This is a genomic window from Stenotrophomonas sp. YJH_SMC_33, assembly GCF_059372295.1.
In genome coordinates, this window is the sequence record NZ_JCAFVJ010000009.1 from 112,834 (window position 1) to 170,504 (window position 57,671).

Sequence of the window (57,671 nt, forward strand, 5' to 3'; positions counted from 1 at the left end):
CCGCGACCGCGAGCAGGGCGGTGCCGATGCGCAGACCGGTGGCCTGCCAGCCCAAAGCGACGGCGTCGTCGAGGCTGAACACATTCCAGGCCAGGTTCATCGAAACGTGCAGGGCCAGGCCGCACCACAGCGTGTCGCCGTCGAGGTGGTCGAGCCAAGCGAAGATGAAGCCACCGAGGGCGATCACTGCGCCGACGAACAGCGCGATGCCGCCACCGTCGAACCCGCCGAAGCCGAGCCAGTGCACCATGCCGAACAGCAGCGCCTGCGGCAGTGCAAGCCATGGCCAGGGGCCGCGCACGATCTTCACCAGCAGCACGAAGCCCAGGCCGCGGAAGAGTACTTCCTCGGCCAGCGGGAACAGCACCGCCAGCATGGTGGCATCCAGTACGGTCAGTGCCTTGTTCGGTGTACCGAGCAGCGCCAGGCCCAGCCAGCAGGGCAGGCTGGCCAGCAGTACCCACATCGGGCCGCTCCAGCCGTTGCCGCGCAGCCCCAGGCTGGCCATCAGGCCCATCCCGCGTGGCCGCAGCAGCGCGGCCAGCAGAAGTGCCACGAGTACGGCCAGCGCGTTGTCGAGCAGGCTGCCGCCGTAAGCAAGGGGCAAGGCGGGAATCGGCGTGCCTGCGGCGGCTGCGATGTCGCGCAGATTCAGGCCAACGCCAACGCCGAACAGCACCAGCAGCAGGCGCGCGGCGCTGGGCAGGCGGGACAGGACGGTCATGCACGCACTCCCTGCGGAACCAGCTTGCAGTGTGGAAGATGGCGAGGGACGCTGGCACGCGCCGGAAGTCCCTGTGCCATCGGTCATGTGTTGCCGCACAGTCATCACAGCGCAGGTACAGTCGTTACCAGACCGACAGGAGCAATGCCGATGCTGTGCCCCGTGTGCAAGACCCAGACCCTGCAGATGGCCGAACGCCATGGCATCGAAATCGACTATTGTCCTGGCTGCCGAGGTGTGTGGCTGGATCGTGGCGAGCTGGACAAGATCATCGAACGTGCGGGCGCCGGTGCGGCCGTACCGCCGCCAGCGCCCGTGCAGGCTCAGCCGGCGTCCGCGCCGCCACCAGTGATGCACCGTGATACCCGCCACCTCGGCCAGCGCTACGAGGACAACCGTGGCCACGGCTACAAGAAAAAGAAGAAGGAGAGCTTCCTCTCCGAGTTGTTCGACTTCTAGGCGCTTCGCTCTCTGTAGAGTCGAGCCATGCTCGACTGGCTGTTGCCGCCAATAGTCGAGCATGGCTCGACTCTACAAAGACGTGATCACGGCCGCCGAAGGATGAACTCGCGGTCGTGGGTATCGCCCACGATGAAGTCGTACTCGCCAACCTTGCTGCAGCCATAGCGCGCGTAGAAGCGCTGCGCGCCGAAGTTTTCTTCCCATACGCCCACCCACAGGGTGCGGCGCTGCGGCTGGTCCAGCCACGCCATGAACGCGTCCATCATGCGTGCACCATGGCCGCCGTTCTGGTGCGCGGCCAGGATGTAGAACCGCTTCAGCTCGATGTCGCCTTCGCGTGCATCCGTGTGCGGCAGGGTGTTGGCACCGGCGGCCAGATAGCCGACCACGGCATCACCGTCCATCAGCAGCCAGATCGCGCTGCGTGGGTCGGACAGTTCGATGCGCTGCGGTTCGCTGCTGTAGTGCGCCTGCAGGAAATCGTGCAGCTCCTGCGGCGGATAGGAATCGCCCCAGGTTTCGTTGTAGGTGGCAATTGCGATGGCCGACAGCGCGTCGACATCGGCAAGGGTGGCGCGGCGGATCTGCAACGACATGGCGGTGCCTGCATTGGAACGTGGCGCAGTGTAGCCGGCCCCGGCGGCTGCCGGGGCTGGCCACTGCTCACGAACCGCTGCTCAGAACCACATGCGCACGCCCGCCACCCAACGCGTGTCGCGCGCGTGGTCACCGGCATAGTCGGCGGTGTCGCCAAACGTACGTTCGTGGCTGATGCCGATGTACGGCGCGACGCGACGGCTGAACTCATAGCGCAGGCGCAGCCCGGCTTCGACCTTGTTCAGTCCGCGACCAATGCCGTACTCCTGCTCGTCCTTGGCCGCAACAGTAGCTTCCAGCAGCGGCTGCAGGATCAATCGGTTGGTCAACAGCACGTCGTACTCGACCTCGGCCTTGGCCAGCACCTGGCCGCCGGAGCCCATGTACAGCGTGGCCGAGCTTTCGAACTTGTACGGCGCCAGACCCTGGATGCCGAGGGCCGCCCATGTGCGCGAGTCGGACGGGCGGAAGTCCTGGCGCACCCCGACCAGCACGTCCCACCACGGCGACACGCTGCGACCATACACTGCTTCCAGTGACGACGATTCGGTGCGGCCGCGGCTGCGTTCGCCATCGGTGCGCAGCCACAGGCGGTTGATGTTGCCGCCGATCCAGCCGGTGGCTTCCCAGGCCTGGCCGTTGCTGCTCTTGCCATCCCAATGCTCAAGCCGGTCGATCAGCAGCAGGCTGTTGATCTCCGGCGCGTGTTCCATCGCGCCATGCGCGATCGGCGGGAAGGCGGCGGCGCGGTCGGCATCAGTCGGGACCGGGATCGGTTCGCGCGGTTCGGTGGGTGCAGGCGTGCCGTGGCCCATCGCCCGGTGGTCCATCTGCGAATGGTCCATCGCCGCTGGCTGCATCGCGCCATGGTCCATCTTCGAGTGGTCCATCGTGGAGTGGTCCATGCCGGCGTGATCCGCCGCACCCATGTCCATCTCGGAATGATCCATCTTTGAATGATCGACCGTTTCGGCCGGGGTCTTCGCGCTCTTCGCAGGCACGTTCATCGTGCCCATGTCATGGCCCGCGTGCGACTGCGCGAACACCGGCATTGCAGCAGCCAGGCCCAGCGCCAGCAGGCTGGGGGAAAGCAGTGAGCGGCTCATTCTTCGATCCTCACTTCGCGCATCATGCCCGCTTCCATGTGGTACAGCAGATGGCAGTGATAGGCCCAGCGGCCGAGCGCGTCGGCGCGCACTCGGTAGCTGCGGCGTGTACCGGGTGGCATGTCGATGGTGTGCTTGCGCACCTGGAATTCGCCTTGTGCGTTTTCCAGATCGCTCCACACGCCGTGCAGATGGATCGGGTGCTGCATCATGGTGTCGTTGACCAGCACGATGCGCATGCGCTCGCCGTAGTTCAGCCGCAGCGGCTCGGCGCTGGCGAACGGGATGCCGTCGAACGACCAGGAGAATTTCTCCATGTGGCCGGTCAGGTGCAGCTCGACTTCACGACTGGGCTCGCGGCCATCGGGGTCTTCGAATAGGCTGCGCATCGCGCTGTAGGTCAGGACCTTGCGGCCGTTGTCGCGCAGGCCGATGCCGGGGTCGTCCAGCTTCGGTTCGGTAGCCGAACTCTGCATGTCCACCAGCGGGTTGTTGCGCTCGCTGGGCGGGTGCTTTGGCGCCTTGCTGGCGGGATCACCGCCGCCATGCGCACCGTGGCCCATGCTGGCGCCACAGCCGCCTTCCATGCCCTTCATCGCGGTCATGTCGTGCCCGCCATGACCGCCACCGCCCATGTCATGCCCCATGTCGCTCATGGTCAGCAACGGGCGCGGGTCGCGTGCAGGGATCGGCGCCTGCAGGCCATGGCGTACCGCCAGCGTGCCGGCAGCGAAGCCGGTGCGGCCCATGTCCTGGCAGAAGATGGTAAATGCGTCCTGGCCGGTGGGCTCGACCAGCACATCGTAGGTTTCGGCGGGAGCGATGCGGAACTCATCGATGCTGACCGGATGGATGTACTGGCCATCGGCGGCGACCACGGTCATCTTCAGGCCGGGAATGCGCACATCGAAGTAGGTCATCGAGGCGCCATTGATGAAGCGCAGCAGTACCTTTTCCCCGCTGCGGAACAGCCCGGTCCAGTTGCCGGCTGGCGCCGTACCGTTCATCAGGTAGGTGTAGGTATGCGCGTTGATGTCGGAGATGTCGGTGGGCGTCATCCGCATCCGGCCCCACATGCCGCGGTCGGACAGCGCGGCCGACCAGCCGTCACGCTTCGCATCGCGCAGGAAGTCGGGCAGGGTGCGCTTGTAGTAGTTGTCGTGCTCGGCAAGCTTCTTCATGCGGCGGAACAACGCACCCGGGTCCATGTCGGTCCAGTCGGACAGCAGGATCACGTGCTCGCGGTCGTGGTGGTACGGCGCTGGCTCGGCCGGATCGATGATCAGTGCACCGTACAGGCCAGCCTGCTCCTGGAACATCGAATGGCTGTGGTACCAGTAGGTGCCCGACTGCTTCAGCTGGAAGTGGTAGTGGTAGGTGTCGCCGGGGCCGATGCCGTTGAAGCTCAGGCCGGGCACGCCGTCCATGTTGGCCGGCAGCAGGATGCCGTGCCAGTGGATCGAGGTCGGGTGGCGCTCCAGCGTGTTGCGCACGAACAGGTCCACGGTCTGGCCTTCGCGCCAGCGCAGGATCGGTGCCGGCAGCGATCCGTTGACGGTGATCGCCGGGCGGGTGCGGCCGGTGAAGTTGGCCAGCGATTCGCCGATGGCCAGTTCGATGCGGGTATCGCTGAGCACGGCCGGGGCGCCGGCCAGGCGAGGCGTGGCGCGGGCGGCGGCAAGCGCGCGCTGCGGCACGCCGACAGCGGCGATGCCGGCAACCACGCCACCGGCGGCCAGGCCCTGCACGAACAGGCGGCGCGACGGCATGGGCACAGCGCCCGGACCGGGGGGAATGCGGGTATTCATGGTGGTGACTCCAGACACGTAAAGACGCCGGCAGGTGGCCGGCTACGGTGCGCAGGGCGCACGGTGCGTGTGGAATCAGCCGATGGGAGGGCGTGAGATGGGCGGCAGCGGCGGCGCCGGCCGGCCAGTGGCCGGCATCGGCTGCGGCGCCAGCGACAGTGCCGGGCCCGCCAGATAAGGCAACGGCTGCACCACCAGCAGCGGGTGCTGGGCGCAACTGCGCACGCAGTCCTTGATCTGGCAGTGGGCGTCGTGGGCGGGGGCCTTGGCCTGTGGGGCCTCGTCGGCCTGCATGGCGGCGTGGTGGTGGCAGTCGGCATCGCTGCCATCAAGGGCGGCTACCGCGTGGGCCATCCGGCCCATTTCCTCGTGACCACTGGCCATGGCCGCGTTCAGCCCGTTGAGCAGCAGGCTGAGCATGAGCACGACACGGAGCAGGGTCGAGGCGAGGGACATGGCGCTAATCTAGCCGCAAGCGGCCGTGGATGCACCTCCGGCTGAATGGGCGGTTCAAGGTTGGACCTGCACCAGTGTAGAGCCTAGCCCACGCTCGGCTGCCGTTCACGCAGAAGCAGCCGAGCGTGGGCTCGGCTCTACAGGGGGACGAGCGCACGGTTGGCGATGGGGAGGCGCCTGGCCAGGCGCCCGGCGCTACCCCTCTTCGCGCACGATCTCGACCAGGCGCGGGCCGTAGCGGCTCAGCTTGGTGCCGCCGATGCCGCCGACCCGTGCCAGTTCATCCAGGCTGGTCGGGCGCTGCTCGGCGATGTTGCGCAGGGTGCTGTCGTGGAAGATCACGAAGGCCGGCACGTTCTGTTCGCGGGCCAGTTCGGCGCGCAGACCGCGCAGCGCGTTGAACAGCGCCAGATCCTGCGGCAGCACAGACAGGCCGGTGCGCTGCGCGCTTCGCTCGCGCCCGCTGGCGCTGCTGGCCGGGTCGCGGCGCATGCTGATCTGGCGGCGACCGGTCAGCACGTCGCGGCTGGCATCGGTCAGGCGCAGGCCACCGTGGCCCTCGCTGTCCACTTCCAGCAGGCTGGCGGCCACCAGCTGGCGGAACACGCTGCGCCAGGTGCGCGCATCCAGGTCGCGGCCGATCGCATAGGTACTGAGCTTGTCGTGGCCCTGCTGCTTTACCTTCTCGTTCTCGCTGCCGCGCAGAATGTCGATCAGGTGGCCGACGCCGAAGCGCTGGCCACTGCGGTAGACACAGCTCAGCGCCTTCTGCGCCGGAATGGTCGCATCCCACGAGGCCGGCGGCGTCAGGCAGTTGTCGCAGTTGCCGCAGGGCTGGGGATAGGTCTCGCCGAAACCGGCCAGCAGCACCTGGCGGCGGCATTGCATGGATTCGCAGTAGCCCAGCAGGTGGTCGAGCTTGCCCCGTTCCAGCTGCTTGCGTTCTTCGCCCGCCTCGGATTGTTCGATCATCTGCTTGAGCAGTACCACGTCGCCCAGGCCGTAGCACAGCCAGGCTTCGGCAGCTTCGCCATCACGACCAGCGCGGCCGGTTTCCTGGTAGTAGCCTTCCATCGACTTGGGCAGGTCGGTATGCGCCACGAAGCGCACGTCCGGCTTGTCGATGCCCATGCCGAAGGCGATGGTGGCGCACATGACGATGCCGTCCTCGCGCAGGAAGCGGCGCTGGTTGTTAGCGCGCACCTCCGGCGGCAGGCCGGCGTGGTAGGGCAGGGCGTTGAAGCCCTGGCCGCACAGGAATTCAGCGGTCTCCTCGACCTTGCGCCGCGACATGCAATAGACGATGCCGGCCTCGCCACGGTGGCCGCGCAGGAAATCGATCAGCTGCTTGCGGGCGTTGTCCTTCTGCACCACGGTGTAGCGGATGTTGGGGCGGTCGAACGAGCTGACGAAGTGGCGCGCTTCCTGCAGATCCAGACGCTCGGCGATCTCGCGCTGGGTCGGCGGGTCGGCGGTGGCGGTGAGCGCGATCCGCGGAATCTGCGGCCAGCGCTCGTGCAGCACGGTCAGCTGGCGGTATTCCGGGCGGAAGTCGTGGCCCCACTGCGACACGCAGTGGGCTTCGTCGATGGCGAACAGGGCGATCTGGCTGCGTGACAGCAGCGACAGGAAGCGGCCGGTCAGCAGCCGCTCGGGGGCGACATAGAGCATGTCCAGCTCGCCGGCCAGCAGCTCGCGTTCGACGCGGCCGGCGGTCTCGGCATCCAGGGTGGAATTCAGGTACTCGGCACGAACGCCGAGCTGGCGCAGGGCTTCGACCTGGTCCTGCATCAGCGCGATCAGTGGCGAGATGACGATGCCACATCCGTCACGCAGCAGGGCCGGCACCTGGTAGCACAGCGACTTGCCACCGCCGGTGGGCATCAGCACCAGGGCATCGTGACCGGCAGCGACATGCTCCACGATGTCCTGCTGCGGACCACGGAAATCGTCGTAACCAAAGACGCGTTGAAGCAGGTCGTGCGCGGGACGGGAAGCCATCCGGCTAGTTTACCCCGGCGGGGGAGTCGGCAGGGCTGCGCCCTGCACCCGCTGCAAGCCAGTGCAACGTCAAAGGCAACAGCCGGCTCTGGGGTGATTCGTGGTTTGGTGGGGCGGTGTCGGATTGCGGGGACGCCGCAAGTACGTCCCTGTAGGCTTGGCAGCCGCATCCATGCGGCTGACACCCCGCAATCCGACACCGCCCCACCTTCGACAGTTTCCCGCGGCCGTTGGTGGGTGTCGACCTTGGTCGACACATCTGTCAGATATCGACAAACAAAATGGGGTCAGATCCGTTTTCCTGCGGAAAACGGATCTGACCCCAATGGCTTTGCTGGCAGATCGCGGAAAACTGTCGAAGGCGGGGTGGGTCCGGTTGCGGGGGCGTGAGCCGCATGGATGCGGCGACCGAGCCTACATGGACGTATTCACGGCGTCCCCCGCAACTGGACCCGCCCCGCCAATCCACGGATAGCCCGCTTTTGACGTTGACGTTGACGTTGCAGTTGCCTCTGCGGGTGCAGGGCGCAGCCCTGCCGCCCCCGCCAACCCTTACTGCAGCAGGGAACGCAGCATCCAGGCATACTTCTCGTGGGTCTGCAGCCGCTGGGTCATCAGATCCTCGGTCGGCGCGTCGTCCCCCTTGGCCGCCACCTCCAGCACTTCACGTGCCGTACGGCATACCGCTTCGTTGGCGACCACCAACTGGCGTACCATTTCACGCCAGTCCGCACTGTCGGTCAGGCCCGGTTCCTCGACGATCGAGGTCAGCGCAGCGAATTCCCGGTAGGAGCCCGGGGCATTGAAGCCCAGCGCGCGGATGCGCTCGGCCACATCGTCCAGTGCCGCCCACTGCTCGGTGTACTGCGTCTCGAACATGGTGTGCAGCGAGTTGAACATCGACCCGGTCACGTTCCAGTGGAAGTTGTGCGTCTTCAGGTAGAGCGTGAACGCATCGGCCTGGAAGCGCGACAGACCGTCGGCGATCTTCTTGCGGTCGCCCTGGGTGATCCCGATATCGATGTTCGGCGCCGACGGTGCCGCCGCCGCAAGCTTCTGCTTGCCGGTCTTGGCCTTGGTCGTGCTCTTGGTCTTCGCCATGGGGTTCCTCCTTGTGGAATCGTTGGCCTTCACAATAAACCGGTCGTGATGACTGGTCGCTTTCAAAGTTTTGAACGAACCGATTGATGAACTCTATCGATAAAAATCCATCGCCCCGCCTGCGCCAACAGCGCGCCGCCATCGACGGCGCCATGAGCCGCGACCGGGGCCGTTTGCTGGGGATGCTCTCGCGTTGCCAGGCCAAGCCACAGGATGCGGCACTGGCCGCCACCTTCGAGCAGGCCTTGCAGGCGTCGGTGCAGCGCCGGCAGGTGCGGGCGCAGCAGCAGCCGTCCATTACTCTGGACCCGCAGCTGCCGATTGCGCGTGAAGCCGACGCCATCATCGGGCTGATCCGCGACCACCAGGTCGTGGTGATCGCTGGTGAAACCGGTTCGGGCAAGACCACCCAGCTGCCGAAACTGTGCCTGGCCGCCGGCCGTGGCCAGGCCGGCATGATCGGCTGCACCCAGCCGCGACGGATTGCCGCACGTGCGGTAGCCAGCCGTGTCGCACAGGAACTGCAGAGTGAACTGGGCCAGCTGGTGGGCTACCAGGTGCGCTTCAACGACAAGGTCAGCGAAGACAGCCGCATCAAGTTCATGACCGACGGCATCCTGCTGGCGGAGATTGCCAGCGACCGCTGGTTGTCGAACTACGACACGATCATCGTCGACGAGGCGCACGAGCGCAGCCTCAACATCGACTTCCTGCTGGGCTACCTGAAGCAGCTGCTGCGCAAGCGCCCCGACCTGAAGCTGATCGTCACTTCGGCCACCATCGACACCGGACGCTTCGCCCAGCATTTCGACAATGCGCCGGTGATCAGCGTTGAGGGCCGCACCTACCCGGTGGAGGTGCGCTACCGCGCGCTGGAAGGCGAGGGTGAAGACCAGGGCGAACGTACCGTCAACGATGCCATCGTGTCGGCTGTCGACGAGATTACCCGCCTGGATGCACGCGGCGACGTGCTGATCTTCCTGCCGGGCGAGCGCGAGATCCGCGATGCGCACCAGTCGCTGGAACGGCGAAAGTACCGCAACACCGAGGTACTGCCACTGTATGCGCGGCTGTCCAACCAGGACCAGGACCGGGTGTTCAATACCGGGCCGAACCGGCGCATCGTGCTGGCCACCAATGTGGCGGAAACCTCGCTGACGGTGCCGCGCATCCGTTACGTGGTCGATCCGGGCCTTGCCCGCGTCAAGCGCTACAGCCCGCGCAACAAGCTGGACCGCCTGCACATCGAGCCGATCTCGCAGGCCAGCGCCAACCAGCGCAAGGGGCGCTGCGGCCGTATCGCCGAGGGCATCTGTTACCGCCTGTATGCTGAGGCCGATTTCCAGGCGCGGCCGGAGTTCACCGATCCGGAAATCCGCCGCTCCAGCCTGGCCGGGGTGATCCTGCGCATGCTGCAGCTGGGCCTGGGCCGCATCGAGGAGTTCCCGTTCCTGGAAGCACCGGACGAGCGCGCGGTGGCCGATGGCTGGCAGCAGCTGACCGAACTGGGGGCGATCGATGCCGAACGGCGCCTGACCACCATCGGCAAGCAGATGGCGCGCCTGCCGGTGGACGTGAAGCTGGCGCGCATGCTGGTGGCCGCGCAGGCCGCCGGCTGCCTGCGGCCGATGCTGGTGATCGCCTCGTTCCTGGGCATCCAGGACCCGCGCGAACGCCCGCCCGAGGCGCGCGGTGCGGCCGACAGCGCGCATGCGCAGTTCGCCGATGGCCGCTCCGAGTTCGTCGGCGTGCTGCGCCTGTGGGATGCCTACCGGCAGGCCCATGAAGACCTGACCCAGTCCAAGCTGCGCGACTGGTGCGGCCGTCATTTCCTCGGTTTCCTGCGCATGCGCGAATGGCGAGAGCTGCATCGCCAGCTGCGGCTGCTGTGCGAGGAGCTGGGCTGGAAGGAAGAGGCCAGCGAGGCGTCGATGGCACCGTTGCTGGCCGGCAGCAGTGCGCCGGCCCCGGCGCGTGATGACGCGGCCGCAGTAAAGGCCACCCGCGGCCAGTTGCATCGTGCCGCGCGCCTGGCCCGCGAAGGCAAGGCCGAGGCCGCACCGGCGCCGGTGGCCGTGCGCGCGCAGAAGGAACAGGCGCCGGTTGGCGGCGGTTTCAGCGAACGTGTGCGTGGCGCTGCCTACCAGACCCTGCACCGTGCGCTGGTGGCGGGCCTGCCGACGCAGATCGGCCACCGCACCGAGAAGGGCGATTTCCAGGCGCCGCGCCAGCGCCGCTTCCTGCCGTTCCCCGGTTCGGCGCTGGCCAAGCGGCCACCGCCGTGGCTGCTGGTGGCCAACCTGCTGGATACGCAGAAGGTATGGGGCATGACCCTGGCTGCGATCGAGCCGGACTGGGTGATCGCCGAACTGCCGCACCTGCTGCTGCGCAAGCACTTCGACCCGCACTGGTCGCGCGCGCAGGGCCAGGTGCTGGCGTCCGAGCAGATCAGCCTGTTCGGCCTGGTGCTGGCACCGAAGAAACCGGTCCACTACGGCCGCATCGCGCCCGGCGAGGCGCATGACATCTTCGTGCGCCAGGCACTGGTGACCGGCGAGATCAACACCCGCGCCAGTTTCGTCGCCGACAACCAGAAGGTGCTGGAGGTCGCGCGCGAGGAAGAAGCCAAGCTGCGCCGCGCCGGCATCGTTGCCGACGAAGACTGGCAGGCACGCTGGTACCTGGACCGGGTGCCGCCGCAGATCCATTCGGCCTCCGGCCTGGATGCCTGGTGGAAGGGTCTTGCGCCGGAACAGCGCAAGACCCTGCACTGGTCGCTGGCCGACCTGTTGCCGGGCGAAGGCAGTGAGCAGGAGCGCTACCCGAAGTACCTCGCGCTGGGCCAGGCACGATTGCCGCTGCATTACCGCTTCGAGCCGGGTGCCGAGGATGACGGCGTAACCCTTGACGTACCGCTGCACCTGCTCAACGCATTGGATCCGGTGCAGCTGGGCTGGCTGGCGCCCGGCTTCGTTGCCGACAAGGCTGCGGCGCTGATTCGCAGCCTGCCCAAGGCGATGCGCCGCAACTACGTGCCGGCGCCGGACTTTGGTCGCGCGTTCTACGAGGCGTTCCCGCAACCCAGTGCCGATGCCATCACCGGCGAACTGGCGCGTTTCCTGTCGCGCGCAACCGGCGCGACCGTGACCGCGCTCGATTTCGAGCCCGGTTCGATCGAACCGCACCTGCACATGAACCTGCGGCTGCGCGACGAGCAGGGCAAGGTGCTGGCGACCTCGCGTGATCTGGATGCACTGCGCGCCAAATTCGGCGGTCGTGCCGGCGATGCGTTCGCTGCACGCGCCGGCCGCGAGATGGCGGCCGATGGCCTGCGTACGTTCCCGGCCACGCCGATTCCGCTGCAGGTGCCCGGTGAAGCGGGCGTGCCGGCGTATCCGGCATTGCTGGACGAGGGCGACAGCGTGGCGCTGCGCATCTTCGCTGATCGGCAGCAGGCGCAGGCGGCTCATCCGCTGGGTGTGCGCCGCCTGCTGGAGATCGCGCTGGCCGAGAAGATGAAGCAGGCACGCAAGCAGTTGCCGGTGGGTGCCAAGACGGGCCTGCTGTATGCGGCGATCGAATCGCAGGAACGCCTTCGTGGCGACCTGGTCGATGCGGCGATGAACGCCGTACTGGCTGAAGGCCTGGAAGACATACGCGATGCGGCGGCCTTCGAGCAGCGCCGCGAGCATGCGGCCAAGGCGCTGTTCGGTGAGGCCATGTCGCGGCTGAAGCTGGCCGAGACCATCCTGGCGCTGGTGGCCGAACTGAAGCCGATGCTGGAAGCGCCGCTGATGGGCTGGGCGCGCGGCAACCTGGACGACATGGAGGCGCAGCTGGCCGGGCTGATCCATCCAGGCTTCCTGCGCGATACACCGGCCGACGCATTGGCGCAGTATCCGCGCTATCTGAAAGCGATGATCCTGCGTACCGAGCGCGCCAAGCGTGATCCGCCGCGCGATCAGGCGCGCATGCTGGAACTGCATCCGTTCCTGGAAGCGCTGGAAGTGGCTGAGCAGCAGGGCCTGCGCGAGCACCCGCAATGGCAGGCGCTGCGCTGGGATCTGGAAGAGCTGCGGGTGTCGCTGTTCGCGCAGGAGCTGGGCGCGCGGACCGGCATCTCGGCGAAGAAGCTGGCGCAGCGGGTAGCCGCACTGCGCCAGGCGTGACTCCGATGATGTGATGACGTAGAGCCGAGCCCATGCTCGGCTGCTTTTTTGATGCCTCGTCATCTTCCCGTGCAGATCGCAGCCGAGCGTGGGCTCGGCTCTACACGATGGGCGTCGTTACTTGGTACGACGCACCTTCGGCTGGGTGTTCACGCCGTCGACCTTCAGGTACCACACGCCCATCACGCCGGGCTTGATGCTGACGGCGGGGGACTGCTTGCGCACGCCTGCCAGGGTGCTTGCATCGGTCTGCTCCCATTCCTGGCCGTTGTCCAGCACGTAGACGCGGCCTTTGCCGAAGCCGCGGAATTCGCCCTGCAGCACGCCGACGATCGGCTCGCTGCTGCCGAAATCGAAGAAGCCGCGATTCTTCACGATCACTTCCTGACGGCCTTCCTCGCGTGCCGATTCCCGTACGGCGGCAACCGCCTGGGTGGTGGCCGCTTCGACCTTGCCCTGCAGCCAGCGGTTCAGCGTGGCCAGTTCCTGCGCACTGAGCTTGTCCAGGCCAGCAGCCTTGAACTCGGCCGGTGACATCTGCTGCTGCAGGTCACCCTCTACCACGCGCTGGGCCAGCGCAGGCGCCGACAAGGACAGCAACAGTGCGGCACAGGCCAGCAGCCGTAGGCGGAAACGCGGGGCGATCGAGGACATGTCGGGACTCTCCTGGGTTTGACCGCGAGTGTAACGGCATGTCTTTATGCCGGGTGATGGTGGCCGCGGTGATTGTCCCTGAACGGCGCCGGCGCTAGTGTAGAGGCCTCTGTCTTGCCTGCTCGATGCTGTGAACCGCGCTTCCGTCCCCGGCCTGGATGCCTTGTTGAACCGTCCCTCGGCAGCCGTGCTGCCTGCTCCGCTGCGCCAGGCCCTGCGCGGGCACTGGGAAGCGCCGGAATGCGACCACCAGATGCGCGCCAGCTGGTCGGTGCTGGGTGACACCCTCGACGCACTGGCGATGCTCTCGGCCGACGAAGGCGCGGTGGTGGCCGCATTGCTGTTTGACCTGCCGGGCCTGCGGGCGAGCCTGGAACAGCTGCCGCTGGGCAACCACAAGGCGGCGGTGATCGGCCTGCTGGATGGTCAGGACGCCGCCGACCCGGTGTGGGCGCTGCATGCCGGCCGTGAGGCAGGGCGCAACAGCGAGGGCCTGCGCCGCCTGCTGCTGGCGATCATCCGCGACCTGCGCGTGGTGCCCATCCTGCTGGCCCGGCAGCTGGCGCGGATGCGCGCGGCCGACAAGCTGGATGACGAGCAACGCCGCGCGCTGGCACAGCTGACACGCGACATCCACGCGCCATTGGCCAACCGCCTGGGCATCTGGCAGCTGAAGTGGGAGCTGGAGGACCTGGCGTTCCGCCACCTGGAACCGGAGACCTACCGTCGCATTGCGCGGGAGGTGGACGAAACCCGCATCGCCCGCGAGCGTTACGTCGAGAACGTCAAGAAGGTGCTGTCGCGCGAGCTGGTCGCGCAGGGCATCAAGGCCGAGGTCAGCGGCCGCCCGAAGCACATCTACAGCATCTGGCGGAAGATGCAGAAGAAGCGTCTGGCGTTCGACCAGCTGTATGACATCCGTGCGGTGCGCGTGATGGTCGACGACGTCGCCGCCTGCTATGCCGCGCTGGGCGTGGTGCATGCACTGTGGGCGCCGGTGCCGAGCGAGTTCGACGATTACATCGCCCGGCCCAAGGCCAACGACTATCGCTCGCTGCATACCGCCGTGGTCGGCCCGGAAGGGCGCACCATCGAAGTGCAGATCCGTACCCATGAGATGCACTCGCAGGCCGAGCTGGGCGTGGCCGCGCACTGGAAGTACAAGGAGGGTGGCAAGGGCGCGGAGAAGTCCTTCGACCGCAAGATCACCTGGATGCGCCAGCTGCTGGAGCAGGCGCAGGACGGGCAGGGCAATGAGCTGGCCGGGGCGCTCGATGCCGAGCTGACCGAAGACCGGGTCTATGCACTCAGCCCGAAGGATGAGGTGCTGGATCTGCCGCAGGGCGCCACGCCGCTCGATTTCGCCTACCAGGTGCACACCATGGTGGGCCACCGCTGCCGGGGCGCCAAGGTCAACGGTCGCATCGTGCCGCTGACCTATCGCCTGCGCAGCGGCGACCGCGTCGAGATCCTGACCGGCAAGGAGGCCGACCCCCGCCGCGACTGGCTGATGCCGGCCAACGGCTTCCTGGCCAGCAACCGCTCGCGGGAAAAGGTACGCAGCTGGTTCCACAAGCTAGACCGCGCGCGCAACGTGCAGGCCGGGCGCGAACTGCTCGAGCGCGAGCTGAAGCGCCTGGGGCTGCAGCACTCGGACCTGGCCATCGCGGCGAAGAAGTTCCATGCCGACAGCGTTGACGACCTCTACATCCAGGTGGCGCTGGGCGATACCGGGCCGAACCAGGTCAGCCGTGCCCTGCTGGAAGCCGAACGTGCAGCAAGCCAACCGGCGCCCGCGCCGAGCCTGCCGCGGCCGACCGCGCGCCGCGAGAACCTGGGCAAGTCCAAGTTCACCGTACAGGGCGTGGGCAACCTGCTGGTGCAACTGGCGCGCTGCTGCCAGCCGGTGGCCGGCGAACCCATCGTCGGCTACCTGACCCGTAGCCGCGGTGTCACCGTGCATCGTGCAGACTGCGCTGCGCTGGCCCGTCTGGCGGCCACCAGCCCGCAGCGCATCCTGCCGGTGGAGTGGGGCCAGGCCGGGGGCGGCTACGAGGTGGACGTCGTGGTCGATGCGGTCGATCGCCGCTGGCTGCTGAAGGACATCACCAACCTGATCGCCCAGGAAGACGCCTACGTGCTGGACATCCACAGTGACAACGTGCGCAACAGTGGCCGTGCCCACCTGCGCCTGCGGCTGAAGGTGAGTGACTACGGCCAGCTGTCGACCCTGCTGGGCAAGCTGGACGCGCTGCCCGGCGTGAGCGAGGCGCGTCGCCTCGGCTGAGCTTCACGCTGCCCCGGCTACCCTGCACGCATGGAACGCGAGCCCCCGCATCGCCCGCATGGCGCCGAACTTCCTGCGCTGGACCGCGTCCGCCGCGAAGGCCGTTGGTGGTGGCTGCAGGCACGCCACGCGCGCCGGGTGTGGCGCTGGGCGCTGGTCGCGGCGCTGGCGGTGTTTGTGCTGCTGGTGCTGCTGCGCAAGCCGCTGGCCGACTGGTTCTGGGATGAGCCTCGGATCGAGCAGCTGCTGGCCGAAGGTGATGGCGCACTGGCGGCCGGGCGGCTGAGTGCCGCCGATGGCAGTGGTGCGCGCGAGCGCTACCAGGCCGTGCTGGCGCTGGATGGAGATCGTCCGCAGGCCCGCGAAGGCCTGGCCCGTACCGGCGCGGCGGCCCTGCAGCAGGCCCGCGAAAAGATGCAGGCCAACGATCTCGACGGCAGCGCGCAGGCGCTGGCACTGGCCCGGGAACTGCAGGTACCACAGGGCGAGGCGGACGCCGTGGCGCGCCAGCTGCGGGCCCGGCGCAGCGCAGGTGCCGGCATCGGTGCACTGCTGGCGCAGGCACGCAACGCCTTCGCTGCGGGCCGGCTGGATGAAGGTGACAGCAGCGCGCTGCCCCTGTTCCAGCGCATCCTGTCGCTGCAGCCGGACAATCTGCCGGCGCTGGAAGGTCGCGAAGATGCACTGAGCGATCTGCTGCAGCAGGCGCGCGCGCTGGCGGGACGCGGCGAGCTGGCCGAGGCCGCCGCACTACTGCAGCGTGCGCGCCAGTTCGATGCCGGCCATGCTGATCTGCCCGCCAGCCAGGAAGCATTGGCGCAGGCCGTCGAGCGGCGCCTGCGCCAGGCCCAGCGCGCCCTGCAGCGCGGGCAGCTGGAGTCCGCAGCAAAGGGATTTCTCGCCGTTCTGGCAGTGGCGGCCGATGATGCCAGCGCCCAGCGCGGCCGTGAACAGACGTTGCAGGCGGTGCTGGCACGCAGCCAGACGCAGGCCGACGACTTCCGGTTCGAGGCGGCGCGGGCCGATGCCGCGCTGGCGGAGGAGCTGGGCGCTTCGCCGGCCGCGCAACAGCAGCTCGCGCAACGCCTGCAGCGCGCACAACAGGCGCAGAAGGCGCTGCAGCAGCCGGCGGGCAGCAACACGCAGCGCGAGCGCCAACTGCGCGACCACCTGCGCAGCATCGAGCGCGCCGAACGTTCCGGGCAATGGATCAGTCCCCCCGGCCACAGTGCATTCGACGCATTGCGCGAAGCGCAGTCACTGGCGCCGCGCGATGCACGGGTGAAGGCTGCTGCGGCGCGGCTGCTGCCCGCCAGTCGCGGCTGCTTCGACGACAACCTCCGGCAGAACCGCGTACAGGCGGCAGGGGCCTGCCTGCAGGCGTGGCAGACCCTGTCGCCGACTGCGGCCGGGCTCCCCTCGGCACGCCTGCGCCTGGCCCAGCGCTGGCTGGCCATCGGCAGCGAGCGACTCGGCAGCGGCGACCTGGCTTTCGCAGCGCATGCCGCCGAACAAGCCCGCTTGCTGCAACCGGACCTGGCCGAGCTGCCGGCGTTCGAAGAGCGCCTGCGCCGTGCCGGCGGTCTCCCTGATTAGGTGAAAAACACCCGCTGCACGGTTGCGCGCGCAGCGTCGAGGGAGAAGTGCTCTGCGATGTTGGCCAGGCCGGCTTCGGACAGTTGCCGCCACAGCTGCGGATCCTGGTACAGGCGGACCACCGCATCGGCGAAGCCGGCCGCATCATCGGCCACCAGCACGTCCTCGCCCGGGCGCAGGTGCATCCCTTCCACCGCGCAGGGGGTACCTACCACCGGCTGGCCATGGGCCATGCTCAGGTTGATCTTGCCTTTCACGCCGGCACCGAAACGTAGTGGCGCGATGGAAATGCGTGCGCCATCCATGTAGGGAGTGATGTCCTCGACGAAGCCGTGCATCTGCACGCCGGGCTGGCGCGCGGCCAGGGCCAGCAGGGATTCCGGCGCGGCAGCGCCGATGCAGTGCAGGCGCACATCGGGCAGGCGGGCGCGGATGCCGGCGAAGACTTCGCCGATGAACCATTCCATCGCGTCCAGGTTCGGCGGGTGGCGGAAGCCGCCGACGAACACCAGGTCATGACGCTGCTCGAACGGTTTGCCGGCACCGGCGATGTCATGGAGGTTGGAGATCAGCTCCACCCGCACCGTTGGCGCGTCGGCCTGCAGTTGCTCGCGCTCGGCGGAACTGACCAGCACGGTGACGTCGCACTGCTCCATCACCGCCAGTTCGCTGGCGCGGGTACGCTCGGCAGCGCGCAGCAGTCCCGCATCGCCGGCCACTTCGGCACCACGACGTTCGCGCAGGTAGTGCAGGTCCACCGTGTCGAACACGGTGCGCGCCTGCGGCGCATAGCGCTTCAGCAGCGGCAGGCACTCGTGGGCAACATGGTGGCGGACCAGCAGCGCTACGTGGAAGCGTCCACCATGCGTGCGCAGCCAGTTGGCGACGCCATCGAGGAACGGTGCATACCAGACTTCCACACCCATCCGCTGCAGCGCGTCGGTGGCGGCGCCGCCGTGTTCGCGACGGGTGGGAACGAACACCACATGGGCTCCGCCCTGCAGCAGGAGGCGGATCAGGTTCACCTGGCGCAGCGACGCGGAATCGCGATCCGGCTGCGGCACAGCCTCGTCCAGGATCAGCACCTGGCGCCGGCCACGCAGCAGCAGCGCCGGTGACGGCACTTCGCCCACCGCCGGGCGGCGGGCCAGCTCGGTGGCCCAGCGGTCGGCGAAGATGGCCTGGTTGCGCACCTGGTAGGCCTTCACGCCGCTGCCGGTGTCGGTGCCGTTGCTGGTGCCTTCGTCATGGACCACCCGGCTGGCCGGCTGAACCAGGACGCGCAGGCCCTGCGCACGCACGCGGAAGGCCAGGTCGGTGTCCTCGTAGTAGGCCGGCTTGTAGCGGGTATCGAAGCCGCCCAGCTGTCGCCAGAGGTCGCGCGGCAGCATCAGCGCTGCGCCGGAGCAGTAGTCGACGTCGCGCAGGCTGGCAAAACGCGGGTCGTCCGCTGCCTCGAAACGGCCGTAACTCCAGCCACTGCCATCAGCGAAAATCACCCCGCCCGATTCCTGCAGCCGGCCGTCCGGGTAGAGCAGCTGGCTACCGACCAGGCCGGCGCCGGGCGTGCTGGAGAACGTGTCCAGCAGCGCGTCGAGCCAGCCCGGCTGCGGCACCGTATCGTTGTTGAGCAGCACCACGTAGCGACCGCGTGCGCGCGATACGCCATCGTTGCAGGCCTCGATGAAGCCGCCGTTGTACTCGCGCACTTCATAGCGCAGTCCGGCAACCTGCGGCATCCACTGCACGGTGGCGTCGGTGCTGCCGTCATCCACTACCAGGATCTCGCACGTGGCCTGCGGTGGATGCGCCGCCAAGGCGCGCAGGCAGGCCAGGGTGTGATCGACGTGGTTGTAGACGGGGATGACAATGCTCGCTTCCGGTGTTTCGCTGAACGGCACCGTGAAGGGAGCGAACTCCTGTGCCGGCGGCAGGAACAGCGGCGTGCGTGGCGCGGGCACGGCGCGCTGGGCATGCACGCGGATGCGCTGCCAGGTCGCCCGCCAGCCACGGGTACGCAGGCTGGCCAGGCTCCGGCGGGCCAGGCCCGACAGGCGGTTGATCAGGTATCGGATCTCGGCCAGGGACATCGCCATCCGGTTGCAACTCCAGCTTAAGCAGGGGAACCCGGGAGAATTCGCCAGCCGCAGCGGCTGGGGTAGACTCGCCAGACTCTACATTCTCGCATTCCCGTGCCCCGACGCTACGATTCCGACGACATCGACGATTTCGACGACGACGACCAGCAGGACAACGGCCCGCTGTGGCGGCGCCGGCTGATCACCTGGAGCATGGCTGCGGTCGCGTTGGGATTGGGTTTCCTCATTCCCTATACGCTGTACCTGAACCAGCAGGTGACCCAACGTTTCGGCGAACTGCGCTGGCAGATCCCGACGCGGGTGTATGCGCGGCCGCTGGTGCTCACTCCCGGCAAGGCGATGGATGCGTCCACGCTGAAGACCGAGCTGGCCGCCTCCGCCTACCGCGATGATGGCCAGGGCAAGGAGCCGGCCACCTATGCGGTGAATGGCGGGCGCTTTGTCATCTCCAGCCGCGGCTACAACGACGTCGATGGCCGGGTTGCCCCGCGTCGGCTCGAGTTGTCGCTGGCCGATGGTGCGGTCGCCTCGCTGCGCGATGCCGACAGCCGCAAGGCCCTGAAGGCGGCGCGGCTGGATCCGGCGCGTATCGCCACCCTGTACGGCCAGAAGCAGGAAGAACGCCGCCTGATCCGCATGGACGAGGCGCCGGACCTGCTGGTGACCGGCCTGCAGGCAGTGGAGGACAAGGACTTCAACCGCCACCACGGCATCGACCTGTCCGGTATCGCGCGCGCGGTGTGGGTGACCATCCGCTCCGGTGGCCAGAGCCGCCAGGGCGCTTCCACGCTGACCCAGCAGCTGGCCCGCAGCGGCCTGCTCGGCATCGGCAAGGAACAGACGCTCACCCGCAAATTCAACGAAGTGCTCTACGCCCTGATCATGGAAGCGCGCTATGACAAGCGCACCATCTTCGAGGCCTATCTCAACCAGGTGTACCTGGGCCAGCGCGGCAGCCAGGCGATCCATGGCATGTCGTCCGGTGCCGAGTTCTGGTTCGGCCGTGACCTGCAGTCGCTGGAGACCGAGCAGATCGCGCTGCTGATCGGCCTGGTCAAGGGCCCGTCCTTCTACGACCCGCGGCGCAATCCGGAACGTGCGTTGGACCGTCGCAACTTCGTGCTGGGCAAACTGCACGAAGCCACGCTGATCGACGACGCCGAGTACCAGCGCGCACTGAAGGCCCCCTTGGGCGTGCCGAAGACGCCGGGACTGGTGGCGGCCAACCGCTTCCCCGCCTATGTTGACCTGGTCCGTCGCCAGCTCGGCCATGACTACCCGGAATCTGCCCTGCAGGGCGCTGGCCTGAGCGTGATGACCGGCATGTCGCCGTCCGCGCAGGCCTATGCCGAAGGCGCGGTGACCCGCACCATCAAGTCGCTGGAAAGCAAGCGCCGGCCCGAACTGCAGGCCGGCATGGTGCTGACCGACGTGCACAACGGTGACGTGCTGGCGGTGATCGGCAGCCGTGAAGTGTCCGAGGTCGGCTTCAACCGCGCGATCGAGGCGCAGCGTCCGGTCGGTTCGCTGCTCAAGCCATTCGTGTACCTGCTCGCGCTGGCGCAGCCGGACCGTTACTCGCTGGCCAGCTGGGTCGACGATTCACCGGTGACGGTGCAGCTCGGCCGCGGCCGCAACTGGAGCCCGGGCAATGCGGACAACCGCAGCCACGGCACGGTGCGCCTGATCGACGCGCTGGCACACTCCTACAACCAGGCCACGGTGCGCGTGGGCTTGCAGGTCGGTCCCGAGCGCGTGACCCAGCTGATCCATGTGCTGGCGGGCATCAAGGCCGAGGCCAATCCGGCGGTGATCCTTGGCTCGACCGACCAGAGCCCGTACGCGATGGCACAGCTGTACCAGTTCCTCGCCTCGGGCGGTGAGATCCAGCCGCTGCACGCGGTGCGTGGCGTGCTCGATCCGCAGGGCAAGCTGCTCAAGCGCTACGACAAGACCCCGGCGCCGGCACAGGAAGGCGATTCAATTGCCGCCAACCTGATCAGCGTCGGCCTGCAGCAGGTGGTCTCCAGTGGTACCGCGCAGCGGCTCAATGCCGATGGCCTCGGCCGCCTGCAGCCGGCCGGCAAGACCGGCACCACCAACGATGGCCGTGACAGCTGGTATGCCGGCTACACCGGCGATCATCTGGCGGTGATCTGGATCGGCAACGACCAGAACCAGCAGGCCGGCCTGTATGGCGCTACCGGCGCGATGCGGGTCTGGTCGGGCATCTTCCAGCGCCTGCCGAGTGCGCCATTGCGGGTCAGCAACAAAGGCCTGGACTGGCAGTCGGTCGCGGCCACGGGTCTGAACACAACCGATGAAGGCTGCCCGGGCGCACGCCGCTTCCCGTTCGTGGTGGGCTATGCACCGGCGTATGCGCCGTGCGCGCCGGCAGTGCCGCCGGGCGAGCCGGGCGAAGCTGAAGGGGAGGGCGGTGGCTGGCGTAGCTGGTTCGGCCTGGACCGCAAGCCGGAAGCGCCCGCCGAACCTGCCGCAGCGCCCGCCGCCGCTACTCCTCCCCCGAGCCGATGAAGCCGATGAACATGCGATCCCTGCTGCAGCCCCTGGCCCTGACCGGCCTCAGCCTGGCCCTGGCCGCCTGTGTGACCAGCGCGCCGCCGGTGGTCAAGCCAGTCGATACCACTACGCCGGCACAGCGCCTGGCGGCAGTCGATGCGGCCGCAGGTCCTGACGACAAGGAGCTGTCGGTGCAGCCGCTGCGTGATTCGCAGGTGGAAGACCTGCGGGTGACCGCGCAGGCGCAGCGGCAGGCGAACGACCTGGCCGGTGCCGCCAGCAGCTTGGACCATGCGCTGGAAATCGTGGCCAGCGACCCGGCGGTGCTGCAGGAGCGTGCCGAACTGGCGCTGCTGCAGGGGCAGTGGGAACAGGCGGAGACGTTCGCGCGCAAGGCGGTGGATCTGGGCTCGAAGACGGGGCCGCTGTGCCGCCGGCACTGGGCGACGATCGAACAGTCACGCCTGGCGCGGGGCGAGAAGGAGAATGCGGTGTCGGCGCATGCGCAGATTGAAGGTTGCACGGTGCCGGGGATCAAGCGGTACTGAGGTATTCCACTCCACCGGGCGCTGCCCCCTCTGCGGCGCGCGCACTGATGGATGCAGGTGATGGGCCGGTTGGGTGGGGCGTGCAGGGCACGCCGTAAACCCATCCATGGGGGCTCGATGGCGCCTTGCTCGTGTGCGCAGGACAGCGCACACGAGCAAGCCGCGGCCAAGCCCCCAGTGACGGGTTCACGGCGTCCCCGCAAACCCGCAGTCCCCCGCCAACCCTCAGTACAACCCAAAGCCATGAACAACGCTGTTGACGTTGCTCTGGCTCTGGCTTGAAACGGGTGCCGGGCAGCGCCCGGCCGGGTATCCTTTCCCTCTGATGTCCGACCTTGTCCATGCCAGCCGCGAAGCCCTCAGCGACGGCGGAGCGCTCGCCTCGCATCTGGACGCCTTCGTCCCGCGCCCGGCCCAGCTGCGCCTGACCGAAGCCATCGCCGATGCGCTGCAGCAGCGTGACCTGCTGCTGGCCGAGGCCGGTACCGGCACCGGCAAGACGTTCGCCTACCTGGTGCCGGTGCTGCTGTCCGGGTTGCGCACCATCATCTCCACCGGCACCCGCGCGCTGCAGGACCAGCTCTACCACCGCGACCTGCCGCGTGTGCGCCAGGCACTCGGTGTCGGCCTGCGCAGTGCGCTGCTGAAGGGACGTTCGAATTACCTGTGCCGCTACCGCCTGCAGCAGGCGCGGGGCGAGCCGCGCTTCTCAAGCCCAGAACAGGCGGCGCAGTTCCAGCGCATCCTGGCCTGGTCCGGACGCTCGGAGTTCGGCGACATCGCCGAACTGGACGGTTTGGCCGATGATTCGCCGCTGCTGCCGATGGTCACCTCCACCGTCGACAACTGTCTGGGCACCGACTGCCCGTTCTGGGAAGACTGCTTCGTGGTGCGTGCGCGGCAACGTGCGCAGGCGGCAGACGTAGTGGTGGTCAACCATCACCTGCTGCTGGCCGACCTGGCCTTGAAGCAGGATGGCTTTGGTGAGCTGCTGCCGGGGGCGCAGGCCTTCGTCATCGACGAGGCGCATCAGTTGCCTGAACTGGCCGCGCAGTTCTTCGGCGAAGGCTTCGGCATGCGCCCGTGGCAGGAGCTGGGCCGCGACTGCCTGGCCGAAGCGCGCGGCGTCGGGGGGGCGCAGTCGGCGCTGCAGGAACCGGTCGACCACTTGCAGCAGGCGCTGCTGGCCTTGCGTTCGGCGATGGAGGGGCTGCCGCCGCGCGGCACGCAGTGGCGTGCGCTGACGATGCCGCAGGTGCGCGATGGCTTCGACACGGTGATGGCAGGGCTGGTGACGCTGGAGCAGGCCTTGCAGCCGCTGCGCGAAGCCGCGGCGGGCCTGGATGCCTGCCATGCGCGGGCGCGTGAGGCGGTTTCGCGGCTCGGTCGCTGGCTGGGCGATGACGAACCCGCCTTCGACTTCGATACTGATCCTGCGGACACCGGCAATGCCACCGATGTGCTCTGGTATGAGCTCACGCCGCGTGGTTTCCGCTGCCAGCGCACGCCGATGGATGTGTCCGGCCCGTTGCGCGAGCATCGCGAACGCAGTCGCGCCGCATGGATCTTCACTTCGGCGACACTGACCGTGGGCGGTGGTTTCGATCACATCGCCACCCGCCTCGGGCTGGACGACCCGCAGACGCTGGTCCAGCCGAGTCCGTTCAATTGGCCCGAGCAGGCGCTGTGTTACCTGCCTGAAGGCCTGCCCGATCCGGCCGCACGTGGTTTCGGAACCGCGCTGATCCAGACCCTGCGGCCGGTGCTGCAGGCCTCGCAGGGCAGGGCGTTCCTGCTGTTCGCTTCGCATCGCGCCCTGCGTGAGGCCGCCGAGGCACTGCGCGATGGGCCATGGCCGTTGTTCGTGCAGGGTGAGGCGCCGCGTGCGACGCTGCTGCAGCGCTTCCGCGAATCGGGCAATGGGGTGCTGCTGGGCTCGGCCAGTTTCCGCGAGGGCGTGGACGTGGTCGGCGAAGCGTTGAGCGTGGTGATGATCGACAAGCTGCCGTTCGCGGCCCCGGACGACCCGGTCTACGAGGCACGCCTGGAGGCGATCCGCAGCCAGGGCGGCAATCCGTTCCGCGACGAACAGTTGCCGCAGGCGGTGATCGCCCTGAAGCAGGGCGTTGGCCGCCTGATCCGCAGCGAAAGCGACCGGGGCGTGCTGGTCCTGTGCGATCCGCGCCTGCTCAACCGTGGCTATGGCCGGGTCTTTCTTGAGTCGCTGCCGCCGTTCCGGCGCACCCGCAGCCTGGCCGATGTGCAGGCCTTCTTTACGCCACAATGGGCGCCCGTGGCCGATGATGCCGTTCCGACCGCCGCCGCCGCGGCGGGCCCGGAGCCGGCGCCCGGTGTCACGTTCCCCCTGTTCTGACCTGATCCGATGAAACTGCTCGCCTTTGAAACCGCCACCGAAGCCTGTTCCGTTGCCCTGCATGTCGATGGACAGGTACTGGAACGTTTCGAGATCGCCCCGCGCCGGCATGCCGAACTGAGCCTACCGTGGGCCGAGGCGCTGCTGGCCGAAGCCGGCATCAGCCGCCGCCAGCTGGACGGTATCGCGCTCAGCCGCGGTCCTGGTGCTTTCACCGGCGTGCGCCTGGCGATCGCCATCGCGCAGGGCATCGCACTGGCGCTGGATCGTCCGTTGCTGCCGGTCTCGACGCTGCAGGTGCTGGCGCTGCGGGCACCGGCGGAAGAAACGCAGATCCTGTCGGCGATCGACGCACGGATGGGAGAGTTGTACGTTGCGCGCTTCGAGCGTGTGGACGGCCTGCCGGTGGCACGCGATGCCGAACGCGTGTGCGCACCCGCTGCGGTAGCGCTGCCGGAAGAGCTGTCGGCCTACGGTGTCGGTACCGGGTTCGCCGCAGCCGAGGGTGCGCTGGTCGCGCAGCTCGGTACAGGTTTGCGCGGATTCGACGCCACGGCATTGCCGCGTGCGTCGGACGTGCTCGCACTGGCGGTGCCGGCGTTCGCCCGCGGCGAAGCCATTGCACCGGAGAAGGTCGAGCCGGCCTACCTGCGCGACAACGTGGCACTGACCCTGGTCGAGCAGCAGGCCGCGCGCGAGGCGAAGGCGAAGGCCAACGGCTGAGCCCCTCGTGGCGGAGTTGGTCGCGTAGATCAAAAGCCGTGGTTTGGCCGGGCGGGTGGGCTGCGCAGGGGGCGCTGCAAGTACGTCCATGTAAGCTCGGTCGCCGCATCCATGCGGCTCACGCCCCTGCGCAGCCCACCCGCCCGGCCTCTGACAGTTTCCGTGCACGTCCGCCACGGAAGATCAAAAAAAGAAAAGTCAAAATCAAAAGCGGGTCGCTTCGCTTGCATCCACGCGTGGCGTGGATGTGTATCGACCAAGGTCGACACCTACCAAAGCAATGGTGCGCCGCGATCTATCAGAGGCGGGGCGGTGTCGGGCGGCGGGGTATCCGCGGCATGGATGCCGCGGCTAAGCCTACACGGACGTACTTGCGGCGTCCCCGCCGCCCGACACCGCCTCGCCACGCTTCAGTACACCAACCGCCGCTGTTGCTGTTGCCGTTGCTCTAGCCTTTCAGCGGGTCCCGGGCCGCAGGCCCGGGCAACAAACCCTACCGGTCGTCGCGCAGTTCGCCGCCGGGCAGGAACACCCACGTGCGGGTGACCTGCAGGATGTCGATCTCATCCTCGGTCTTCGGCAACGGCGGGAACGGCTGCGCCAGCTTCACCACCCGCAGTGCCGCCTCATCCAGCAGTGGCGTTCCGCTCGACCGCAGGATCCGGCTGCTCTCCACGCTGCCATCGCGGCGCACGCCCACGCTGATCACGACCTGGCCGCCCAGCCGGCGCTGCCGGGCCTCGTCCGGGTAATTCAGGTTGCCCACGCGCTCGGCGCGGTCAACCCAGGCCCGCAGGTAATTGGCATAGGCATACTCGCGCGTGCTGGCCGACACGAACTTGCGGTTCGGGCGCTTGGCGTACTGCGCCGAGCGCAGATGCACTTCTGCGGCCAGTCGGGCCATTTCCACATCGCGCTGTTCGCGCGCACTCAGCGGGGCGTCCGGTTCGGGCTGATCCGGCGTGGGGCGGGACTGGGCCTGCGCGACCGCCTCTTCGCCATTGCGGCTGCTGACCACCCGTGCCTGTGGCGGCGGGACCGGCGCGGCCGATTGCTGCTGCTGTGGGACCGGGCTCAAACCGGGCTGCGCCTGCGGCACGATGCCGGCCTGGTTGTCGCGCGGACGCTGTGCGCGGTCGTGTTCGCCACCGCCATCCTGGTTGGCTGCGGCAAGAAAATCGGCCTGCTTCGGCGTCAGCGCGGTGCGGGTCTGGCTGAAGATCACTTCCAGCGTGGGCACCAGCGGTGCATCGCCTTTCACGGCGAAGCCCACGCCCAGGATCAGCAGCGCGTGAACCAGCACCGACAGCGCGATGGTCGCCCCCAGCCGTTGCGCTTCGCGTGGTGGCGGGGGCAGGACGGCAGGTGCGGTTGCCATCAGCGCAGGCCGGCCTCAAGCGCGTCGAACAGGGTGCCGGCGATGTTCAGGCCGAACTGTGCGTCCAGTTCGCGTACACAGGTCGGGCTGGTCACGTTGACCTCGGTCAGGTAATCGCCGATCACGTCCAGGCCGACGAAGCGCATGCCGCGACGCTTCATCTCCGGGCCGACCTGGGCCGCGATCCAGCGGTCGCGCTCGCTCAGCGGACGGCCTTCGCCGCGGCCACCGGCAGCCAGGTTGCCCCGGAACTCGTCGCCCTGCGGGATGCGCGCCAGGCAGTAGTCGACCGGTTCGCCATCGACCAGCAGGATGCGCTTGTCGCCGGCCGTGATGTCGGGAATGAACTTCTGGGCCAGTGCCAGTTTGCGGCCGCCGTCGGTCAGGGTTTCCAGGATCACGTTCAGGTTCGGATCGCCCTGGCCGCTGCGGAAGATCGAGCGGCCGCCCATGCCGTCCAGCGGCTTCAGCACGGCCTGGCCATGCTCCAGCGCGAAGGCCTTCAAGGCCTTGGCGTCGCGGCTGACCAGGGTCGGCGGGCAGCACTGCGGGAACAGCAGCGCGGCCAGCTTCTCGTTGTAGTCGCGCAGCCCCTGCGGATTGTTGACCACGCAGGCACCGGCGGCCGCAGCCACGTCCAGCACCTGGGTGTCGTAGATGTACTCGGCGTCGACCGGCGGATCCTTGCGCATCAGCACGATCTGGCCGGGGCCGAATTCGGTACGGCTGAATGCGCCCAGCTCATACCAGCCAGCCGGGTCGTCGCGCACCTGCAGCGGCGCGGTCTGGGCCACTGCCACGCCACCCTCCAGGGCCAGGCCGCCCGGGCGCACATAGTGCAGGGCATGGCCGCGGCGCTGGGCTTCCAGCAGCATGGCGAAGGTGGTGTCCTTGGCGATCTTGATGTGGGCGATGGGGTCCATCACCACGATGACGTTCAACGGCATGGGCGCACCTGTCAGGCAAGGCGTTGATGGTAGCGGCAACGCCGGTCGCGCGCCTCCCTGCCATACTGCAACGCAGCGTCCGCCCGGCGCTCGCGCACTCATTGCGAAACCCGTCACGTTCAGGAGGCTGCCATGCCCCGCGCCATGGGCCGGCCTTGAAGCGGGCGCGGAAAGTGCGATATAGATACGCTTTCGTAGCGGCCCCCGCCAGAGATCGGGCCGTGCGCTTGGGGATAGGCAATGACTGAAAACACGACTGCGGGCGGGGAACTCGCAGGACTCCGGGTGATGGTCATCGATGATTCGAAGACCATCCGCAGGACTGCGGAAACACTGCTCAAGCGGGAAGGCTGCGAGGTGGTCACCGCCACCGACGGCTTTGAAGCGCTTGCGAAGATCGCAGACCAGCAACCGCAGATCATCTTCGTCGACATCATGATGCCGCGCCTGGACGGGTACCAGACCTGTGCGCTGATCAAGGGCAACCAGCTGTTCAAGGCGACCCCGGTCATCATGCTCTCGTCCAAGGATGGCCTGTTCGACAAGGCGCGGGGACGCATCGTCGGCTCGGAGCAATACCTGACCAAGCCATTCACGCGTGAAGAACTGCTGGGTGCCATCCGCACATACGTCAACGCCTGACCAGGGGGGAAAGGCACAATGGCTCGTATCGTTCTGATCGAGGATTCACCGACCGACCGCGCGGTGTTCACCCAGTGGCTGCGCCGTGCCGGCCACGAGGTGCTGGAAGCGGACAACGCCGAGGATGGACTGCAGCTGGTCCGCGACCGGGTGCCGCAACTGGTGCTGATGGACGTGGTCCTGCCCGGCATGAGCGGCTTCCAGGCCACCCGCGCGATGGCCCGTGACGCGGCGATCAAGCACATCCCGGTGATCATCGTCAGCACCAAGGCGATGGAAACCGACAAGGCCTGGGGCCTGCGCCAGGGCGCGGCCGATTACATCGTCAAGCCGCCGCGCGAGGATGAACTGATCGCGCGGATCAACGAACTGGTGGCCTGATGCGCTCGCCTTTCGACATCCTCGAAGCCTATGAACGCCGCAGCCTGGCCCACGCGGTGCAGCTGCCCGAACGGCAGTTCGCCCAGGACCTCTGGCGTGGCGTGGGCTACCGCGTCGGCCAGCGCCGGCTGGTGTCCGATTTCCGCGAAGTGGTGGAGATCGTGCCGATGCCGCCGGTGACCCCGGTGCCATGCGCGCAGCCCTGGCTGCTCGGCGTGGGCAATCTGCGCGGCAACCTGTTCCCGGTGGTCGACCTGAAGTACTTCCTGGAAGGCGTGCGTACCGTGCAGCAGGAAGGCCAGCGCGTGCTGATCATGCGCCAGGCCGGTGGCGACGTCGCACTGACCATCGATGAACTGTTCGGCCAGCGCAGCTTCGAACTGGACCAGCAGATCGAGGCCGGCATGCTGGCCGAAGGGCGCTACGGCCATTTCGTCGATCGCGCCTTCCATGCCGACGGCCACGACTGGGGCGTATTCTCGCTTTCGCTGCTGTCGCGCACCCCTGAATTCCGGCAAGCCGCGGCCTGAGGCCGGGCATCGCCCCCTGCATTGAAGATCGAGGTTGAACGATGAGTACTGCTTCGGACGCCACCAAGACCGGCAAGCTGCGGCTGGGCGGCAGCAACCTCTGGCTGTTCCTGCTGCTGGCATCGATGATCCTGTTCGGCGTCAACACCGGCGTCGCTACCTGGCAGGGCAGTCGCCTGGCCGATGCCGGTTCCAAGGCGGCCGACCTGCAGGTGCTGTCGCAGCAGCTGGCCAACCAGGGCCGTGACGCGGTGGGCGGCAACGCGCAGGCGTTCACTGCCTTCAAGGCCACCCGCAACGCGATCGAACAGAATGTGTCGACCCTGCAGGGCCGCTATGGCAAGGAGCCGGGCGTGTCCGGTGCGATCGCCACGCTGGGCGAGACCTGGGCGCCGCTGGGCAAGCAGGCCGGGCAGCTGGTGGCCAGTGAACCGGCGGTGCTGGCCCTGGCCGGCAACGCCAACAACTTCACCGGCGCCGTGCCGGGGCTGCAGGCCCAGCTGAACGAGCTGGTGCGTGCGATGTCCGCTGCCGGCGCGCCCTCGTCGCAGGTGTACAGCGCACTGCAGCAGGTCGTGGTGGCCGGCTCCATGGCCCGCCGCGTAACCGAAATGCGCGCCGGTGGCAGCGGCGCTGCTACGGCCGGCGATGCGCTGGCGCGTGACATCACCGTGTTCTCGCAGGTGCTCGACGGCCTGCGCAATGGCAACGAGGAACTGGGCATCACCGCCGTGCGCGGTGCCGCTGCCGTGGCCGCGCTGGAACAGTCGCAGCAGAAGTGGGAAGCGATGAAGCAGGACGCTGACGCGATCCTGGCCAGCTCGCGCCAGCTGTTCGCGGCGCAGTCCGCCGCCACCGCGCTGGGCCAGGGTTCGGCCCACATGCTGGATGACAGCCGCAAGCTGTTCGACGCGTTCTCCTCGTTCGGCTCGGTGTCTGACACCCGCCTGTTCCCGAACTTCTGGATCGGTGTGGTCTCCGGTGCGCTGTCGCTGATCGCGATCATCGGCTTTGTTTCCACCAACGTGCGCAGCCGCTCGCGCGAGCAGGAACTGCGCTACCAGACCCAGGTGGAATTCAACAGCCGCAACCAGCAGGCGATCATGCGGCTGCTGGACGAAATCTCATCGCTGGGTGAGGGCGACCTGACGGTGAAGGCCTCGGTGACCGAGGACATGACGGGTGCCATCGCCGACGCGATCAACTACGCCGTCGACGAGCTGCGCCACCTGGTGACCACCATCAATGACACCTCGGCCAAGGTCGCGCTGTCCACCCAGGAGACCCAGGCCACCGCCATGCAGCTGGCAGAGGCGGCCGGCCACCAGGCCAACCAGATCACCTCGGCGTCGGACCGCATCGGCGAAATCGCGGCAAGCATCGAACAGGTGTCGCGCAACTCGGCCGAGTCGGCCGACGTGGCACAGCGCTCGGTGGTGATTGCCGCCGAAGGTGCCGGCGTGGTGCGCGAGACCATCCAGGGCATGGACCAGATCCGTGACCAGATCCAGGAAACCTCCAAGCGCATCAAGCGCCTGGGTGAGTCGTCACAGGAAATCGGCTCGATCGTGGAACTGATCAACGACATTTCCGAACAGACCAACATCCTGGCGTTGAACGCAGCGGTGCAGGCGGCGTCGGCCGGTGAAGCGGGTCGCGGTTTCGCGGTCGTGGCCGACGAAGTGCAGCGCCTGGCAGAACGTACCTCCGGCGCGACCCGACGCATCGAGAACCTGGTGCAGGCCATTCAGGCCGACACCAACGAAGCGGTCACCTCGATGGAACAGACCACCGCCGAAGTGGTGTCCGGTGCACGCCTGGCCGAGGATGCCGGCACCGCGCTGACCGAGATCGAGCGCGTGTCCAATGCACTGAACACCCTCATCAAGAACATCTCCATCGCCGCCCAGCAGCAGTCGGCTGCGGCCTCGGACATCACCCGCACCATGGGCGTGATCCGGCAGATCACCGGCCAGACCTCGCAGGGCGCCGGGCAGACCGCCGAATCGATCGGCCACCTCGCGCAGCTGGCGGCGGACCTGCGTCGTTCGGTCGCCGACTTCAAGCTGCCGGCGTGACGCGGGCAGGGCGGCGAGCAAGGAACCAGTCGATGAAGCATTTCCATTTCCCACGCCAGAACTCGCGCGGCCACCGCGCGGCGGCGAACGGAGCGCGTCCATGAGCAGTCTGCGCGATGCGATGAGCCACGCAGCGCTGGGCTGGGTCAAGCCCGAGCTGGACGAGACCCTGCGCCAGGTGCGCAACGAGGTCGAGTACTACGCCGAAGACCCGAGCGATGCCAGCCGCATGCGCATCTGCGCCGGCTACCTGCACCAGGTGCAGGGCACCCTGCGCATGGTCGAGCTGTATGCACCGGCGATGGTGGCCGAGGAACTGGAACAACTGGCCAATGCCATCGGGGCCGACGGCGTGGCCGACCGTGATGAAGCCTGCGCGACCCTGATGCGTGGCAGCGTGCTGCTGCCCGATTATCTGGAGCGCCTGCAGAACGGGCATCGCGATATTCCGATCGTGCTGATGCCGCTGCTCAACGAGATTCGTGCCGCGCGTGGCGAAGAAGGCGTGCATGACAGCGTGCTGCTGGCATTCGCACCGGACAGCGTCACCGCCACCGAGGCCGAGCTGGACCATGCCCGCGGCAGCCTGAGCGGGCGCAACCGCGAGTTGCTGGACACGGTTGGCAGTGCGGTGAAGGAAGAACTGCTGCGCATCAAGGATGCGCTGGACCTGCACCTGCGCACCGGCGGTGCTCCGGAACAGCTGCAGACCCAGGCCAACGAGCTCGGGGCGGTGGCCGATACGCTGGGCATGATGGGCCTGGGCGTGGCCCGCAGCGTGGTCGTGCAGCAGCGTGACGCACTGCGTGGGGTGGTGGAAGGGCGCCAGCAGATCGATGAGAACCTGCTGCTGGATATCGCCGGGGCACTGCTCTACGTGGACGCCTCGCTGGACGACCAGGTCGCCCATCTGGGCGCTGGCGGCAGTGGCGAGGACGATCCGAGCGCGGTTGAGAACCGCCGCACGGTGGAGGTGCTGGCGCATGAAGCCATCGCCAACTTCGCCGCCGCCCGCGAGCATTTCGTCGCGTTCATCGAAACCAGCTGGAACCATGCCGAGCTGCAGGATGTGCCGCGCCTGCTGGGTGATGTATCCGGTGCGCTGCGCATGCTCGATCTGGGCACCGCCGCAGACTACCTGCGTGGCGTACAGCAGTACATCGAGGCCGAGCTGATCGGTCGCCAGCGCGTGCCCAGTGGCCGCCAGCTGGACACCCTGGCCGATGCCATGGCCAGCCTGGAGTACTACCTGGAAGCCCTGCGCGACCGCCGTCCGGGCCGCGAGGACATCCTCGACATCACCCGCAGCAGCCTTGAAGCGCTGCGCTATTGGCCGTTGCCGGACCGCAACGCGGTGGAACCGGTTGCCGCCGCGCCGGTTCCGTTCGCATCGCTGCTGGTGGACCGGGAGCCGGTCGCGCTGCAGGCCGAGCCTTTGCAGCCGGAGCGCATCGAGATTCCGGTTCAGCCAGCCGCGCCCGCCGCCGGCACTGTGCCGGTGCCCTTGCCGGACTTCACCTTTGATCCACCACCGGCCACGCCTGCACCGGAGGTGCTGGACAACCGCCTGATGTTCGGTGCGCTGGGGAACCTTGCATCCACACCGCTGTCGCTGCATGACGACCGCGAGGCGGCGCTGGTCTTCGCCGCCTCCAGCGCACCTGCGCCCGAGGTGCCGCAGTGGGATCTCGCGCCGTTCCATCCGGACGCCGATCCGGCCGCGAGTGCCGAAGACGAACGCAGCCCGACCTTCGCCAGTTTCGATCCGGTCAGCTTCGAACGCGCCGAAACCGGAATGGAATCGGTGCCGCAATGGACGCTGTCGGAGGCGACACCACCGGTATCGGCTGATGTGGCAGTGGCGGATGTCGAGCACGACGTCGACGCGTCGGTACCCTTTGACACCACTGGCTTTGCAGCGCCGGTGTTCGACCCGGTGGCTGCCGAGCACGATGTGGTTGCTGCCCGTGACGACGTGGTGTTCCGTTTCGACGCCGATGCGCTGGATAACGCCGACGACGTGCTGTCGCTGCACGCCATGGAGACGCTGTCGCTGGACGACGACGCCGGACTGCATCCGTCGCTGGAGACCGTCGATGACGCCACGCCCCAGCCGTTGGACGAAAGCCCCGTGGTTGCCGAAGTCGACGCCGTTGCGGCGGATGTGCCGGAGCACGCGGCCGCGCCGATGGCCGAGGTGCTGACGCCGGCCTCCGATGCACAGGCACCGGCGGTGTCGGTGATTGATATCGACACCATCGCACCGATCGATTTCAGCGAAGCCGACGCACAGTTCTTTGCCGAGCTGAGCGCCGCGGCGGCCGACTTCAATCCGCAGGCCATGGCGGCTCCGCCCGCTGCGGACATCCCGGTCGTGGCTGGGACCGAGGCCGGCTTCGAGGCCGGCTTCGACGACGATGCCGAGAACATCGACGAGGACATCCGCGAGGTGTTCCTGGAAGAGTTCGACGACGAACTGGCCAACCTTGGCACGCTGCTGCCGGCATGGCGCACGCAGCTGGACAACATGGACCGGCTGCGGCCGATCCGCCGCATCTTCCACACCCTCAAGGGCAGTGGCCGACTGGTCGGCGCGCGCACCCTGGGCGAGTTCGCCTGGAAGATCGAGGGCATGCTCAACCGCGTGCTCGATGGCAGCCGGCCGGCCACGCCGGCCGTGCTGGCAATGGTCGACAATGCGCACGCCGCACTGCCGCAGTTGAATGCCGCGCTGCGCCATGGCCAGCGCATCAGCGTGGACCTGCAGGCAATGCAGGCCATCGCCGATCGGGTCGGCGCCGGCGAGGAGACCTTCTACGTGCCGTTGCCGGCTGCGGCCGCACCGGCAGCGACACTGGCCGAGTCCGAAGGCGAAGATGAAATCAGCCGCCTGCTGGACGCCGAGGCCGCTGCGTCGGCGCAGGCCGATGCCTCGGCGGTGGCCGAAGACGCCGGGACCCCGGCCAACATCGACAGCGTGCTGCGCGAGATCCTCGAGGCCGAGGTCGAAGTCCACCAGGCGACCCTGCAGGAGTGGCTGCGCTCGGCACAGCAGGCACCGCAGCCGGTCAGCGACGCACTGCTGCGTGCGGTTCACACCATGAACGGCGCCTTCGCGATGACCGAAGTGCCGGAAATCACCGCCGTTACCGGCGGCGCCGAGTCCTACATCAAGCGGGCTCTGGCCGCCGATGTGGTACCTGGCGACGAGGGTGTCGCCGCGCTGGACGCAGCTGCGCAGGCGATCACCGCGACCATGGAGGCGCTGCAGGCCGAACACCCGCGCATTGCGCCGCAGGATGCGCTGGTGCAGCGGCTGCAGGCATTGGCTGGCGAGCTGCCGGAAGCGCGCTGGCCGCTGTTCGCGTCGGAAGACGAGGATGAAGAGGGCACCGAACCGGCGCCAGATGTCGAGCAGGCATCCGAAGCCGAAGCGCCGCTGGCCGGCCTGGACGCGCTGGGCGAAACCAGCATGCCCGTTGCTTCCGATGCGGCTCCTGATCTCATTGCCGAGCCGCTTGCCGAAGATGCGCTGGAACCGGTTCCATCTGCGCCCGACCTCAGGACGCCGGACGTCGCCGCCGACAGCGGCCTGGAAGTCGGCGAGTTGACCGCCAGCGACGATCTTTCGCGTTACTTCGATGCCGGCTGGCCGTCGGTGCAGGGAGAAGATGAACCCGCAGTGGCGTACACCGGCGCGATTGAATCGATCCAGCCGGTGGAGAGTGCGCCTGTTGTCGAAGGGGCCGACGCAGCTGCCGCGCCCACGATCGAGACCGTCGACGACGCTGATCTGACCATGGCCGACGATCTGTCGCCGTACCTCGACGCCAGTGCGCTGCCGGTCGACGACCGCGACGCGGAAGAGCTGCCGGTGTCTGCGGAAGTTGACGCGATCGACCTGAATACGTCCTTGTCCTTTGATTCGGGCAGCGGCGATGACAGCGTCATTGACGACGCTGCTGCATTGCCACTCGACAGCGAGCTGTCGAGCCTGCAGGATGAAATGGCTGTGCCGGGTTTCGCAGAACCGGTCACGCTGGCAGCCGCGCTCGAGGCCGGCCTGCACGTGATCGAGCAAGAGCGGACCCTGGACGACGACGGGCAATGGCCCGTGATCGGCCTCCAGGCCAGCGAACTCGCGCCGGGCGAGGCAGATGCCTTTGCCGAGGATGCGGACGTCGGCGGGGAGGCGGCGGTCGGTGAAGGAGAGAGCGCCGATCAGCCGTCCCCGGCGACGGTGATTGAGGCGTTCAGCGCAGAGGCACGCGTTGGCAGTGGTGCTCCGGTGCGGTTCTTCGAAATGGAAGAGGCGCCGGGCCAGGGCACGATCAACACCGGTGCCGGCGCGGAGATCGCAGCGGCCGACATCGAGCCCCCTGCGCCGGATGTTGAGCAGGCGCCTGTTGCGGCGGATGCCGAAGACGGTGCCGATGCCGATGCGCTTGACTTCAGCGTGTACGACCGCGAGCTGGTCGACATCTTTGTCGAGGAAGGCAGGGACCTGCTCGACCACTGTGATGGCCTGATCAGCGAGCTGCGTGATGCACCGCAGGATCGCGAGGTGCTGGCCGGCCTGCAGCGTGACCTGCACACCCTCAAAGGGGGCGCTCGCATGGCCGGTATCAATGCCATCGGCGACCTCGGCCACAGCATCGAATCGCTGCTGGAAGCGGTGGCCGCTGGCCGTACCGAAATCGAGCGCCGCGACGTGCAGCTGCTGGAACGCGGCTTTGACCGCCTGCACCAGCTGCTCACCCGTACCGGCACCCACCGCGTGGTGGAGCCGGCGCTGGATCTGGTGGAGGCCTTCGAGGTTCGCACCACCACCGATATTGCTGCAGCCGCCACGGCCGCGCGTGCAGCCAGCGAGGCCGAGACCGTGCCGGCGCAGGCTGCGGCCACGCTGACGCCGATTGTCGACGCGCCGCTGTCGGCACCGCTGCCGGCCGAGGGTACGGTCGATGAAGACCCCCTGGCACGTCCGCAGCAGGAACAGGTGCGCGTGCGCGCCGACCTGCTCGACCGCCTGGTCAACCATGCCGGTGAAGTGGCGATCTACCGCTCGCGCCTGGAACAGCAGCTCGGCGCCTTCCGCGGCGCGATGGGCGAACTGGAGCGCACCAATGCGCGACTGCGCGACCAGCTGCGCCGCCTCGACCTGGAAACCGAGGCGCAGATCGTCGCCCGCTACCAGCGCGAGCAGGACCAGGCCGACCAGAAGTTCGACCCGCTGGAACTGGATCGGTTCTCCACCCTGCAGCAGCTCAGCCGCGCGCTGAACGAATCGGCGGCCGACCTGGGTGGCCTGCAGGGCGTGCTGGACGATCTGTCGCGCCAGTACGATTCGCTGCTGCAGCAGCAGTCGCGTGTCAGTTCGGAGCTGCAGGACGGCCTGATGCGCGCGCGCATGGTGCCGTTCGATGGCCTGGTGCCGCGCCTGCGCCGCGTGGTCCGCCAGGCCGGCATGGATACCGGCAAGCAGGTCCACCTGACTCTGGAAGGCACCCACGGCGAACTGGACCGCAACGTTCTCGACCGCATGGTCGCGCCGCTGGAACACATGCTGCGCAACTCGGTGGCCCATGGCCTGGAAGCGCCGGAACAGCGCCGCGCCGCCGGCAAGCCGGAGGAGGGCGAGATCGCCATCCGCCTGCACCGCGAAGGCTCGGAAATCGTCCTGGAAGTGGCCGATGACGGCGCTGGCCTGGACCGCGAAGCGATCCGCCGCCGCGCAATCGACCGCGGCCTGCTGGCCGCCGATGCGCAGCCGAACGAGCAGGAACTGGACAACCTCATCTTCGCGTCAGGCTTCACCACCGCCGACCAGGTCAGCCAGCTGGCCGGCCGTGGCGTGGGCATGGACGTGGTGCGCAACGAAGTGCGCCAGCTGGGTGGCTCGGTCGATATCCAGTCAGTGCGTGGGCAGGGCGTGCGCTTCACCCTGCGCCTGCCGCAGACGCTGGCGGTCACCCAGGCGGTGTTCGTGCAGATCGGCGAAACCACCTTCGCAGTGCCGGTGGCCTCGGTCAGTGGTATCGGCCGCCTGTCGCGCGAGCGCTTCGAGGCTGCCGACAGCAGCTACCGCTACAGCGGCGAAGACTATCCGCTGTACGACCTTGGCAGCTTGGTCGGCCAGGCCCCGGCGCGTGCCGACGGCCAGGAGCAGGTGCCACTGCTGTTGGTCCGTGCCGGTGATCTGCGCGCCGCCGTCGCGATCGACCAGGTGCTGGGCAACCGCGAAATCGTGGTCAAGCCGGTCGGCCTGCAGATCGCGTCGGTGCCGGGGATCTACGGCGCCACCATCACCGGCGACGGCCGCGTGGTGGTGATCCTGGACGTGGCGCCGCTGGTGCGCCGTTTCCTGGCCAACCCGACGCTGCCGGTACTGGCCAATGCGCCGCGCCGGGAGCGCCAGGTGCCGCTGGTGATGGTGGTCGACGACTCGCTGACCATGCGCAAGGTCACCGGCCGCATCCTCGAACGCCACAACTTCGAGGTCAGCGTTGCGCGCGACGGCGTGGAAGCACTGGAGCGACTGGAAGAGCGGGTACCGGACCTGATGCTGCTGGACATCGAGATGCCGCGCATGGATGGCTACGAGCTGGCTACCGCGATGCGTGCCGACCCGCGCTACAGGGACGTGCCGATCGTGATGATCACTTCGCGCAGCGGTGACAAGCACCGCCAGCGCGCCTTCGAGATCGGTGTCCAGCGTTATCTGGGCAAGCCGTACCAGGAACTGGACCTGATGCGTAACGTGTACGACCTGTTGGGGATCGCCCGTGTCCGTGAGTGAAACCCAGGCGGCTCCGGCCGTTGCCCTGCTGGCCCGTCCCGGCGCGGCGCGCGAGCGCCTGCGCGAGGCACTGTCGCATGCGGATGTGCAGCTGGTGCTGGAAGACGACCCGAACAGCCTTGAGCCGCAGCTGCTGCACGACGCCCGACCTCAGGTCGTGGTGATTGCGCTGGAGACCGCCATTGAGGACGCATTGGAGCGCCTGGAAACGGTGTTGTCCGCACCGGGCCTGACCCTGGTCTTCGACGAGGCCGAACTGGCCGCACGTCGTGATGGCTGGGAGGCCCAGCGCTGGGGCCGTCATCTGGCCGCGAAGCTGCATGGCCATCAGCAGGTGTTGCCGCCGGGGGCCGAAGAAGAACCCAGCCTGCAACTGGCGCCGGGCCATCCGGCACCGCCACCGGCACCGCAGGAAGAAGCGCTGCAGGCGCACTTGGACCAGGCATCGAGCTGGGCCGACGAGGTCCCCGCTGACAGCCTGTACTCGCCGCCTGCGCAGCTGCACGAACCGATTGCGCTGGAACAGGCGCTGGCGGCGCTGCAGCCGGTCGTGCCTGAGCCGCTGGAGGCCCCCGAACCGCCATCGCTGGCGGAGATCGCGCCCGCAGCGCCGCCCATTCCGCCGATCTCCTTCGACCACACCGCATGGTCGCTGGTCGATGACGTGGCCGACGTTCCGGCAGCCGCTTCGCAACACGCCGCGCCGGAGGCACCGCTGCCTTCCTTCGATACCGGCCATCTGAGCCTGGTCGATCTGGATGCTGGTGCGCCCGTGGGCGCACGCGCCGGATCGTTGCTGGTGCTGGCCGGCATCGGCGGCCCGGATGCACTGCGTCGCCTGCTGGGCGCGCTGCCTGCATCGCTGAGCGTGCCGGTACTGGTGCATATGCGCTTGGACGGTGGCCGCTACGGAAACCTGGTCAAGCAGATGGCGCGCGTGTCGCCGCTGCCGGTGCAGCTGGCCGAAGTCGGCCAGCGTGCAACACCCGGTGAAGTGCACGTGCTGGCCGATGACATCGGCGTGCAGGCAGCCAGCGACGGCCTGCATTTCGTCAGCGACGCGCAAGGGATCTCGATTGCCGCGCTGCCGGCTGAGCACACCGCGCTGGTCCTGCTCAGCGGCGCCGACCTTGCGCTTGTGGGGCCGGCACTGGATCTGGCCGCCGCCGGTGCGTGGGTGGCCGGGCAGGTCGGCGAGGGCTGCTATGACCCTGCCGCGGCCACGGCGGTGGTCGCCGCTGGCATGGTGGCCGGTGAACCACAGGAACTGGCGCAGGCCATCGCCTCGCGCTGGGGCGTGGAAGACGATAACGGAGACGCACCATGAGCTATGCCAGCAATGACGAAATCCGAGGCGTCCTGATCCAGGCCGGCAACGAACGCGTGCTGCTGCCCAATGCCACCGTGGCCGAAATGATGTCGCGGGTGCCGGTGCAGCCGGTTTCCGATGCCCCGCGCTGGCTGGTCGGCGAAATCGGTTGGCACGGCTGGCAGGTGCCGCTGGTGTCGTTCGCGCGCCTTTCCGGCCTGGGCGAGGAAGCCGTGGGCGGCCACAACAAGGTGGTGGTGCTGAAGGCCCTCAGCGGCAACGCGCAGCGCCCGTACTACGCGCTGCTGACGCAGAATTTCCCGCAGCTGATCTCGGTGCCGCGCGATGGCCTGCTGGCCGATGCTTCCGAGGAAACCCTGCCGCAGATCGTGCACATGCGCGTGCTGCTGGGTGAGCAGAGCGCGCTGCTGCCGAACCTCGACGCACTGGAAGCCGCCCTGGATTCGCTGGCGGCTTGATCCACCAGGCTGGTAGTGCCGGCTGCCGACCGGCACCGAGCCGAGCATGGCTCGGCTCTACAAGGAAACTGCAATCTGGCGCGGGCCTGTAGAGCCGAGCCTACGCTCGGCTGCCGCCCTGGACGCGCTGGCCGGCACTACAACGAATCAGCCTCACCCCAGATCGCCCAGCCGCGCCTGCAATGCGGCAATCGCGGCCAGCCCGGCGGTCTCGGTTCGCAGGATGCGCGGGCCCAGTTGAAGGCCCTGGAAGCCTGCTGCTGCCAACTGATCACGGTCGCGCGGCGACCAGCCGCCTTCCGGACCGATCGCGATCACGATGCCGCCCGCCGGCGCCGCGTCCAGCGTCGACAGGCGATGGGCACCCAGCGGGTCCAGGGTCAGCCGCAGCGTATCGGCGGGCAGTGCCGCCGCGGCCTGTGCCAGCGACAGCGGCGGGCCCACCTGCGGAATGCGCGCGCGCCCGGACTGGCCGCAGGCCGAGGTCACCACATTGTTCCAGTGCGACACGCGCTTCTCCGCCCGAGCCGCATCCAGCTTCACCTCGGTACGCTCGGCATTCACCGGAATGATCGCCGCCACGCCCAGCTCGGTGGCCTTCTGCAGGATCAGGTCCATCTTTTCGCCTCGGGCAATGCCCTGCAGCAGGGTGATCGCCAGCGGCGATTCGTTGCCCACCGCCTGCACCGCATCGATGCGCACCTGCACCTCGCGCTTGCCGGCGGCAGTCAGCGTGGCGCTGTAGTCGTGGCCATCGCCGTTGAACAGCACGCAGGTATCACCCTCGCGCAGGCGCATCACCCGCACCAGATGGTTGGCCGTCTCTTCCGGCAGGGTCACGGTCTGGCCGCTGTGCAGCGCCAGGTCGATGGGGCAGCGGGTCACGCGCATGCAATCGCCTCGTCAATCGCCGCCAGCGTGGTATGTGCCAGCAGCTCCAGTTGTTCGTCGTCCACGCAGTAGGGTGGCATCCAGTACAGCACGTCGCCCAGCGGACGCAGCACCACGCCACGTTTCAGCGCGGCCTTGTAGGCATGCAGGCCCAGCCGCATGGCCGGGTCGAAGGGCGTGCGCTTGTTGCCGTCGCGCGACAGCTCGAAGGCAACTACCATGCCGGCTTGGCGCACGTCGGCCACGTGCGGATGGTCGCTGAACGGTGCGGCCAGCGTGCCCATCACCGAGGCGATGCCACGGTTGCGGGCGATCACATCGTCGTCGCGGAAGATGTCCAGCGTGGCCAATGCCGCCGCGCAGGCCAGCGGGTTGCCGGTATAGCTGTGCGAATGCAGGAAGGCGCGCTCGCGTGAGTCGTCGAGGAAGGCGTCGTACAGCGCCTGCGTGGCCAGCACGGTGGCCAGCGGCAGGAAGCCGCCGGTCAGGCCCTTGGACAGGCACATCAGGTCCGGCATCACCCCGGCCTGCTCGCAGGCGAACAGGGTGCCGGTGCGGCCGAAGCCGGTGGCGATCTCGTCGGCGATCATGAACGCGCCATGGGCGTCGCATAGTTCGCGCACGCGCTGCAGGTAGACCGGGTCATGCATGCGCATGCCGCCGGCGCACTGCAGGCGCGGTTCCAGGATCACCGCACAGATCTCGCCCGGGTGCTGGTCGAACAGCGTGGCAAGGCCATCGGCGGCCTGCAGTGCACGCTCAGCCGGGCTCTGACCGGGCTCAGCCAGGAAAGCATCGGGCGAGGGCGCGAACAGCGCTTCGGCCAGCAGCGGCGCATAGACGCGGCGATACAGCGGAATGTCTCCCAGCGCCAGCGCGCCGAGGGTCTCGCCGTGGTAGCCGTTCTCCAATGCGATGAAACGCGTGCGCTGCGGTTCCCCTCGGTTCTGGAAATACTGGAAGGCCATCTTCAGCGCCACTTCCACGCCGGCGGACCCGTTGTCGGCGTAGAACACCTTGGCCAGTGGTTCGCGGCCAGGCTGGCGTGGGGCCAGTGCGAGCAGGCGTTCGGCCAGGCTGATGGCTGGCTCATGGCCGAAGCCGGCAAGCATCACCTGTTCCAGTTGCCTGGCCTGGGCGGCAATGGCACCACCGATGCGCGGTTCGGCATGGCCGAACAGGTTGGTCCACCAACTGCTGACGGCGTCCAGGTAGCGATTGCCGTCGTGGTCGATCAACCATGCGCCTTCACCACGGGCGATCGGCACCAGCGGCAGGGTATGCGGGTGCTCGCGCATCTGCGTGCACGGGTGCCAGAGCACCTGCAGATCGCGTTGCCGCCAGTGCTGGGCCAGCGGGGAGGGGGTTGGGTCTGCTAGCATTTCGGGCTCATGAACATGTTGCTGCCTGCACATTCTATCGGCACCGGCGCAGGCGCCGGCCGCCGCGGAGATTCCACATGAACGATGACCGTGCCGGGCGTCGCTTGCCGATCATCCATCGGATCACCGATGAGGAGAACGGCCCCTTCCAGCGGCAGCATCTGGACCTGGAGTTCTCCAACGGCGAACGCCGCCGGTTCGAACGTCTGGTCAGCCGAGGTCATGGCGCAGTGGTGGTGGTGCCGATGCTCGACGACGAGACCGTACTGCTGGTACGTGAATACGCTGCCGGCATGCACCGCTATGAACTGGGGTTGGTCAAGGGGCGGATCGATGCCGGCGAGACCCCCGAGCAGGCCGCCGACCGCGAGCTGAAGGAAGAGGCCGGTTTCGGCGCGCGCCGGGTCGATGTGCTGCGCGCGATGACCCTGGCCCCGACCTACATGAGCCACCAGTCGTGGCTGGTGGTGGCACGCGACCTGTACCCGGAAAAGCTGGCCGGCGACGAGCCGGAAGAACTGGAAGTCATCCCGTGGAAGCTGGCCGAGCTGGACCAGCTGATGCTGCGCGAGGACTTTTCCGAGGGGCGCTCGCTGGCGGCACTGTTCATCGCCCGCCAGTGGCTGCAGGGACTGCGATGATCAAGCTGACCACGGACCTGCGCGAGACCGCCATCGCCATCGCCCAGGACGCCGGACGGGCCATCATGCAGGTCTATGCCGATGGCTTCGATGTACAGATCAAGGACGACAGCAGCCCTGTCACCAGTGCCGACCTGGCGGCCAACCAGGTCATTGAACAGGGCCTGCAGCAGCTGACCCCGGACCTGCCAATCCTGTCCGAAGAATCGGCACAGGTGGCCTGGGAGCAGCGCCGCCACTGGGGCGCGTACTGGCTGGTCGATCCGCTCGACGGCACCCGTGAATTCGTCAAGCGCAACGGCGAGTTCAGTGTCAACATCGCGCTGATCTACCAGGGCGCACCGGCCTTCGGCGTGGTGCTGGCCCCGGTGACCGGCATCGTCTGGCATGCCATGCGCGGCGAGCTGGCCTATCGCCGGCAGGGTCTGCACGACACCGTGCTGCGCACCCGCACGCCGGCCACCGTACCGCTGCGGGTTGCTGCCAGCCGCTCGCACCGCTCACCGGAAACCGAGGCCCTGCTTGCAAGGATGGGCCGCATCGAGACCATCGCGCAGGGCTCGTCGCTGAAGTTCTGCCGGATCGCCGAAGGTGGCCTGGATGTCTATCCGCGGCTGGGCCCGACCTCCGAATGGGATACCGCCGCCGGCCAATGCGTGCTGCACGCCGCCGGCGGCGCGGTGCTGTCGGCCGCGACCGGCAAGCCGTTCCGTTACAACCGCCGCGAAACCCTGTTGAACGGCGATTTCATTGCCCTTGGTGACACCAGCCTGCCATGGCGCGACTGGTTGTCCGATTGACCCTGGAGGCCGCATGAGCGCGCACGACACTCCCACCACCGGCAGCGCCGCCACCCATGAGCTGGAGCGCCTGCTGGCGATCATGGCGCGCCTGCGCGACCCGCAGGGCGGCTGCCCTTGGGACCTGGAGCAGAACTTCGCAACCATCGCGCCATATACCATCGAGGAAGCCTACGAAGTGGCCGATGCGATCGATCGCGGCGATCTCGATGATCTTTGCGATGAACTGGGCGATCTGCTGCTGCAGGTGGTGTTCCATGCGCGCATGGCCGAAGAGCAGGGCAGCTTCGCCTTCGCAGACGTGGCCCGCGCGATCAGCGACAAGATGCAGCGCCGCCACCCGCACGTGTTCGCCGAGGTGAGCGTCGACGATGCCCACGGCGTGACGCGCAACTGGGAAGCGATCAAGCGTGCCGAGCGTGCGGCCAAGGGCGAGCAGGACACCTCCGCACTGGCCGGCATCTCGCGCGGCTTGCCGGAGTGGCAACGTGCGGTGAAGCTGCAGTCGCGCGCGGCCAAGGTCGGTTTCGACTGGCCAGGTCCGCTGCCGGTGCTGGACAAGGCGGCCGAGGAACTGCAGGAGCTGCGCGAGGAGTTCGAGCGCGGGGATATCGCCGGCAACAAGGCGCGCCTGCAGGAAGAGCTGGGTGACCTGCTGTTCGTCTGCGCCAACCTGGCCCGCCATGCCGACATCGACCTGGGTGCGGCGCTGCGCGGGGCCAACCACAAGTTCGAACGTCGCTTCCGTGCGATGGAAGCGCAGGCCGACGCGCAGGGGGAAGCGCTGGCCGCGATGGACCTGGAGGCGCAGGAAGCGCTGTGGCAGCAAGCCAAGGCAGCGGAGAAAGCGTGAAGACACTCGGCCTGTTCCTGCTGACCGCGCTGGCCGAGATCGTCGGCTGCTATCTGCCGTGGCTGTGGCTGCGCAAGGGCGGCAGCATCTGGCTGCTGCTGCCGGCGGCCGCCAGCCTGGCGCTGTTCGCCTGGCTGCTGACCCTGCACCCGACCGCCAGTGGGCGGGTCTATGCCGCCTACGGTGGGGTCTACATCGGCACGGCGCTGTTCTGGTTGTGGCTGGTCGACGGCATCCGTCCCAGCCGGTGGGACCTGTTCGGTGCCGCCCTGTGCCTGGCCGGCATGGCAGTGATCATGTTCGGTCCGCGCACCTCATCGGTGTAGGGCCGAGCCATGCTCGGCCGCTCTTCCTTCCCACTGCGCCGGCGCGCGCAAGCCGAGCATGGCTCGATGCTGCAAGGGCAGCGATGGTGCATGATGGTGGCGGCCCTGGTTCCCGGAGCACGCGCATGTCCCGCTTCGCCAGCTTCCGCGAGTTCTATCCGTTCTATCTCAGCGAGCACCGCCACCCGGTTTCGCGGCGGCTGCACTTCATCGGCAGCTGCGGCGTGCTGGTGCTGGTCATGGCAGCGGGCCTGCGCGGGCAGCCGATGCTGTTGCTCGCTGCGCTGGCCTGCGGCTATGGATTCGCCTGGGTCGGCCATTTCTTCTTCGAGAAGAACCGTCCGGCCACCTTCCAGCATCCGCTGTACTCGTTCATGGGCGACTGGGTGATGTTCGCCGACATCCTGCGCGGGCGCGTGCCCTGGTAGTTCCGCTGTGAATGTGGCCTTCACGCGCTATGCTGGGGCCTGGACGTCACAGATAAGGAAAGCGAGATGTTCCCGACCATGTTCTTTACCGTGGTACTGGCCTTCGTGGCCGTGGTCATCCTGTTCAAAGCGGTACGGATGGTGCCCCAGGGCTTCGAATGGACCGTCGAGCGCTTCGGGCGCTACACGCACACCATGACGCCGGGCCTGCATTTCCTGATCCCGATCGTGTACGGGGTGGGGCGCAAGGTGAACATGATGGAGCAGGTGCTGGATGTGCCCAGCCAGGAGGTGATCACCAAGGACAACGCCGCCGTGCGCGTGGACGGCGTGGTGTTCTTCCAGGTCCTGGACGCTGCCAAGGCCGCTTATGAGGTCGCGAATCTGGAAGTGGCAATGATCGCCCTGGTGCAGACCAACATCCGTACCGTGATCGGCTCGATGGACCTGGATGAATCGCTCAGCCAGCGCGAGGTGATCAATGCCCAGCTGCTGAGCGTGGTCGACCATGCCACCAATCCCTGGGGCGTGAAGGTCAACCGCATCGAGATCCGCGACATCCAGCCGCCGCGCGACCTGCTGGATGCGATGGCGCGGCAGATGAAGGCTGAGCGCGAGAAGCGCGCGCAGATCCTCGAGGCAGAGGGTTCGCGCCAGTCGGAGATCCTGCGCGCCGATGGCGAAAAGCAGGCTACCGTGCTGGAGGCTGAGGGCCGTCGCGAAGCCGCGTTCCGCGATGCGGAGGCCCGCGAGCGCCTGGCCGAGGCCGAAGCCAAGGCGACCCAGATGGTGTCGGCGGCGATTGCCGAAGGTGACGTGCAGGCGATCAACTACTTCGTCGCCCAGAAGTACGTCGAGGCGTTCAAGGAACTGGCCAGCTCGCCGAACCAGAAGCTGGTGCTGATGCCGATGGAGGCCAGCGGCGTGATCGGTTCGATCGCTGGCGTGGCCGAACTGGCCAAGCAGGCACTGGGCGACCAGACCACCAAGGCCGCAGGCAAGCGGCCACCGCCGATCGGAGGCTGACATGCGCTGGGAAGTCGTCGGTTGGGGCGCGTTGGCGCTGCTGCTGTTCGCGGCAGAGGCGTTGGCACCCGGGGCGTTCATGCTGTGGATCGGCACTGGCGCAGCGGCCGTGTTCGTCCTGGTTGCGGTGTTCAGCGGCATTCCGTTGCTGTGGCAGGTCGTTGCCTTCGTCGTGCTGAGCGTGGTCTCGATCCAGTGCTACCGGCGCTGGGGCAGGAAAAGGGCGCGGCCCAGCGATGCGCCGTTGCTCAACCGCCGTGCCGAGCAGCTGGTCGGTCGGGTGGTGCCCTTGCAGCAGGGCATCGTCAGCGGGCAGGGCCGGGTCAGCATCGATGACGCGTCCTGGCCGGTGAGCGGCCCGGAGCTGCCGGCGGGTACGTGGGTACGGGTGCTGGCGGTACAGGGCAGCACGCTGCAGGTTGAGGCTGCGGGCCGCTCCTTGTAGAGCCGGGCCTCTTCGTGCGGGCGTCGCGTGGGCTCGGCTCCGGCGCTGCGCTGCGGCGCGACCTGTGGGTGACCGATCTGGGATAATGGGGGTTCTTGTTTCCTCTGCTGCCGGACCCGGTCATGACCCAGAAGACGCTGCTCAACGATACCCACCGCGCCCTTGGCGCCAAGATGGTCGATTTCGGGGGTTGGGACATGCCCATCCACTACGGCTCGCAGCTCGACGAGCACCACCTGGTGCGCCGTGAGTCCGGTGTGTTCGACGTCAGCCACATGACCGTGGTCGATCTGCGCGGTGAGCAGGTCAAGCCGTTCCTGCGCCGCCTGCTGGCCAACTCGATCGACAAGCTGAAGGTCACCGGCAAGGCACTGTACTCGTGCATGCTGAATCCCCGTGGCGGCGTCATCGACGACCTGATCGTCTACTACCTGGGCGACGACTTCTTCCGCATGGTGGTCAATGCCTCGACCCGCGAAAAGGATCTGGCCTGGCTGCGTGAGCAGGCCGCACCGTTCGGCGTGTCCGTCGAGCAGCGTCCGGACCTGGCCATCCTGGCCGTGCAGGGGCCGCAGGCGCGCGACATCGTCATCAGCCTGGCCCGCGAAGCCGACCGCGCCGCGCTGACCAAGCTGGGCCGCTTCGCCGCCCTGCAGGTGCAGTCCGACGATGGCGTCGAGCTGTTTGTCGCCCGCACCGGCTACACCGGCGAAGACGGCTTCGAAATCCTGCTGCCGCAGGATGCCGTGGTCGCGTTCTGGAACCGCCTGCTGGCGGCAGGCGTGAAGCCGGCAGGCCTCGGCGCGCGCGACACGCTGCGCCTGGAAGCCGGCATGAACCTGTACGGCCAGGACATGGACGAAGAGATCAGCCCATATGAGGCAGCATTGGCCTGGACCGTGTCGCTGGACGAAGGCCGCGACTTCATCGGCCGCGGCGCGCTGGAAGCGCAGAAGGCTGCCGGCACCGCGCGCCAGATGATCGGCCTGGTGATGGACGAAAAGGGCGTGCTGCGCCACGGCCAGGCAGTGACGACGGCCGGCGGCGAGGGCGAGATCCTGTCCGGCACCTTCTCGCCGACGCTGGCCAAGGGCATCGCCTTCGCCCGCGTGCCGGCCGGTGAACTCGGCCAGGTCACCGTCGACATCCGCGGCCGGCAGGTGCCGGTACGCGTGGTCAAGTTCCCGTTCGTGCGCGAAGGCCAGGCCCAGCCCGGCGTGCTCGCCGACGCCTGATCCGAACGTGCCGGTCGTCACTGACAGCAGTGACGGCCGGTTGGTTACACTAGCCCCGTTTTTTCCACCCCCTGCATATCTCTGGAGCAGTCCCATGAGCGAGATCCCCGGCGACCTCAAGTTCCTCAAGTCCCATGAGTGGGCCCGTGTCGAAGGCAATGGCCGCGTCACCGTCGGTATTTCCGACCACGCCCAGGGCCTGCTGGGTGACCTGGTCTACGTCGAACTGCCCGAAGTCGGCGCCGAGGCCAAGGCCGGCGAACAGATCGCCGTTGTCGAGTCGGTGAAGGCCGCCTCGGACGTCTACAGCCCGATCAGCGGCAAGGTCGTCGAGGTCAACTCAGCCCTGTCCGACAAGCCGGAAACCATCAACGAAGATGCCTACGGCGAAGGCTGGATGTTCGTGGTCGAACTGGCCAACGCCGAAGAGGTCAACGATCTGCTGGATCCGGACGCGTACGCCGAAGTCCTGGAGAGCGACGACCACTGAGTCGCGCTTGCGGATTCTGAAACGGCCACCTTCGGGTGGCCGTTTTCGTTTTGGCGAGTGCGTCGGACTCATGACGGCCGGTTCGCTTGGCACCCTCGGCGTGGCATCAGCGGACTGACAATCGGTGCCGATCGGCGTGCGCAGTTTTGCGCAAATCCGCGTTTCCGCCCCGCGCCGACGTACTCGGATGTGAAAACTTTTTGCCCCCCGTTGCGGCGCCGTTGTGCTGGCGTTGGTGCCAGCGGCAGCCGGTGCTGGCGATGTGTGCACGCAGTGGCCACCGACGTGCATGCATCTGCGCAGAGTGCTTATTTCAAGTACTTTTTGTTCAACGCTTGCATGGTTGTTGCTGCAGGCAGCATGCGTGCGTGGCGCTTCGGCGGTCGTCGAGCGCGGAGCGTGGCGACCGTGCAGGCACCACCATGGATGGCGCGGATGTGAAAATTTTTCGCGGGGGTTGTTGACAGTAAAAAAAACCGTGATTAGGTTTCGCCTCAGCAGACCTTGCCTGCCCAACCGAGTGCGCAGAATCAATCGTCCGATGCGAAGCAGCCCCTTCAAGACCACCGCGACCCTGATGACGGTGGACATGGCCCCGCTTCCCCCGGAGAAATGCAAGGCAACTCCCGTTCCGATGCCCGCTCCGCCGATCGAGGCTGGCATTGCCGCATCCGTAACGGCGCGCCTGACGCGCCGGCGGTCCCCGCACGCAGCATCCGCGGGTTTGATCCACCTGGGCGTTTCAACTCCCTATCACTGACGAGGAGCCATCCCATGGCAACCAAGAAAGCTGCGAAGAAAAAGCCCGCCGCCAAGAAAGCGGTGAAGAAGGTCGCGAAGAAGGCCGCTGCCAAGAAGGCAGTGAAGAAGGTCGCGAAGAAGGCGACTGCCAAGAAGGCGGTGAAGAAGGCTGCGAAGAAGGTCGCCAAGAAGGCCACTGCGAAGAAGGCAGTGAAGAAGGCGGCGAAGAAGGTCGCCAAGAAGTCCACTGCCAAGAAGGCCACCAAGAAGGTAGCCAAGAAGGCCACCAAGAAGACTGCCAAGAAGGCAACGGCCCGCAAGCCGGCCAAGAAGGTCGCGAAGAAGGCAACTGCCAAGAAGGCCGTCAAGAAGACCGCCAAGAAGGCAGTGAAGAAGACCGCGAAGAAGGCCACCAAGAAGGCTGCCCCGAAGAAGGCAGCGAAGAAGGTTGCCAAGCGCAAGCCGGCCGCCCGCAAGAAGAAGGCCGCTCCGGTCGCTCTGCCGGCAACCCCGGCACCGCTGATCTAAGTACTTCCCGATAGCCGCATCCTGAAACCCCTTCCCTGGCTGCCCAGCGGGGAGGGGGTTTTTTTATGGGGCCATTGCCAGCACCGAGCCATGGCCGACTGCCTTTCTGACGTTTGACGCGCTGCATCTGTGGAGCAGGGGCCTGTCTTCCGAGCTGGCCGGGCATGGCCAGGTCCTACAAAACAACAAAAAGGGCGGCCCCCAGGCCGCCCTTGATGCTCACGGTCGAGCCCGCCGGATCAGCGCGGGGAAGCCACCGCGCGGTTGCTCGAGGCGCCCTTGCCCTTGCGCTTGTCCTGCTGCTGCGCAGGGCTGCTGCCCTCGGCCATCAGGTTGTCGCTTCCGAAGTCGGTGTCCACGTCCAGCCAGCGCTGCGCCGGCAGGCCGAGCGCGGAGTCGAGCACGGTCGGCAGCAGGCCGCTGGGCAGGCTGCTTTCGCCGTTCCACATGATGGCGATGCCCAGATCGCGTTCCGGCACCAGCGCGACCAGGCCGCGGTAACCCTGTACGGCACCGGCATGGAACACCACGTCGTGGCCGGCGTAGTCGAAGGTGCGCCAGCCCAGGGCATAGCCCGCCGAATGCAGGCGCTCACGGCGCCAGCCTGAACGCATCTCGCCGGGGGTGCTGATCAGGCTCGAATGCAGCGTGGCCAGCAGCGGTGCGGGCAGCACGTCGGGGCGGTGGCCGGTGTGGGCGAGCAGCCACTGCGCCATGTCGCTGGCACTGGCATTGACGCCGGCCGCCGGGGCGACCCGGTAGTAGGTCGGCTTCGGCGTCAGCGAGACCCAGCCGTTGCGGCTGCGCACGTGCGGACGCGCCCAGCGCGAGCTGGCCTGGATGCCGGCCAGGCCGAGGCTGGCATCGTTCATGCCCAGCGGCTTGAAGATACGGCGCTCGACCGACTGCTCGTAGAAGCTGCCGGAGGCCGCGTAGACGACATCGCCGATCAGGCTGAAGGCCACGTTCTGGTAGGCATAGCACTCGCCCGGCAGGCACTTCAGGCTGGTGTTGGCCAGTTTCTGGGTCAACGCGTAGTACTCGGCGTTGCCTTCGATGTCGCGGTCGTAGGCGTTGTACGGCAGGCCGACGCGATGGCTGAGCACGTCGGCCACGGTCAGGCGATCAGTGGCTTCCGGCGAGTTCAGGCGGAAACCCGGCACGTAGTCGGTGACCTTGCTGTCCCAGCGCAGCGTGCCGTCGTTGACCAGCAGGCCGGCCATGGTGCCGGCGAAGGCCTTGGACAGCGAGGCCAGGCGGAACACGGTGTGCGCATCAACTGGCAGCGGATTGTTGACGTCGGTGACGCCATAGCCGCGCGCGCTGAGGATACGGCCGCCCTGAACGATCGCCACCGCCATGCCCGGCACGCGTTCGCCATAGGTGAGCTGCTGCGCCATCGATTCGATGTTGGCGACGTTGAAGCCGGGCGCCGGGGCCTGCACGCGGGGCACCAGGCCGGTGCGGTAGGCCGCCGGCTGGGTGTGGGCGACGGTGGGACCCGCAGCAGTTTCGATGTTGGTCGGCATCGGCGGCAACGCCGGCGGGGTCTGCGCGGTGGTGGACAAGGCAACGGGCATCAACATGCCCAGCAAACCGGTGGCCGCCGATCGGATCGGACGACGCAGGCTGTTCTTTTTCATCGGTTGGACCCGTGCGCGACTGCTGATGGCGATTCTAGCGCCGCTTTTCCCCTGTGCACAAACAAAGCGAAGATGAATGCGCATCTCGTTGAAAAAGTTGGCATTTTGACGCTCTGGAAGTGTGTCCGAACGTGTCGTTCCTGCCTCTCATGCCACTACGTTGCGGCCATCGGTGCGCGCGTCACGCTGGCGATGTTGCAGTGCATTGGCTAACGTACGCGCTTCACCGCCCCGGAGCCTGCCATGCCGCTGTCCAACCGCCGTCTTCTGGCGAGGGACGCCGCGTGAGCGCGGTGAAGGGCAAGGGGCCGCTGCGTGGGCTGACGGCGGCACTGCGTGAGTCGCCGGCGCTGTGGTGGTCGTTCCTGTACTTCTTCTGCCTGCTCAGCGGCTACTACGTGCTGCGCCCGGTGCGTGAGGCGATGGCTGCCTCGGCGGACCTGGAAACGGTGTTCCCGCCAGTGCTGATCGCCTGGTTCGCCGGCCACGGCATTGCGTTGAAGGACTTTGTCCTGCAGTTCCTGTTTTCCTGCGTGTTCGTGATCATGCTGGTGCTGCAGCCGGTGTACGGCTGGCTGGTCAGCCGCTTCCCGCGGCGGGTGTTCCTGCCGGCGGTGTATGGGTTCTTCATCGTCACCCTGCTGGGCTTCTACGTACTGTTCGATAGCGGTGTGCCGGGCCGCGGCATGGCGTTCTTTTTCTGGATCACTGTCTTCAACCTGTTCGCGGTGGCGGTGTTCTGGAGCTTCATGGCCGATGTGTTTTCCAACGCGCAGGCACGTGCTTTCTACGGTTACATCGGCGCGGCTGGCACCGTCGGTGCCTTCCTCGGTCCGATCATCACCAGTGCGCTGGTGCAGCGCGTGGGTATCGCCAACCTGATGCTGGTCTCTGCGGGATTCCTGGTCGTCTGCCTGTTGTGCATTTGGCGGCTGCGGCACTGGGCGGTGCTGCGCGAACGCGAGCAGCAACTGGTGTCCGGCGAGAAGCCAATGGGCGGCAGCGTGCTGGATGGCTTGAAACTGATCGTGCGTGAACCTCTGCTGCGCTGGCTGGCGATCATGGTGGTGTTCGGTGTGGGCGTGGGCACCCTGCTGTACAACCAGCAGGCCAGCATCGTGCGTGAGGCATTCAACGATGCAGGCGCTGCTACGGCCTTCTTCTCGCGTATCGACCTGGCGGTGAACGCACTGGCGCTGCTGATGCAGCTCGCCCTGACCCGCTGGCTGCTGTCCCGGCATGGCATTGCGCCGGCGCTGCTGATTCCTGGTTTCGCGATCCTGATCGGCTTCTCGGTGCTGGCGGCCTCGCCGATGCCGCTGATGGTCGCGGTGGTGCAGGTGATGACCCGCGCCAGTGAATTCGCGCTGGCCAAGCCGGCGCGCGAAACCATCTACACCCGCGTGGACCGCCAGTGGCGCTATAAGGCCGGCGCAGCGATCGACACGGTGGTCTACCGGGGCGCGGACCTGAGCTTTGCGTGGCTGCACAAGGGGCTGTCCCTGTTCGGCTCGCACGTGGTGTTCATGGGTGGCGTGGCGGTGGCCGGCTTCATGACCCTGGCCGCGTTCGGCGTGCTGCGCGAAGAAAAGAAACTGCCGCGCGACCGCTGACGCGGCCCAATCTTCCCGAGGAGAGAAACGATGTCGCTGATCGCGCTGCTGCTGACCGTGCTGGTCGCGGTGCTGCACCTGTACTTCCTGGTGCTGGAGATGTTCCTGTGGACCCGCCCGCTGGGCCTGAAGACCTTCCGCAACACGCCGGAGAAGGCAGAGATCACGCGCGTGCTGGCGGCCAACCAGGGCCTGTACAACGGCTTCCTGGCGGCGGGCATCGTAGGGGGGCTGGTGATCGATCAGCCAGTGCTGGTGACGTTCTCGCTGGCCTGCGTGGTGGTGGCCGGGTGCTATGGCGCCTACAGCGTGAGCCGCCGCATTTTCATGATCCAGGCGGTGCCTGCGATCCTGGCGTTGGTTCTTCGCGCGGTGGCGTAGTTTCCAGCCAACGGCGCAGCCCCTCGTGGGTTGGTCGCGTAGAGCTTCTCATGGGGTTGGCCGGGCGGGTTGGGTTCGCGGGGGACGCCGCAAGTACGTCCCTGTAGGCTTGGCCGCGGCATCCATGCCGCGGACACCCCCGCGAACCCAACCCGCCCGGCCTCAGACAGGTTCCGTGCGCGGCCAGCCCACGGAGAAGAAAAAAGAAGATCAAGAGCAACAGCGGGTCGCTGCGCTCGTGGATTCTGCGTGCATGGAAAAAAGCGGCCGATGGGTCGCTTTTGCTTTTGCTCTTCTTTCTCTCTTCCGTGGGGGACGCCGCAGAGATCCGTCCGAGGCCGGAGGGGGGGGGCCGGGCGGGGTATCCGCGCCATGGATGGCGCGGCTAAGCCTACACGGACGTACTTGCGGCGTCCCCGCCTGGCCCCACCCCTCCGGCCCAACCGATAAACCGCATCCCGCGTCCACCCACGAGGGGCTGCGCCGTTCGCGGGAACCTACTTCGCCGGCGACATCCACATGTCGATGACCGCGCTGAACACTTCCGTCCCCGCCCGGTCGCGCACGCTGACCGTCACCGGCAGCGCATAGCCTTCGGCCGCGACGACAATCGGCTGTGCCGGCAGCGCCACCGCCTGCAGTGTGCCTCGTGCCTTGGCCAGGTACTGCACCTGCATCCCCTTCGGGATCCAGCGCATGCCCTTCGGCAGCGATGCATCGACCATCAACCCGGCGGTCAGTTCGGCCAGGTTGCACATCGCGATCGCATGCACCGTGCCGATGTGGTTGCGTACCCTGCGGCGGTCGGCCAGCGTCCCTTCGCAGCGGCCGTGCTCCAGGCGGGTGATGCACGGCGCGATGCTGGCGAAGTAGGGCGCCTTGAAACACACCGCGCGCGAGAACAGCCAGTTGCCAGCAGGCCAGCGCTGCAGGCTTTGGTAAAGCGAGAGCAGGGGTGTGGACATGAGGGGTATTCCGGTCGGCGGATAACGCGACGGCGGGCCGAGGCCCGCCGTCGAAGGCAACGTGTGTCGCGGGCGATCAGGCCGCCTGCGAATGCGGGTCCTTGTGCTGGCGGTCGTAGTAGCTGGCCGCGCGCAGTTCGTGGGTGTCGAAGTCGTCCACGGTGATCGTGTCCAGGGTGAGCGTGCGCAGCTCTTCCAGCAGGCTGCGCTCGTCCTGGGTGATCACGCCCTCGGCCACGGCCTCGTCCAGCTGGCTCTTGAAATCCAGCGCCTCGATGCCCTTGCTCTTCAGCGCCTTGAGGAACTTGCGCTCCACCGGCTCGGCCATGATCGCCTTGCTCAGGTAGCTGTTGATGCGGCCACCCGGGTTGTTCTCGCACGGGGTCAGGAACACGCCACTGGCCAGGCGGTCGCGGGCTTCGTTCGGCGCCATCAGCAGGGCGGCGACACGGCGGCTCAGGCGATCGCCCGGCGCCTCGGCACGACGGCCCAGCGGGAAGATCAGTGCCCACATCAGCCAGCCGATCGGACGGATCGGGAAGTTGCGCAGTGCGGCCGACAGCGACTCTTCGATCTTGTGCACGCTGTCATGGAAGGCCCAGGCCAGCAGCGGCTGGTCGGCCTGCGGTGCGCCTTCGTCGTGGTAGCGCTTGAGCATTGCGCTGGTCATGTAGACGTGGCTCAGCACGTCGCCCAGGCGGCCGGACAGCGATTCCTTGAACTTCAGCTTGCCGCCGAGGGTCATCATCGAGATGTCGGCCATCAGGGCCAGGTTGGCCGAGTAACGGTCCAGCTTGCGGAAGTAGCGGCGGGTGTAGGCGTCACCCGGAGCGGCGCCGAAGCGCGCGCCGGTCAGGCCGAACCAGAACGAACGCACGGCGTTGGAGATGCCGTAGCGGATGTGGCCGAACAGGCTGCGGTCGAACTCCTGCAGGCCGGCACGGGTGTCCGGATCCTGCGCCGCCTTCATCTCCTTCAGCACCCATGGGTGGCAGAGGATCGCACCCTGGCCGAAGATCAGCAGGCTGCGGGTCATGATGTTGGCGCCTTCCACGGTGATCGCGATCGGCGCGGCCTGCCAGCTGCGGCCGGCGAAGTTGCGCGGCCCCAGGATGATGCCCTTGCCGCCGATCACGTCCATCATGTCCGAGATCACTTCGCGGCTCATAGTGGTGCAGTGATACTTGGCGATGGCCGACGGCACCGACGGCACGTCACCGCGGTCGACCGCCGCGGCGGTGGCCTGCGACAGTGCGCTGATCTTGTAGGCCTTGCCACCGATGCGGGCCAGCGCCTCCTCGACGCCCTCGAAGCGGCCGACCGACAGGCCGAACTGCTTGCGGATGCGTGCATAGGCGCCGGTGACGGCCGCACCGGCCTTGGCACCACCGCTGGCGGTGGACGGCAGGGTGATCGAGCGGCCTACGGCCAGGCACTCGTTGAGCATGTTCCAGCCCTTGCCGGCCATGGCCGCGCCACCGATCAGCTGGGTCAGCGGGATGAACACATCCTTGCCCCGGATCGGACCGTTCTGGAAGGTCGAGTTCAGCGGGAAGTGGCGACGACCGATCTCCACGCCGGCTGTGTCGCGCGGCAGCAGGCCCAGGGTGATGCCGATATCGCGGGTATCGCCGATCAGGCCATCGGGATCGTACATGCGGAAGGCCAGGCCGATCAGCGAGGCGACCGGTGCCAGGGTGATGTAGCGCTTGTCGAAGGTCAGCTTGACGCCGAGCACCTGCTCGCCGTTCCACTCGCCCTTGCAGACGATGCCGTAATCGGGAATCGAGGTGGCGTCGGAACCGGCGAACGGACCGGTCAGGCCGAAGCAGGGCACTTCACGGCCATCGGCCAAGCGCGGCAGGTACTGGTCCTTCTGTTCCTGGGTGCCGTAATGCACCAGCAGTTCACCCGGGCCCAGCGAGTTGGGTACGCCGACGGTGGAGCTGACCACCGAGGACACCGAGGCCAGCTTCTGGATCACCTTGTGGTGGGCCAGCGCGGAGAAGCCCAGGCCGCCATATTCCTTCGGGATGATCATGCCGAAGAACTTGTTCTTCTTGATGAAGGCCCACAGCTCCGGCGGCAGGTCGGCATGGACGTGGGTGATTTCCCAGTCGTTGACCATCGCGCACAACTCTTCGACGGGGCCATCAAGGAAGGCCTGTTCTTCGGCAGTCAGCTGCGGCTTGGGGTAGTTGAGCAGGATGTTCCAGTCCGGATCACCGGTGAACAGTTCGCCCTCGAATCCGACCGAACCGGTTTCCAGCGCGATGCGCTCGGTCTGCGACAGCGGCGGCAGCACCTTGCGGAACACCTTCATCATCGGGCCGGTCAGCAGCGGCTTGCGGATGAACGGCAGCAGCAGCGGCACGGCGATGACGGCCAACACGGCGGCCGCCACGATCGTGGCGGTCTGGTTGACGTAGGGGATGAACCAGCAGGCGACCAGCAGGGCCACGCTGATCAGCGTCCAGGTAACCAGCCGCATGCGGTGGTAGGCGACGAACGCGCCTGCCAGCAGCAGGGCGAGGAAGGGAAGAACGATGCTCATGAGCGTGCTCCGGTGACGTGCTCGTTTGTGGCGGACGAAGCCGCAGCATCCGCTGCGGGCAACACGTCCAGATAGTCCAACACAGTAGCGGTAAAGGCGTCGTTGTCATCGCCTGCGACCATATGCGTGGCCTGCGGCAGCTGTACATGGCGCGCGTGCGGCGCCAACGCCAGGAATTCGGCCACGGTCTGCGGCGTGACCAGATCGCTGCGGCCGCCGCTGACCAGCAGCAGCGGGCACTTCACCTGGCGCGCGGCCTCGGCCAGTGCGTCCTGGTGCTGCTCGCTGTCGCGGGCCAGTTCGGCCACCAGGCGCGGGTCCCAATGCCAGCGCCAGCGGCCGTGTCCGTCTTCGCGTAGCAAGGCACGCAGCGACTGCTCGGATTTGCGCGGGCGGTGAGGCATGTAGGCCGAGATCACATCGGCGGCCTGGGCCAGCGAGGCAAAGCCGTCGGGATGGGCGGTCATGAAGGCCAGGATGCGTTCGACGCCGGCGATATCCCAGCGCGGCGTGATGTCGACCAGTACCATCGCCGAGAACAGGCCGGGCCAGCGCGACTCAGCCAGCAGGCCGAACAGCCCGCCCATCGACGCTGCAACGAGCACCGGCGCACGCGGCTGTTCACCGGCCAGCACGATCAGGTCATCAGCGAACTGTTCGCCGTGATAAGGCAGGTCGGTGGCATTCCAGTCTGAATCGCCATGGCCGCGCGCGTCGTAAGCGAGTGTCTGCAGGCCGGCCGCAGACAGGGCGCGTGCGGTGGCGTTCCAGGCGTGGCGGGTCTGGCCGAAGCCGTGCGCGAACAGCACGCGACCACGACGACCGTGCTCGCTGGCCGTGGCCGCGAGGCGGGCGCCATGGGCGGCCTCCAGGCGCAGGTCATGGAACGCAGCGGGAGTAGGGGACATAACCATACTTGCTAGTATGGATCGCTTGCGGGGGAAGTCAATACTGCATCGTA

At 67.5% G+C, this 57,671-nt stretch carries 44 protein-coding genes (1 of these 44 running past the window's edge); 27 read left to right on the forward strand and 17 right to left on the reverse strand.

The window, feature by feature from the left end:
• Positions 1-724: the 5' portion of a CPBP family glutamic-type intramembrane protease gene (locus tag AC5P9W_RS14580; RefSeq protein ID WP_495219336.1), read on the reverse strand. Its footprint begins 44 nt before the window's first position; 724 of the gene's 768 nt are visible here — the first part of the coding sequence; the start codon lies at positions 722-724; the stop codon falls past the left edge of the window.
• Between the two features lie 150 nt (positions 725-874).
• Here AC5P9W_RS14580 and AC5P9W_RS14585 point away from each other — a divergent pair, with 150 nt between their 5' ends.
• A complete protein-coding gene (locus AC5P9W_RS14585; protein WP_111098887.1) occupies positions 875-1,183 on the forward strand; it encodes a TFIIB-type zinc ribbon-containing protein in 309 nt (102 codons plus the stop codon).
• An 86-nt stretch (positions 1,184-1,269) separates the two neighbouring features.
• Here the strand turns inward: AC5P9W_RS14585 and AC5P9W_RS14590 are convergent, their stop codons facing one another.
• The 6 genes from AC5P9W_RS14590 to AC5P9W_RS14615 form a co-directional block, all read right to left on the reverse strand.
• Positions 1,270-1,782 carry a GNAT family N-acetyltransferase gene (locus AC5P9W_RS14590; RefSeq protein WP_021203715.1) on the reverse strand — a complete coding sequence of 171 codons (513 nt, stop codon included), beginning with the start codon at positions 1,780-1,782 and terminating at the stop codon, positions 1,270-1,272.
• 81 nt (positions 1,783-1,863) lie between these two features.
• On the reverse strand, positions 1,864-2,889 hold the full coding sequence (locus AC5P9W_RS14595) for a copper resistance protein B (protein WP_495219337.1): 1,026 nt from the start codon (positions 2,887-2,889) through the stop codon (positions 1,864-1,866).
• On the reverse strand, positions 2,886-4,697 hold the full coding sequence (locus tag AC5P9W_RS14600) for a copper resistance system multicopper oxidase (RefSeq protein WP_111098885.1): 1,812 nt from the start codon (positions 4,695-4,697) through the stop codon (positions 2,886-2,888). The genes AC5P9W_RS14595 and AC5P9W_RS14600 overlap by 4 nt, the downstream gene beginning before the upstream one ends.
• A 75-nt stretch (positions 4,698-4,772) precedes the next feature.
• Complete coding sequence (locus AC5P9W_RS14605; RefSeq protein WP_021203718.1) at positions 4,773-5,153, reverse strand: CopL family metal-binding regulatory protein; 381 nt, start codon at positions 5,151-5,153, stop codon at positions 4,773-4,775.
• A gap of 195 nt (positions 5,154-5,348) precedes the next feature.
• Positions 5,349-7,154, reverse strand: coding sequence for a DNA helicase RecQ (gene recQ / locus AC5P9W_RS14610; RefSeq protein ID WP_111102128.1), 1,806 nt, complete (start codon positions 7,152-7,154; stop codon positions 5,349-5,351).
• A gap of 552 nt (positions 7,155-7,706) precedes the next feature.
• A complete protein-coding gene (locus AC5P9W_RS14615; protein WP_019660109.1) occupies positions 7,707-8,255 on the reverse strand; it encodes a Dps family protein in 549 nt (182 codons plus the stop codon).
• An 86-nt stretch (positions 8,256-8,341) separates the two neighbouring features.
• On the opposite strand from AC5P9W_RS14615, the gene hrpA reads away from it, so the two are divergent.
• Positions 8,342-12,424 carry an ATP-dependent RNA helicase HrpA gene (gene hrpA, locus AC5P9W_RS14620; RefSeq protein WP_206621710.1) on the forward strand — a complete coding sequence of 1,361 codons (4,083 nt, stop codon included), beginning with the start codon at positions 8,342-8,344 and terminating at the stop codon, positions 12,422-12,424.
• 117 nt (positions 12,425-12,541) lie between these two features.
• Here hrpA and AC5P9W_RS14625 read toward each other — a convergent pair whose 3' ends face one another.
• Positions 12,542-13,078: a hypothetical protein gene (locus AC5P9W_RS14625; RefSeq protein ID WP_010481716.1), complete on the reverse strand. Its 537-nt coding sequence runs from the start codon at positions 13,076-13,078 to the stop codon at positions 12,542-12,544.
• A gap of 130 nt (positions 13,079-13,208) precedes the next feature.
• Here AC5P9W_RS14625 and AC5P9W_RS14630 point away from each other — a divergent pair, with 130 nt between their 5' ends.
• Together AC5P9W_RS14630 and AC5P9W_RS14635 are read left to right on the forward strand one after the other, a co-directional pair.
• A complete protein-coding gene (locus AC5P9W_RS14630; protein ID WP_206621709.1) occupies positions 13,209-15,365 on the forward strand; it encodes a RelA/SpoT family protein in 2,157 nt (718 codons plus the stop codon).
• Between the two features lie 30 nt (positions 15,366-15,395).
• A complete protein-coding gene (locus AC5P9W_RS14635) occupies positions 15,396-16,961 on the forward strand; it encodes a hypothetical protein (protein ID WP_021203722.1) in 1,566 nt (521 codons plus the stop codon).
• On the opposite strand, the gene AC5P9W_RS14640 is transcribed toward AC5P9W_RS14635, so the two are convergent.
• The gene (locus AC5P9W_RS14640) at positions 16,958-19,057 is read right to left on the reverse strand and encodes a glycosyltransferase (protein ID WP_495219338.1); all 2,100 of its coding nucleotides are present in this window, start codon (positions 19,055-19,057) and stop codon (positions 16,958-16,960) included. The genes AC5P9W_RS14635 and AC5P9W_RS14640 overlap by 4 nt on opposite strands.
• Before the next feature lie 96 nt (positions 19,058-19,153).
• On the opposite strand from AC5P9W_RS14640, the gene mrcB reads away from it, so the two are divergent.
• The 4 genes from mrcB (at position 19,154) to tsaB (ending at position 25,225) form a co-directional block, all read left to right on the forward strand.
• Positions 19,154-21,595, forward strand: coding sequence for a penicillin-binding protein 1B (gene mrcB, locus AC5P9W_RS14645; RefSeq protein ID WP_346470159.1), 2,442 nt, complete (start codon positions 19,154-19,156; stop codon positions 21,593-21,595).
• Positions 21,592-22,128, forward strand: a complete 537-nt coding sequence (locus AC5P9W_RS14650; protein ID WP_019660102.1) for a hypothetical protein — start codon at positions 21,592-21,594, stop codon at positions 22,126-22,128. The genes mrcB and AC5P9W_RS14650 overlap by 4 nt, the downstream gene beginning before the upstream one ends.
• A 325-nt stretch (positions 22,129-22,453) precedes the next feature.
• Complete coding sequence (gene yoaA / locus AC5P9W_RS14655) at positions 22,454-24,502, forward strand: DNA repair helicase YoaA (protein ID WP_111098879.1); 2,049 nt, start codon at positions 22,454-22,456, stop codon at positions 24,500-24,502.
• A gap of 9 nt (positions 24,503-24,511) precedes the next feature.
• On the forward strand, positions 24,512-25,225 hold the full coding sequence (gene tsaB, locus AC5P9W_RS14660) for a tRNA (adenosine(37)-N6)-threonylcarbamoyltransferase complex dimerization subunit type 1 TsaB (protein ID WP_111098878.1): 714 nt from the start codon (positions 24,512-24,514) through the stop codon (positions 25,223-25,225).
• A 493-nt stretch (positions 25,226-25,718) separates the two neighbouring features.
• Here the strand turns inward: tsaB and AC5P9W_RS14665 are convergent, their stop codons facing one another.
• Together AC5P9W_RS14665 and gshB are read right to left on the reverse strand one after the other, a co-directional pair.
• Positions 25,719-26,603, reverse strand: a complete 885-nt coding sequence (locus tag AC5P9W_RS14665; RefSeq protein WP_021203311.1) for an energy transducer TonB family protein — start codon at positions 26,601-26,603, stop codon at positions 25,719-25,721.
• Positions 26,603-27,550: a glutathione synthase gene (gene gshB / locus AC5P9W_RS14670; protein WP_019660098.1), complete on the reverse strand. Its 948-nt coding sequence runs from the start codon at positions 27,548-27,550 to the stop codon at positions 26,603-26,605. Before gshB ends, AC5P9W_RS14665 begins: the two co-directional genes overlap by 1 nt.
• Before the next feature lie 240 nt (positions 27,551-27,790).
• Here gshB and pilG point away from each other — a divergent pair, with 240 nt between their 5' ends.
• The 7 genes from pilG to AC5P9W_RS14705 all read left to right on the forward strand — a co-directional run bounded on the left by pilG (position 27,791) and on the right by AC5P9W_RS14705 (position 39,768).
• Positions 27,791-28,192 (forward strand): twitching motility response regulator PilG, encoded by a 402-nt coding sequence (gene pilG / locus AC5P9W_RS14675; protein WP_005418455.1) that lies wholly within the window; start codon positions 27,791-27,793, stop codon positions 28,190-28,192.
• An 18-nt stretch (positions 28,193-28,210) separates the two neighbouring features.
• Positions 28,211-28,573: a response regulator gene (locus AC5P9W_RS14680; protein ID WP_111102088.1), complete on the forward strand. Its 363-nt coding sequence runs from the start codon at positions 28,211-28,213 to the stop codon at positions 28,571-28,573.
• Positions 28,573-29,103, forward strand: coding sequence for a chemotaxis protein CheW (locus AC5P9W_RS14685; protein ID WP_019660097.1), 531 nt, complete (start codon positions 28,573-28,575; stop codon positions 29,101-29,103). The genes AC5P9W_RS14680 and AC5P9W_RS14685 overlap by 1 nt, the downstream gene beginning before the upstream one ends.
• A 41-nt stretch (positions 29,104-29,144) precedes the next feature.
• The gene (locus tag AC5P9W_RS14690) at positions 29,145-31,181 is read left to right on the forward strand and encodes a methyl-accepting chemotaxis protein (RefSeq protein WP_019660096.1); all 2,037 of its coding nucleotides are present in this window, start codon (positions 29,145-29,147) and stop codon (positions 31,179-31,181) included.
• 100 nt (positions 31,182-31,281) lie between these two features.
• The gene (locus AC5P9W_RS14695) at positions 31,282-37,980 is read left to right on the forward strand and encodes an Hpt domain-containing protein (protein WP_495219339.1); all 6,699 of its coding nucleotides are present in this window, start codon (positions 31,282-31,284) and stop codon (positions 37,978-37,980) included.
• Positions 37,967-39,307, forward strand: a complete 1,341-nt coding sequence (locus tag AC5P9W_RS14700) for a chemotaxis protein CheB (RefSeq protein ID WP_021203309.1) — start codon at positions 37,967-37,969, stop codon at positions 39,305-39,307. Before AC5P9W_RS14695 ends, AC5P9W_RS14700 begins: the two co-directional genes overlap by 14 nt.
• Complete coding sequence (locus AC5P9W_RS14705; protein WP_005410712.1) at positions 39,304-39,768, forward strand: chemotaxis protein CheW; 465 nt, start codon at positions 39,304-39,306, stop codon at positions 39,766-39,768. Before AC5P9W_RS14700 ends, AC5P9W_RS14705 begins: the two co-directional genes overlap by 4 nt.
• Positions 39,769-39,921: 153 nt before the next feature.
• Here the strand turns inward: AC5P9W_RS14705 and AC5P9W_RS14710 are convergent, their stop codons facing one another.
• On the reverse strand, positions 39,922-40,659 hold the full coding sequence (locus AC5P9W_RS14710; protein WP_288041423.1) for a 16S rRNA (uracil(1498)-N(3))-methyltransferase: 738 nt from the start codon (positions 40,657-40,659) through the stop codon (positions 39,922-39,924).
• On the reverse strand, positions 40,650-42,041 hold the full coding sequence (gene bioA / locus AC5P9W_RS14715; protein ID WP_220078224.1) for an adenosylmethionine--8-amino-7-oxononanoate transaminase: 1,392 nt from the start codon (positions 42,039-42,041) through the stop codon (positions 40,650-40,652). The genes AC5P9W_RS14710 and bioA overlap by 10 nt, the downstream gene beginning before the upstream one ends.
• 77 nt (positions 42,042-42,118) lie before the next feature.
• Here bioA and nudE point away from each other — a divergent pair, with 77 nt between their 5' ends.
• The 10 genes from nudE (at position 42,119) to AC5P9W_RS14765 (ending at position 49,554) form a co-directional block, all read left to right on the forward strand.
• Entirely contained in the window at positions 42,119-42,682 is a 564-nt protein-coding gene (gene nudE / locus AC5P9W_RS14720; RefSeq protein WP_019660090.1) for an ADP compounds hydrolase NudE, read from the forward strand.
• Positions 42,679-43,482, forward strand: coding sequence for a 3'(2'),5'-bisphosphate nucleotidase CysQ (gene cysQ / locus AC5P9W_RS14725; RefSeq protein ID WP_019660089.1), 804 nt, complete (start codon positions 42,679-42,681; stop codon positions 43,480-43,482). The genes nudE and cysQ overlap by 4 nt, the downstream gene beginning before the upstream one ends.
• 13 nt (positions 43,483-43,495) lie before the next feature.
• Positions 43,496-44,335, forward strand: coding sequence for a nucleoside triphosphate pyrophosphohydrolase (gene mazG / locus AC5P9W_RS14730; RefSeq protein WP_111102081.1), 840 nt, complete (start codon positions 43,496-43,498; stop codon positions 44,333-44,335).
• Positions 44,332-44,661 (forward strand): YnfA family protein, encoded by a 330-nt coding sequence (locus AC5P9W_RS14735; RefSeq protein ID WP_010482716.1) that lies wholly within the window; start codon positions 44,332-44,334, stop codon positions 44,659-44,661. The genes mazG and AC5P9W_RS14735 overlap by 4 nt, the downstream gene beginning before the upstream one ends.
• 125 nt (positions 44,662-44,786) lie before the next feature.
• Positions 44,787-45,089: an Mpo1-like protein gene (locus AC5P9W_RS14740; RefSeq protein WP_019660087.1), complete on the forward strand. Its 303-nt coding sequence runs from the start codon at positions 44,787-44,789 to the stop codon at positions 45,087-45,089.
• A 66-nt stretch (positions 45,090-45,155) separates the two neighbouring features.
• On the forward strand, positions 45,156-46,115 hold the full coding sequence (locus AC5P9W_RS14745) for an SPFH domain-containing protein (protein ID WP_019660086.1): 960 nt from the start codon (positions 45,156-45,158) through the stop codon (positions 46,113-46,115).
• Position 46,116: 1 nt separating this feature from the next.
• Positions 46,117-46,560 (forward strand): NfeD family protein, encoded by a 444-nt coding sequence (locus AC5P9W_RS14750; protein ID WP_495219340.1) that lies wholly within the window; start codon positions 46,117-46,119, stop codon positions 46,558-46,560.
• Positions 46,561-46,682: 122 nt separating this feature from the next.
• The gene (gene gcvT, locus AC5P9W_RS14755; protein WP_227852384.1) at positions 46,683-47,795 is read left to right on the forward strand and encodes a glycine cleavage system aminomethyltransferase GcvT; all 1,113 of its coding nucleotides are present in this window, start codon (positions 46,683-46,685) and stop codon (positions 47,793-47,795) included.
• A gap of 94 nt (positions 47,796-47,889) precedes the next feature.
• Positions 47,890-48,285, forward strand: coding sequence for a glycine cleavage system protein GcvH (gene gcvH, locus AC5P9W_RS14760; RefSeq protein ID WP_019660083.1), 396 nt, complete (start codon positions 47,890-47,892; stop codon positions 48,283-48,285).
• Positions 48,286-49,059: 774 nt separating this feature from the next.
• Complete coding sequence (locus tag AC5P9W_RS14765) at positions 49,060-49,554, forward strand: hypothetical protein (RefSeq protein ID WP_019660082.1); 495 nt, start codon at positions 49,060-49,062, stop codon at positions 49,552-49,554.
• A gap of 239 nt (positions 49,555-49,793) precedes the next feature.
• On the opposite strand, the gene AC5P9W_RS14770 is transcribed toward AC5P9W_RS14765, so the two are convergent.
• Positions 49,794-51,197, reverse strand: a complete 1,404-nt coding sequence (locus AC5P9W_RS14770; RefSeq protein ID WP_019660081.1) for a serine hydrolase domain-containing protein — start codon at positions 51,195-51,197, stop codon at positions 49,794-49,796.
• A gap of 284 nt (positions 51,198-51,481) precedes the next feature.
• Between AC5P9W_RS14770 and AC5P9W_RS14775 the strand changes: the two genes are divergently transcribed.
• On the forward strand, positions 51,482-52,810 hold the full coding sequence (locus tag AC5P9W_RS14775; protein ID WP_111098949.1) for an NTP/NDP exchange transporter: 1,329 nt from the start codon (positions 51,482-51,484) through the stop codon (positions 52,808-52,810).
• Positions 52,811-52,840: 30 nt separating this feature from the next.
• A complete protein-coding gene (locus AC5P9W_RS14780) occupies positions 52,841-53,191 on the forward strand; it encodes a DUF1304 domain-containing protein (RefSeq protein ID WP_111098948.1) in 351 nt (116 codons plus the stop codon).
• A 497-nt stretch (positions 53,192-53,688) separates the two neighbouring features.
• Here the strand turns inward: AC5P9W_RS14780 and AC5P9W_RS14785 are convergent, their stop codons facing one another.
• The 3 genes from AC5P9W_RS14785 to AC5P9W_RS14795 all read right to left on the reverse strand — a co-directional run bounded on the left by AC5P9W_RS14785 (position 53,689) and on the right by AC5P9W_RS14795 (position 57,624).
• Positions 53,689-54,156, reverse strand: a complete 468-nt coding sequence (locus tag AC5P9W_RS14785; RefSeq protein ID WP_180832149.1) for a hotdog fold domain-containing protein — start codon at positions 54,154-54,156, stop codon at positions 53,689-53,691.
• A 76-nt stretch (positions 54,157-54,232) separates the two neighbouring features.
• Complete coding sequence (locus tag AC5P9W_RS14790; RefSeq protein WP_021204706.1) at positions 54,233-56,710, reverse strand: acyl-CoA dehydrogenase; 2,478 nt, start codon at positions 56,708-56,710, stop codon at positions 54,233-54,235.
• The gene (locus AC5P9W_RS14795) at positions 56,707-57,624 is read right to left on the reverse strand and encodes an alpha/beta fold hydrolase (RefSeq protein ID WP_021204705.1); all 918 of its coding nucleotides are present in this window, start codon (positions 57,622-57,624) and stop codon (positions 56,707-56,709) included. Before AC5P9W_RS14795 ends, AC5P9W_RS14790 begins: the two co-directional genes overlap by 4 nt.
• Positions 57,625-57,671 lie beyond the last annotated feature (47 nt).

Bases quoted from the DNA above. Each gene is read 5' to 3' on its own strand.
- AC5P9W_RS14595 (WP_495219337.1), bottom strand. From the start codon at position 2,889: ATGAGCCGCTCACTGCTTTCCCCCAGCCTGCTGGCGCTGGGCCTGGCT.
- AC5P9W_RS14615 (WP_019660109.1), bottom strand. From the start codon at position 8,255: ATGGCGAAGACCAAGAGCACGACCAAGGCCAAGACCGGCAAGCAGAAG.
- AC5P9W_RS14590 (WP_021203715.1), bottom strand. From the start codon at position 1,782: ATGTCGTTGCAGATCCGCCGCGCCACCCTTGCCGATGTCGACGCGCTG.
- AC5P9W_RS14695 (WP_495219339.1), top strand. From the start codon at position 31,282: ATGAGCAGTCTGCGCGATGCGATGAGCCACGCAGCGCTGGGCTGGGTC.
- AC5P9W_RS14780 (WP_111098948.1), top strand. From the start codon at position 52,841: ATGTCGCTGATCGCGCTGCTGCTGACCGTGCTGGTCGCGGTGCTGCAC.
- pilG (WP_005418455.1), top strand. From the start codon at position 27,791: ATGACTGAAAACACGACTGCGGGCGGGGAACTCGCAGGACTCCGGGTG.
- gshB (WP_019660098.1), bottom strand. From the start codon at position 27,550: ATGCCGTTGAACGTCATCGTGGTGATGGACCCCATCGCCCACATCAAG.
- AC5P9W_RS14785 (WP_180832149.1), bottom strand. From the start codon at position 54,156: ATGTCCACACCCCTGCTCTCGCTTTACCAAAGCCTGCAGCGCTGGCCT.
- gcvH (WP_019660083.1), top strand. From the start codon at position 47,890: ATGAGCGAGATCCCCGGCGACCTCAAGTTCCTCAAGTCCCATGAGTGG.
- AC5P9W_RS14680 (WP_111102088.1), top strand. From the start codon at position 28,211: ATGGCTCGTATCGTTCTGATCGAGGATTCACCGACCGACCGCGCGGTG.
- AC5P9W_RS14770 (WP_019660081.1), bottom strand. From the start codon at position 51,197: ATGAAAAAGAACAGCCTGCGTCGTCCGATCCGATCGGCGGCCACCGGT.
- AC5P9W_RS14765 (WP_019660082.1), top strand. From the start codon at position 49,060: ATGGCAACCAAGAAAGCTGCGAAGAAAAAGCCCGCCGCCAAGAAAGCG.
- hrpA (WP_206621710.1), top strand. From the start codon at position 8,342: ATGAACTCTATCGATAAAAATCCATCGCCCCGCCTGCGCCAACAGCGC.
- AC5P9W_RS14710 (WP_288041423.1), bottom strand. From the start codon at position 40,659: ATGCGCGTGACCCGCTGCCCCATCGACCTGGCGCTGCACAGCGGCCAG.
- AC5P9W_RS14740 (WP_019660087.1), top strand. From the start codon at position 44,787: ATGTCCCGCTTCGCCAGCTTCCGCGAGTTCTATCCGTTCTATCTCAGC.
- mazG (WP_111102081.1), top strand. From the start codon at position 43,496: ATGAGCGCGCACGACACTCCCACCACCGGCAGCGCCGCCACCCATGAG.
- gcvT (WP_227852384.1), top strand. From the start codon at position 46,683: ATGACCCAGAAGACGCTGCTCAACGATACCCACCGCGCCCTTGGCGCC.
- AC5P9W_RS14685 (WP_019660097.1), top strand. From the start codon at position 28,573: ATGCGCTCGCCTTTCGACATCCTCGAAGCCTATGAACGCCGCAGCCTG.
- AC5P9W_RS14650 (WP_019660102.1), top strand. From the start codon at position 21,592: ATGAAGCCGATGAACATGCGATCCCTGCTGCAGCCCCTGGCCCTGACC.
- AC5P9W_RS14605 (WP_021203718.1), bottom strand. From the start codon at position 5,153: ATGTCCCTCGCCTCGACCCTGCTCCGTGTCGTGCTCATGCTCAGCCTG.
- AC5P9W_RS14750 (WP_495219340.1), top strand. From the start codon at position 46,117: ATGCGCTGGGAAGTCGTCGGTTGGGGCGCGTTGGCGCTGCTGCTGTTC.
- AC5P9W_RS14635 (WP_021203722.1), top strand. From the start codon at position 15,396: ATGGAACGCGAGCCCCCGCATCGCCCGCATGGCGCCGAACTTCCTGCG.
- AC5P9W_RS14640 (WP_495219338.1), bottom strand. From the start codon at position 19,057: ATGGCGATGTCCCTGGCCGAGATCCGATACCTGATCAACCGCCTGTCG.
- AC5P9W_RS14625 (WP_010481716.1), bottom strand. From the start codon at position 13,078: ATGTCCTCGATCGCCCCGCGTTTCCGCCTACGGCTGCTGGCCTGTGCC.
- AC5P9W_RS14795 (WP_021204705.1), bottom strand. From the start codon at position 57,624: ATGGTTATGTCCCCTACTCCCGCTGCGTTCCATGACCTGCGCCTGGAG.
- AC5P9W_RS14690 (WP_019660096.1), top strand. From the start codon at position 29,145: ATGAGTACTGCTTCGGACGCCACCAAGACCGGCAAGCTGCGGCTGGGC.
- tsaB (WP_111098878.1), top strand. From the start codon at position 24,512: ATGAAACTGCTCGCCTTTGAAACCGCCACCGAAGCCTGTTCCGTTGCC.
- nudE (WP_019660090.1), top strand. From the start codon at position 42,119: ATGAACGATGACCGTGCCGGGCGTCGCTTGCCGATCATCCATCGGATC.
- AC5P9W_RS14705 (WP_005410712.1), top strand. From the start codon at position 39,304: ATGAGCTATGCCAGCAATGACGAAATCCGAGGCGTCCTGATCCAGGCC.
- bioA (WP_220078224.1), bottom strand. From the start codon at position 42,041: ATGCTAGCAGACCCAACCCCCTCCCCGCTGGCCCAGCACTGGCGGCAA.
- AC5P9W_RS14790 (WP_021204706.1), bottom strand. From the start codon at position 56,710: ATGAGCATCGTTCTTCCCTTCCTCGCCCTGCTGCTGGCAGGCGCGTTC.
- AC5P9W_RS14585 (WP_111098887.1), top strand. From the start codon at position 875: ATGCTGTGCCCCGTGTGCAAGACCCAGACCCTGCAGATGGCCGAACGC.
- yoaA (WP_111098879.1), top strand. From the start codon at position 22,454: ATGTCCGACCTTGTCCATGCCAGCCGCGAAGCCCTCAGCGACGGCGGA.
- AC5P9W_RS14665 (WP_021203311.1), bottom strand. From the start codon at position 26,603: ATGGCAACCGCACCTGCCGTCCTGCCCCCGCCACCACGCGAAGCGCAA.
- cysQ (WP_019660089.1), top strand. From the start codon at position 42,679: ATGATCAAGCTGACCACGGACCTGCGCGAGACCGCCATCGCCATCGCC.
- recQ (WP_111102128.1), bottom strand. From the start codon at position 7,154: ATGGCTTCCCGTCCCGCGCACGACCTGCTTCAACGCGTCTTTGGTTAC.
- AC5P9W_RS14745 (WP_019660086.1), top strand. From the start codon at position 45,156: ATGTTCCCGACCATGTTCTTTACCGTGGTACTGGCCTTCGTGGCCGTG.
- AC5P9W_RS14600 (WP_111098885.1), bottom strand. From the start codon at position 4,697: ATGAATACCCGCATTCCCCCCGGTCCGGGCGCTGTGCCCATGCCGTCG.